The organism is Nostoc sp. DedQUE05 (assembly GCF_034530955.1).
In the GTDB taxonomy this organism is placed as follows: Bacteria; Cyanobacteriota; Cyanobacteriia; order Cyanobacteriales; family Nostocaceae; genus Nostoc.
Window position 1 is genome coordinate 1 of record NZ_JAVRCB010000051.1, and the last position, 57,671, is coordinate 57,671.

Consider the following 57,671-nt stretch of genomic DNA (forward strand, 5'->3'; position numbering starts at 1 on the left):
CGGCTGGTTTTGGTAGTGGCGGTCTATTTGCAACTCTGACTGGTGCGCTAACTCTGAGTGCATTAGATTTTGTTGTGCAATAGATGCTATTTTCAGGTAAATATACCATGTGGTAGGGGCACAGCAATACTCATTGCAACTTAGGGCCAAAGCCAGCCTAAAACTAGCTTTTAGCTGAAGTTGACACCAATGAGCAATGCTGCATCCCTACGACAACTGAATTCTGACTTCTGAGTTCTGAATTCTTTTAATATAATCGCATAGATGATATTTTTACCTCTTTTGAGGCACTAATATAGTTAGTTTCGGCGCATTGGCTGCAAATTTAGCGTGTTGTCCAACAGTCAAAACATTAAATTGACTGGATATCATTTCTAAACTTTTGTTCACTATTGCCAGCTTTTTGTAAGTAGGAACACTCATACCAGGAAAGAATGAGAGTTCTGGTACATCTTCTTGACTTACAAAGTCTGTAGGATGAAGTAGCAAAGAAGGCTGGACGCTTGTAACTTTACACAGCCACAGAGCAATTCGCAGGTAGAGTAACGCCACTTCCGAAGAAAATGTACTCAGAAACATTATGTAACTGAAGTGAATTGGCACTTTAAAAATTGGCATGGTAGTAACAGGAATCTCAGTCAGTTTATCCTTATCTAGTTTCCACTGGTAAGGTTTTAGAGGCTGCAAACCCTCTTTAAAACCGCCAAACAGCGCTTCCCGTTTTTTACGTTCTTCCTTGCTCAATTTACAAGTTATTAAATAATATGCTCGTGCTATGGGCCCCAAAAATGTAGGAAAAGTCGAAGCATCATATTCGTATCCCCGTCGTGCTAAAACTTTCAATACTGCTGGAGAAAAACTGTATCCTGGCCCCCGGAAGCCAATAGGATGCTGATGAGTGACGCGCTTGATATGTTCTTCGGCAAGTGCCACCTCTTCTTCAATCTCATTCTCTGAATACAGATGTAGCCAAGGATCGTGATAGAATGAATGATTACCAATTTCGTGACCGGCGCTAGCGATCGCTTGTATTGCTTTAGTATTCTTTTCTAGGGCTGCATCCTGACCGACAATGAATACTGTGATTGTCAAATCCCATTGCTTGAGAATATCTAAAAAACGAGGTACTGCGATATCCAAGTAAGAAGGATAAGTCTGCCAACCCGGAGCGCCCTGATTTTTTAAATAAGACCAAATATTATCTAAATCTAAAGAAAGACTGGCTATTGGTTTGTTTCTTTTTTGCTTAATTTTCATTATGAGTTCAAGTATTTAGACTTTAAAGCGTAAATTATATTGTTAAATTTAAATTTTCTCAGTAAAGTTCCATAGTTCAACTCAGGGCTGAGTTTAGAATAAACCTCAAGCCTGAATGTTTGCATTTTCTCCTTTTTAAAACAAAGAGTTACTTTCAAAGCAGTATTTCATAGACATTGCCTAGATTAGTGGGTTAGATTTATATTTGCTTCTCTAAAAAATATTACCGATGAATTAGATAATAGTTTCTCAACACTCCTTTGATATCGATTTTATCAAATTTTTTGACAACTTTTTACCCCGATTCTTAATTACCGATCGTTAATATATTATAACTAAGATATATATACTTACATAAATAATTTTTAGTAATTGCGTTAGATATATGAAGTTATTAATAATTTTGAGCTTCAATTTTTACGATCGCTTCGATCAAAAGCAATTATCCAAAAAATTTATCCACATCTTAGATGTTGATTTGCTGCCTCTGGGTTAAACACATGGCAATTCCCTTTTCGTAGTAAGCTGCCTCATTAATAAAAATTGGCCAAACAGTAGATCCTCCCTCATAAACAATTGTTTTATCGTCAAAAGTTATAAAAATTGGATCTCCTGGGTTCAAAGTTTGATAATCCTTATCTTGAAGCTCTGGATGAATCATTCCAAAGATTGTACCATCCGGTTTTTTTGGGTAGTCTACAACTGATAAATGGTCATAGAGAATCAAGGTTTCATTATTTGATGGAATTTTACCCTGGTTAAACTGTTCTAGGTAGTCCAGAAGGGCGCGAACAAGTTCCTCTGTTTGTTGGAACAGTGTTGCTTTTAAAACTCCTTGGGCAATTGGGCCAACCTCGAATGCAAAGCCTAATTCGCACAGAGAATTTACAAATGGGTTTTCTGCAATTGATTTAAAAGAACAGCGATAAACCTTAACTAAAGGATTAATCTGGCTCAGATAAGCAGCCAATTTTAAATTTAAAGGATGACTGTTATCAAGAATAATTGTCAGACCCATATTAGCTGTACTGCTGTGCAAGTCTAAAATGAAATCTGCTTGTTTATCCTTATTTGATACTAAGGTATCCTGAATTAATTTAGCTTGCAAATCTTCGTAACTATTTAGAGTTGGATCTTCTAAATCTTGCTTGAGAAAACAGCGATTTAAATCTTTCTCAACATATCGTTTCCCGGTGGCAAAAGCATTGGGATTTGCTAACAGGGTGACTGTCTCAAAACTCGGTCTAGTAATTAAATCGGGGAACTGAGCAAATTTCTGGACTAGGTAGGCTCCTGTAAACTCATTGCCATGAGTTCCACCGACAATTGCAACTCGATTAATCTGGTTCATGAAGCATTTACCTTGCCAATGCGATCGCGATCGTGTGGTTGATTAAGATAAGACATATCAGGCCCGTTGGGGATAATTCCGCCGGGGTTGAGTGGGAATAGGTTTCCGTAGTAGTCCCGCTTCACGCTTTCTACATCGCAAGTGTCAGCTACACCCGGAAGCTGATACAAATCACGTAGATAAGCTCCGAGATTCTCATAGTCTCGAATTCGCTGCTTATTGCATTTAAACAGCCCATAGTAGGCACTATCAAACCGAAATAATGTCGTGAATAACCGCACATCTGCAAGTGTCAGATGTTCACCGCAGAGATAGCGATTAGTCTGCAATGCAAGTTCAATCTCATCGAGAGTTGCGAACAGTTCATTACAGGCTTGATTGTATGCTTCTTGAGTTTGAGCAAAGCCACAGCGATACACACCGTTATTTACCGCGTGATAAATCTTTTCATTCCACCAGTCAATTTTCTCTTTAAGTTCTTCTGGGTAAAGATTTAGCGTCGGATTGTTGGCAAATTCGTTAAACTCAGAGTTCAGCATGACGATAATCTCTGAACTCTCATTATTGACGATCGCTTTTGTTTGGTTATCCCATAATACTGGTACTGTAGAGCGTCCACTGTAGCCCGGTTCTGCCTTTTGATAAAATTCAGCCAGTGTGCGACAACCTTCAACTTCATCGTTGAATATCCAACCGCCTTCAATGGGCGAAGGAGAGACGATACATACTGATATTACCGCTTCGAGTTTTTTGAGCGATCGCACAACCAAAGTTCGATGCGCCCAAGGACAGCCCAGCCCAACATAGAGTTTGTAGCGCCCCGTTGCTGGTGGGTGTGGATTCCCTGATTCTGTACCGATGAACTTGCGAAACTGGCTATTAGGACGAATATATGCTCCCGACTGATTGCGAGGAGCAAGATTTGACATCATTATCTGCCACATAGTCGTCCAAACAAACTTTCCTACCCAGATAATCAGCTTGGGAGGAAGCGACTTACCTTTCTTCTTGGGGAGCTTTTTCTCGTCATCCATTGGAGTTGAGTTAGTCATAAATTGGTACTACAGCACCACGGATAAACATCTATATTCAGGGTAGACTAAGCAAAGACAAAATGAACCAGTAATATATCTCTTTGAGGAGATAAAAGGTTCAAGAATTATGCTTCAAGCTAAAGTCTTCGTCACTCGTCGCCTACCCATCGAATTAGAGCAACTGCGATCGCTCGCGATGGTGGAAGTTTGGCCAGAACGTCAACCCCCTCCCTACGAAATTTTACTAGAAAAAGTCAAAGAAATAGATGGATTGCTATGTCTGCTGACTGACCAAATCGATCGCCAACTCATCGAGTCTGGGAAACTCAAGGTCATCAGTCAAATGGCGGTGGGTTACGATAACATTGACATTGCCGCCGCTACGGCACGAAAAATTCCCGTCGGTAATACTCCTGGGGTGTTAACTGATGCTACCGCAGATTTTGCCTGGGCATTACTAATGGCAGCTGCACGGCGAGTAGTGGAGGCAGATCGATTTACTCGTGCAGGTTTGTGGCAGACTTGGGAACCAGATTTGTTGTTGGGGCCAAATGTTACGGGCGCAACCTTGGGGATTGTTGGTTTTGGGCGGATTGGTCAAGCAGTTGCTCGTCGTGCCAAAGGATTTGAAATGCAGATTTTGTATACGAGTAGGCAACGATGCAGCCCAGAGTTAGAACAATCTTTAGGTGTGGAGTTTGCTACGTTAGAACACTTACTGCAAGAATCAGACTTTGTGACACTGCATACACCATCGGCTGATGATACTTATCATTTAATTAGCGATCGCCAATTTGAATTGATGAAGCGATCGGCTATTTTGATTAACACGGCGCGGGGAACGATTGTAGATCCAGATTCTTTGTATCGCGCTCTTGCAAGCGGTCAAATTGCGGCGGCGGCTGTCGATGTCACTGAACCCGAACCGATTCCCAGCGATAGCCTGTTGTTAACCTTAGAAAATTTAATTATTGCACCGCATATTGGCAGCGCCAGCCGTCAAACGCGCTCAAAAATGGCTTCAATGGCGATCGCTAATTTAATTGCAGGATTAAGGGGCGATCGCTTGGCTAATTGTGTCAACCCGGAAATTTATAATTCATAATTCATATCAGGCGTGATATCATGTCCGCTTGATTGCTTATTAAACCCGAAGAAGCCACCCCGCCAAAGCTGTGCTTTGTCTCCCCTCCCCGCAGGCGGGGCTTCTGTGTACACACATCTTGGTAATGAAGCGCAAACCTCGGATTTACCCCCCTTAATCCCCCGATGCATTGGGGGGAGATTAAAGATCCGGTTCCCTCCCCTTTGCAAGGGGAGGGTTAGGGTGGGGTAAAAGTGACGCAAAAACCCAGATGAGTAAGCTATTTCAGACTTGTGTGTACACTGTAGCCCGATGCCTTGGGGGAAATATCCGGTTCCCGGTTCTCCCCCAAGGCATCGGGGAGTTAGAGGGGGTGAGAAAGACTTGTGTATACACCGTAGCCCCGCAGGCGGGGAGGGGTTGGGGGGTGGGGTTCTTTTATTATGGGTAATTTGGCGGACATGATATGAATTATAAACGCCCTCAATCTAGTACACCAAGGCGAAATTTAAAAGGGACGCATACTTATGCGTCCCTAAAGCAAATTGCGTAAACCTTTAGAAGGTGAAAGTTGTTCTCAGCGTACCGATAATTGCATCATCGTTATTGCTGTTTTGACCAGGAGAGGTCAACCAGATTACGCCAGGGGTGATTGAGATATTATCTGACACGCGATACTTGTAAAAGCCTTCAAAGTGATAAGGTATATCATTACCAGTACCAGCAAAAACTCCGCCTCGGTTACGGGCATAAGGTTCTGCACCAGCAAAAATCCCTAAAACGTTACCCTTTTTACCGAAGTCAGGTAAGGCCACTCCAAGACCGTAGCTCCAAGCTTCATAATCATCACCAGCGCCAAAGCCTGTGATATCGTGGTAAGAAACGAAGCCACTGACTGACAGTTTGTCGCTGGGTCTAAAAGCTGCTTCTATACCGTAAGAATTACTGGAAGATCCGTTTAAGGTAGTTAGGGTGTTAGCTTGATTAGTACCTACAACGCGGATAGTACTACCCAAACCACCACCTAGATCGAATAAATTACCACTTCCAGCACCATGATAACCGTGAACGTAGGTAGCAGCTATAGATAAGCGATCGCCAACACTAAAGTTCAACTGTCCCAAGGCTGCATAGTTACCCTCTAATAAACCTTGATTTGCCACGGAATTAGCAGCATTTGATGCCAAATAGCCGATAGTCAGCGAACTTGGTTTGAAAAAGCTGCCACCCTTACCAAACGGTAAAGTCAGTGCCGCACCTGCACCGCCACCAATGCGATAAATCGGACTTTCAGAAGCAAAGGTAGACAAAGCACCATTACCGCCATCATAGTCTTCAAAGTAAGGGTTATTAGTGGCAACATAATCGCTATGAATACCTCCGGTGCCCGCAAAGTAGACTTGGGCTGGACCTATGGGTACGTAATACGCCAGCCAGTCGATAATCACACTGTTGTTACCAGTGGCGCCGATTTGAAAAGTTTGTATACCTTCAGAAGTATTGATTCCAACACCATCATTTCCTACTTGTGTAAAGGATAGTGCATTACCGGCTGCAAGACGGGTGTGTAAAACGTCTTTACCCGTGAAGCTGGTTTGCAAGTCTAAACGTACCCGATCTTGGAAGACAGTATTATTCGCATCGCCAGTGTTATTGCCAAAAATATCACTAACAGCAAAAATAGCTTCACCCACCAATTTTGTGGTAGTGGAAAACTGATTAGCTTCAAGTTCCGCAGTCCGTGCTTCTAGAGAATCTACTCGACCGCGTAGAGTTGCCAGTTCTGCTGAGAATTCCTCCTGCAAACGCTGGAGAGTCGCCAAATCCTGTTTTGTCACCAAGTCAGCTGTTGCTGTGGCAATTAGTTCATTAACTCGATCTAAACAAGCATTCAAACCTGCGGCAAACTCATAACGAGTCAGTGCCCGATTGCCTCGGTAAGTAGAATTTGGGTATCCAGCAATACAACCGTAGCGCTCAACCAAGGATTGCAAAGCTTGGAATGCCCAATCAGTCGGCTGTACATCAGAAAATTGAGAAACTGATGTGACTTGAGACAATGAATTCTGGTTCTTGCCTTCGTTGTTGTAGCGATTAACCTCTTCTAAAACCTTATTTTCATCAGCCTTTTGGGCAAGCAATTGCTGATTAACTTTTGGTTGCTCTGTTTGAATGAATATTGATGAAGCACTAGCAGCTATTGGCTTTGTATCTTCAGAAGAACTTGCTACTTCGGCAGCAGCTATAGCCTTAGCGGAAACCAACACCGTCACTCCCAAAACTACTGGACTTAGTACCAGAGTTTTCCACAATAGATGAGACATTTTTATTTTCCTTTCCCAAAAAATAGCCAAAATCAGTTGGTTCAAGAAAAAGAGAATAAGTGATTATTCTACTTGTTCGGAATCTTATCAGATTGTTGTTAATTAAGCTATATATCTAAGAAATTTTTTACAGATAAGGAATCGTCACGTTTTGCAAATGGCTTATTTGCCAAAGGTTGAGTTGATCGGGTAAGTTCGCTCGATTTTGTGCTATTTATGGGCTTTAGCTTCTTGTTTTTAATCCCGATCTGCGGTAGTTACTTTTTGTCTTTAAATTCATTCCTCAATCAAGAAAGTGTATTTATATATGAGGTTTTGATGACAAATTAGTAATTATTGATTATTAATTATTTTGAACCTCCAACCTGCCGAAGTCAGATAAATCAATACTGTTCAGTTAAGCCTCAAATCTTTAGTAAAGACACAAAATTTTACTTCTTACAGCTGCACTAACGCGTCTTTACAGTTTGAAAATCAGTATCAAAAATCTTTACCAACGGCAAATAATCTTTAATAGTAGCCAGTTTTGTGTTGGGATAGCGACCCCAAAGACATCTCAATGCTTGATTAAGTCTCTAATTTAGGCAGATAATTTTTCATAACTATCGGCAGTTGTTGCTTCTAATCCCAAAATGGGATACATTTCTGGTTCAGATGTTCCGTGCATCATCAGAAGCAGAGCGTCGATTAAGGCTTTGGCTTTAAGCAGCGTTTCCTGAAACTCCATCTCTGGCTCAGAAAGGGCTATAATTCCGCCACCAATACCAATGGAGGTTTGACTGGGAGTCAAAACAGCAGTCCGAATCACAATATTTAAATCGGCTGAACCATTCAACCCCAAAAAGCCGATCGCACCTGAATAGATTCCCCGCGCCTCTTGTTCTAAGCGATCGATAATTTGCATGGTGCGGATTTTCGGCGCACCAGTCATCGATCCTCCGGGAAATGCAGCTTGCACGCAATCCACCGCTTGTAAATCCGAACGTAATCGCCCGCGTATCGTTGTTACCAACTGATGTACTGTTGAGTATGTTTCCACATCCATTAATTTTGGGACGTGGATGCTACCAACTTCACAAACTCGTCCTAAATCATTGCGTAACAGATCGACAATCATCAGATTTTCAGCTCGGTCTTTTTCGCTGTTGCGTAGCTTCTCACGGAGGACGAAATCGGCTTCGGGGGTTTCTCCTCGTGGTAGCGTTCCCTTGATGGGTTTAGTTTCTACCCAACCTTGGCGATCGATCCGTAAAAACCTTTCTGGAGATGAGCAGGCGATCGCAATTTCACCAAAGCGTAAAAATGCAGAATAAGGAGCCGGATTGATTTTACGTAATGTCCGATAGAACGTCAATGGATCGGGGGTTGCATCGGTGTGCAGCTGATTAGTCAGGCAAACTTGATAGGTTTCCCCTTCGTGAATTTCGTCTAAGCATTGCTGAATATCTTGAATGTAATTTTGGTAAGTGCGACTCAAACGGAACTTAACTGGCTGATAAGTTTCTTGAGGTACAAGAGAAAAAAGAGGATCTAGAGTTTCGAGTTGTTGTTGGATAGTATCAAACCAAGTTTCTACCTGCTCTGTTTGTCCTTTTTTGATTAATTGCAGCAAATAAACACACTGTTCTTGATGATCGATCGCAATCATGCGATCGGCAAGTAAGAAAATTGCATCAGGTAATGGTGAAGAATGCACCAATGACGATCCACACTCCGCCTTAAGTTCATAGCCAAAATAGCCAACAAATCCACAGTTAAAATCAAAAGGTAACTCATCAGATTGACAAAATCGGCAGTTTATTTCTCGCTTCAAATACTCAAAAATACTTTCGGTGTGACGACTTACGGTATCTGACTGGGTGACGATGATTTCTTGCGTTTCGGTATTATATCGTACCAATAGACTGTTAACCCCGCTTCCATCACCCATAAATGAAAAGCGAGATAGACCAAATTCCACACGGCTGCTATCTAACCAAAAAGCATTGGGGGCATTCTCAAACAACTGCACAAATATTTGTTCTGTATTTGGGCAGATATCTAACTTGCGCGTATACAATTCAAACTTATCTTCCTGTTCTTCTCTACGAGACGCTGCGCGAAGGCAGGGTTTATCTACAGTAGGAGTAACAGATCCATATCGAATCCGATACTGTTTTTCTGGACTTATTGACGATTTCTCTGTAAATTGCTGCGTAATATCTCGAAAGTTTTCTAATAATCTTTGCCCATATTCTGTACAGATAGACTCTGGGTGAAACTGCACACCCCAAAAAGGTAAATGCCGATGACGCAATCCCATCACCAATCCTTCTTCAGTCCAAGCAATTTTTTCTAAACATTCAGGTAGTTCATCAGCAACTAATAATGAATGATAACGCACCACAGAAAACTGATTAGGAATACCTTGAAATAATTCTGAATTATTATGATAAATTTTACTGAGTCTGCCGTGTCGAACTTCCGGTGCATGAATTACTCTTCCACCATATAGGTAGCCAAGTCCTTGATGTCCCAGACAAACTCCCAGCAAGGGTACATCCACATTCTCAATTATTTGCCGACAGACTCCAAAATCTTCTGACCTTTCTGGACGACCGGGGCCAGGTGAAATCACAATGTTGTCAAATGCAATTTCTTTTAATTCATCCCAGTTAAGGCGATCGTTATAAATTACTAAAGGTAGTTCCCCATTTACCTCGGCAATCATCTGGTAAAGATTAAATGTATAAGAGTCATAGTTATCAATAATTAGCGTTTGCATACATAGTTACTTAACTAGCACATATAGCAATCCTAAATCATTCGTGAAAAATTAGATCCCCGACTTCTTCAAGAAGCCGGGGATCTGGCTTAAGTTCTATAGGCACATCTTCAAAAAGAAAGGGTTTCAGAAAACTTTACTGGATGAATGATGGCTTGTTTGCCAAAGGTCACATTTATACAAGAATTTCGCTCGATTTTGTGCCATTTCTAGACTTTACCTTCTTGTTTTTAACCCTGATTTGTGGTAAATCCTTTTTATCTTTGTAAAAGTAACAGATTTCTACTAGAGTTGGCCATATTTCTAGAGAGCCGTGAAATTGGCTAATAACATCATCGATAATTCTGGAAACATTTTGCTGAAAAAAGTCTGGTTCAAATCCATAGAAGACTCTCGATAAATTCTCAGCAAATAATTGAAGTGACTGCTTGCGTTCTTCATTCTGGGTAGATATTGAGGCTTTGACTACCTGCTTGTGGATAGCAGAGATTTTTTCCAGGATTTCCTCAGAATCTTGTAAAGTGACTTCGCCTGAATAATCAAACTTGATTCCCAAATCGTCAAGATGATAAACACTGTTTTTAATCTTCTTTTTCAGCAAGCTACATATTTCTTCATTAAATAGTTCGCTAGCTAGAGGATTACGCATATAGTTATTTCTAATATGGTTTTGAACAGCATCAACGTGTGCAGCTGCAATCCCTTCTTGCTGTATCCAAATCCTGTAGATATAATCCTCAAATCTGAGCCGAGTTGGAAAAAAGGGTGGTAAACCTAGCTGATTATCATATCCAGCGACTCCACAATCCATTCTCCAGTTTTTGTTAGTAATAACGGGTCGAAAATTGGTAAGAATATAAAAATCATTTAGGTCATTGGGACTAATTTGGTTTTCATCATTGAGATACATGTGAATAAAATCAAGGGTATCAATATCATTAGTTCCTGTGCGAAAAGTTTGGGCAATCTTAACGATCGCATTATTCAAGACTCTCCCCTGTTGTAATAAAAGGCTGTTTTCTCGAAAGTAACCTTTAGTTGTATTGGTTTCTAAATCCATTGCTGTATCAAGTACCAATTCTCCAGCCTCGAAGTTTTCTGGTACATGACTGGCTTTTTGACCTAAAACATCACCAAAAGCCGTGAGTAAATCAAAAGATTTATGAACGAAGCCACCTTGTTGATTAGATTTAATTAATTTTCCTCGGCATATTTCATCACCAGATAAAGATTCTGGGCTAGTTTCAATTAATGCATCTGGACGCATATCGTCATCTGCACTAACCATTAAATGTCCAAGGGTATACATGAGAGTGAAGTTGCGATTTCCGCCATAACTAGGTCGGAATAAGTTTTTGACTAGTGATTCTAGCTTGCGATCGCGCAGTCTTTCGTTTAAAAATGTAATAAATTGCTCTTTCTGTTGTGGCCCAACATAAAACACATCATTGACTGTCTTAGTCTGCTCTAAAAGTGGATAATATTTCTCGTGATTGGCAATGCTAGAATCGTCAAAAACGATAATTTTTAAAGCATGACCATTTGCCCAGAAATTCTCATCATACTTTTCGATGGTCTGTGCTACATCTCTCAGTCTATGAGTCGGAATAACAAATACTGTTTCTTTTTGTTTCATAAAATTTGTTTGGGTTTTTCAAATGAACTTTCTAACCTTTAAACAAAGTTTGAAAGTTTTCAGGCTAACTGCTTCCAGAATATCTGCCACTGCAAATTTGCATACTGGAGATTAGCAGCATAGGCATAAATTCACCTATTTAGGGCTGTAGTCAGAACAATTGAGTGCTTGTTTCGTTAGAGCAGTGGTAGGATGTACTGCACACTTTAGAAAATAGTTATTGTTAAAAAATTGGCATTTTTTACAGTTATGTTGCTCTAAATCTTTAATGCTTACTATTTCATCTTTATCTGGCGCCGCATTTTCTGGGGGATCTTCTAGTGCTTTGCAGACAGATGAAACTAGAAAAACAACAATTGCCCAAACAATCATAAAGGAAATGTGAGCCAAAAACACTGCTACAAAGGGAATGTCTCCGTCATGTGGTTTTGTGTCACTATGTGTTGCCTTAGACAGGTTAGCTTCAATCAGGGTGGACTGATGAACATTTTTGTGGGCGGATACATAAAGTCGGAAAAGCTCCGAAGTATGCATATTAATAACCTTTAGTTAGTCGAACTCAGATCCAGTAAAGTTAAAGAGGCAGGAGGCAAAAATATATCTTCTTACTCTTGCTGCAAGCTCGAACTGCCTCCTGCCTTTATTCGAGAAATGTTCATCTGTCTAATAATATGTGGAATTGAAAGTACTTGATAGGTCTGGGTAATTTGAATTAACAGATTGACTTTCTCTTAGTCGAGCTTCCAATAAGCAACTGTTGAGGGAATAGTAAACAGAATGAATTTTTTTAAGAGTCACTTTGAGAGCGGGAACCATCATCGGATGGGTTGCTATTGCTAAAATGTAATCTCCGGCGAAAATACTAGGATTATCTGTTACTGAAATAACTTGAGTTTCTCTTAAAACTCCTAGAAAAATACATTTACTCGGTAATTTAATATCACTTAAATGAATGCCACAGTAAACGCTATTATCTTCGATAAAAACACCAAACAGGCTTGGTTCTAAGGTTTTTTTAGTTTTTAGCACAAAATGTTTTTTAACTCTAATAGTATTGTCCAATACTTTACGAGTAAAAGCTGCTGTTGCAGAGATATATTTTGAAGATATATAAAATGTATTAAATAAATAGAGGATGTGTTTATTAATTAGCTAATCAGGTATATGTTTAGAGATATAGGTTTTATATATACCTACTAAAAATTAGATTCTCGACTTATTAAATTAAGCCGAGAATCTAACATTTAGATTTGAAGTAATCATTAAGGATTACTATAGATAACTATTTTGAATAGAAGGCATAGCAAGAATCAGCAGCACTCTCTCAAGCCTTTATCCCTTAGTCTTATCTAGAGCTAAATTCAGCTTCAACACATTAACTCCAGGTTCGCCAAAGATGCCGAGAAAGCGGCCATCGGTGTTTTGGGAAATTAAAGTTTCGAGTTGGTTCGGTTGAACTCCTCGCGCCTTGGCTACTCGTGCAACTTGCGCGATCGCAGCTTCCGGGGTAATATGCGGGTCAAGGCTGGAACCAGAGGTGTAAACTAAATCGCCAGTCGGCTGCACACCTGCTTTTTTCAAACGATTGAAGTCACCTTCAACTTTTTTGCTGGGGTCTGGGTCATCTTTACCTTTAATCCGTTCCATTAATGCGGGATTACTGGGAGCCAAGTTACTAGCGCCAGAAACCCCAGTTCTCAAAACTCCCGCATCGTCCTTTTTGGGATCGGCTGTGCTGTAGCTGGTGGTACTGGGACGGCTGTTAAAATAGCGATCGCTACTAAAAGGTTGACCAATCAAAGCAGAACCGACAACTTGACCGGCGCTATTTTTCAGTAGACTACCGTTTGCTTGAAACGGAAACGCAATCTGCCCAATGGCAATCATCGCAAAAGGATAAATAATCGCTCCAATAACCCAGAGTACCAAGGTAGAACGAACGGCTCTACTAGCTTCGCGTGCAAAACTCATTAGAATTTCTCCGGTACAAACATGACAAAAAATAAATAGATGGAAAGCCCTAGTGTCACCAGTCCTAACAGTCCCAATCCCCAAGATTGACTGCGAGAAAGTTGTTCGCCAGTAGCTGCATAGACTACAGGTGCAACCACTAGGTTGAAACACATCGCTAAGAATAAATACAGTGGTAGCTTTTGTCTACGCCATTGACACCAGATTTCAGTTATTTCTTCTAATACTTGGGATGCAGGAATAGTGCGGCGGATATGAACGGGTTTCATAGAATTAAGACAAAGGTAAGATAATATCTATCAGTTTGATGGCAATGAACGGAGCAACGATACCGCCAAGACCAAAGATCAAGATGTTACGACGTAACAGTTGATCTGCTGTTAAAGGTAAGAACTTCACCCCTCTGAGTGCTAGCGGAATTAGTGCCGGAATAATCAAAGCATTGTAAATCAGCGCCGAGACGATCGCAGATTGGGCACTCTTTAATCCCATAATATTCAGTGCGCCGATTCCAGCCGCCGCAAAGATTGTGGGAATGATCGCAAAATACTTGGCAATATCGTTAGCGATGGAGAATGTTGTCAAGGCTCCACGAGTAATTAGCAACTGTTTACCGATGGTTACTAAGTCAATTAACTTCGTGGGGTCTGAGTCTAAGTCCACCATGTTAGCAGCTTCTTTGGCAGCTTGCGTCCCCGAATTCATCGCCACACCCACATTTGCTTGAGCCAAAGCAGGTGCATCGTTCGTACCATCCCCAGTCATTGCCACCAGTTTACCCTCAGATTGTTCCGAGCGAATCACCTCAATTTTGTCTTCTGGAGTTGCTTCGGCAATGAAATCATCCACCCCAGCTTCCTCGGCAATTACCGAAGCGGTAATTCGATTGTCACCTGTGAGCATGATCGTGCGAACACCCATGCGGCGGAGTTGGTCAAATCGCTCCCGCAAACCAGGTTTGACAATATCTTTCAGGTAGATAACACCATAAATTTTATCATCTTGGCAAACAGCTAAGGGTGTACCGCCTAACCGGGAAACTCGCTCATAAGCTGCATCTATATCATCAGGAACGTTACCGCCACGGGAACGGACAAATCCTTTAATGGCATCCACTGCACCTTTGCGAATTTGTTTGCCATCGGGTAGATTCGTGCCACTCATCCGGGTTTTGGCGGAAAATTCTACACCTTCGGCTTTATCAATGTTAAAGTTTACCCCAGCCTGAGATTTTTCTGCTAAAACTACGATTGACTTGCCTTCTGGCGTTTCGTCAAACAAGCTAGCAGCTAGGGAGACTCGCGCCACATCTATTATTGAGTGATTATCCAAGGGAATAAACTCGTCAGCCATCCGATTTCCCAAGGTGATCGTGCCTGTCTTATCCAGCACCAAGGTGTTGATGTCACCGCAAGCTTCTACCGCTCGTCCAGAGGTTGCAATGACGTTAAATTGAGCAACCCGATCCATCCCGGCAATACCGATCGCACTGAGTAAACCACCGATAGTTGTGGGAATTAATGCTACCAGTAGCGAAATGAGAATAGCAACGCTAGCACCCGCCCGTAAACTGTTCCCAGCTTCAACTCCAAAGGCTGTGCTGATAAAGCTGGCGATGTAGCTGACGAAGGGAGGCATAGTTGCCACCACAATTAAGAACACCTGCGTTAACACAGCCAACAATACCGTCAAAGCAATCTCATTAGGAGTCTTGCTGCGTTCTGCTCCTTCTACTAAGGCAATCATGCGATCGATAAAGCCTTGTCCAGGATCGGCAGTAATGCGAATTGTCAACTCATCGGAGAGTAGGCGTGTACCGCCTGTCACCGAACTGGCAATATCTGTACCTGGTTGCTTCAATACCGGGGCAGATTCTCCAGTAATCGCCGACTCATCCACCGATCCAATACCTTTAATGACATCGCCATCGGCGGGAATCATATTATTTGCACTGACTTTTACCAAATCGCCCCGTCGCAGTTCTGTAGAATTGACTTTTACTATCGAACCATCGGGGAGGATTTTATTAGCGATCGTATCCGATCGCGTCGATCTTAATGAATCAGCTTGTGCTTTACCGCGTCCTTCAGCTACAGCTTCGGCAAAGTTGGCAAAAACGAGGGTAAAAAAGAGAATAAAGGTAATCAACCCGTTTAAAACGCGTTGTTGGTTAACATCTGCCTGGATTGTGCCAAACAAATTTGGGTTTAGGGTAACAAGCAAGGTGATAATTGTCCCTACCCAAACAACAAACATCACTGGGTTTCTAACAGTAATTCGCGGATCGAGCTTAATAAATGACTCGCGGATTGCTCTTTGATAAAGTCCCCGCATATCTGTTTTGGGGGTATGTTTGCGCGAGTCACGAGTTCCAGATGGAATACGGGGCGAGGGAGAATCAGTAGTAATTGGCATAGATTAAATTTTGGGAATGGGGCATTGGGGATTGGGGATTGGGGATTGGGGATTGGGCATGGGGCATGGGGCATTGGTGATGAGTCTTTGATACTCGTGGACGAGTCTTTGATACTCGCCGACGAGTCTTTGATACTCGTGGACGAGTCTTTGATACTCGTGGATGAGTCTTTGATACTCGTGGATGAGTCTTTGATACTCGTGGACGAGTCTTTAATACTCGTGGACGAGTCTTTGATACTCGTGAATGAGTCTTTAATACTCGTGGACGAGTCTTTAATACTCGTGGACGAGTCTTTGATACTCGTGGACGAGTCTTTGATACTCGTGGACGAGTCTTTGAGAGAGATGCTTCAAGTTCTAACTCTCCTTTGCCCCTCTACCCCTCTACACTTCTTAGCCAATGCCTTTAGCGATGAAAAAGGCTTCACCAATGGGGCCTAATGCAAGTACTGGGAAGAATGTAAGTGCGCCCAGGATTAAAATCACGCCTGCGGTAACGCCTGTAAATAGTCCAGTATCCGTTCGCAATGTACCAGTGGTATAAGGAACAGCTTGTTTACGAGACATACTATCTGCTAAAAACAGCAAACCGATGATGGGAATATAGCGTCCTGCAATTAAACTGAAGCAGGTACTCAAGTTCCACCACAAAGCGGTTAAAGTTGGTGCTGTACCTGTAGCGATCGCCAAAGGAGAAGGTTGTGAATCTCCCAAACCTTCAAAGCCAGAACCGTTGTTAGCAGCAGCGGAAGCGTATTCATAGATAACTTGAGCAAAACCGTGGAATCCGGGATTGCTAATTCCTGATAATTGATCGGGAAACGCCAAGGCGATACCTGCGGGAATCATAATTGCGATCGGGTGAACTAGGAGAATTAAAAAACTAGCAAGTACAACCTCGCGCTTCTCAATCTTGCGTCCCAAAAATTCTGGTGTGCGTCCCACCATCAACCCTGTAGCGAACACAGCGAGAATTAGGTAAGCGAATAGATAAGCGGTTCCCGTACCCTGTCCACCCCAAATAATTTGCAGGAACATATTGGAAAGGGTAATAAAACCACCGTTGGGCATGAAGGAGTCATGTAAACTATTAACAGCGCCGGTCATCGTGCCTGTTGTAACTGTTGCGAACAAGGCAGATTGTGCCCAACCAAACCGCACTTCTTTACCCTCTAGATTCGGTTGCTGACTACCCAGCAGTGCATTCACAGCCGGATTGCCGTTATATTCCCCAATGGCATTGATAACGACAAATACGATGAAAAGCACACTAACCATGCCATATACTAACCAGGCTTGCTTGGTGTTATTAGCAAATAAACCGTAGGTATAAATCAGGGACGTGGGAATTGAAATCATCGCCACAATTTGAATCAAGTTTGAAAATCCGTTGGGATTTTCAAAGGGGTGTGCGGAGTTGATGGCGAAAAAGCCGCCGCCGTTTTCCCCTAATTGCTTGATAATTTCAAAATGAGCAACAGGGCCACGAGCGATCGCTTGACTAATATTCGCATCTTCCAAGGTGGGGAATACAACCGCACCCCCCAGTGTTTCAGGAACACCAGCTGCCATAAGAGCGATCGCGCCCACAATACAAATAGGCAATAAAATTCGGGTAATCGAGCGAATTAAATCTACATAAAAATTGCCTAACGATCTACCAGTCAATCCCCGAATAAAGGCAATCCCTACCGACAAACCAGTAGCAGCAGAAGTAAACATGTGATAACCAAGTCCCCACATTTGGCTGCCATAGCTCATGTAGGTTTCACCAGAATAGTGCTGCTGGTTAGTGTTAGTAATAAAAGAAATAGTTGTATGCAGTACTGTATCCCAAGTTGGGGCATTTATCTTGGTTGGATTTAATGGCAGCCATCCTTGATTCATAATAATCAAGAAAATCAGCAACCCCATTGCGACGTTACTGTATAGGATTGCCCGTCCATACTGCCAGCCAGTCATATTTTCTTTGGTTTTAACGCCAACCAAAGCATAAAGTACTCGCTCAACCGGATTCAAAATCGGATCGAGAAAAGTACTTTGCTCTAGGTAGACCCGCGCCATATAGCGCCCAAAAACAGGAGTAATTGCTACTACAATTAGTAGCGTTAATACAATTTGAATCCATCCTTCTAGCATGAGTTAATCAAACTCCAACCTAAGTAAATTTGAGATAAATATCAGATATTTTCTTGTTATGCATCGGAAATATTTATGAAGTATATTGGCATACTTATTAACTTAACCAACCTATAGTTCTGGGCTTTCTCAATCAATCATGGAGCTTTTTGTTGAAGAAGACAAGGTATAAATTGATATTTAAACTAGGTTATATAAGAAATATATGTTTCTATGTATAAGAGTGTTTATCTCGATATATATCTGCAAATATAGAAGGATGGCTAAATACTAAACAAATAGCTATTTGACACTAAAACTAGCTGAGTCTTTGAGGATTACAGTAATTTTCAGCTTTCTTGACTGACTACGTAGGGAATGAGTAAGAATCTTAAAAAAGTGGTTATCAACTGCAACAATACAAACAAAACCATGATTTACGCGCAATTCGTCAAGAAGCTTAATTTATCAAACCACTTTCTCTACGAGATGCTACGCTTTACTTCTTTAAATATTTTACAAAACACCAAATTATCCTAAATATGGATATTTGGTAATATTACATTTTAATAATTGCATCCAATATTTTGTAGCATTTTTTTGAGTTATTTCTATATCGCGCAAATTATGACCTTTGCATATCTTTAACATATAATATGTTAGTTGTAGAGCTACAAATAAATAAGTTAAGCCCAAAGGTTTTAAATGTTGCCAAAATAGGTGATATATAACTTGAAGTTTCTGTCTATGGCGAAAATGTATCCACCATTTGGTTTGATGTTCAGCTATATTTTTTTGTAGACCTAATATAGCCTCAATCTCTATAAATTTATCTTTTACTTGATTATAAAATTTTATTTCTTTTTCAATTTCTCCAGCCTTGTATGCTAAATCAGCATCATCAGATAACTGATAGGCTTCACTAATTAAACGACCAACATTTTCTGCTTTTTGTTGGTCATATCCAAGTTTAATATATATTTTAGTTGCTGCTTCTGCCAATTCAGCAAATTTTTCAGCATCATGGAGCCAATATATTTTTGTTTGTACTTCTCCTAAAGTAGAAGCTAGAGTATGATTCATCAATTTGGCTTGGTTGGCTTGAAATATGCTTTCGATTATCTAACTTAAAATTAAACACTAAAATATAGCCTTTTGAGCATCTGAACTTAACTACTTTGATGTATTAGATTTAGCCGATCTTTTTACCCACCAAACTCATTAACTGCTTATCCAGTTCTATCAGGTAATCTCTACCGTAAGCTCCATTCTCTAACCCTGCGACAAGATGATTGGGAATGTCTTGAGTAATTTCCTCGCTACAAGAACCAGCAGCCAAGGCGATCGCGGCTACTGTATCAACATCCCCAGTAAAAGCGATACAATCTTGTAAAAGTTCGCTCATACTGTCATTACGCATCACCGCGGTAATCGCTGCTCTGACACTCATCCAGCCTTTGGACTTGACTTTACCTTCCCACGGTTTATTCCACTCTCCAGATACATAACCTTCCAGAAACCGTCCTAATTTGCGTTTTGCTCCCAGTCGATAGATAAAATAATGCGACATTAAGGCAGCCGCAACGGCAGCATTGATACCATCGGTTGTATTGTGGGTAATTGCCGCTTGAATTGTTGCCGCCTCAATGACTTTTTCTGGTGTGGGATAAATGCCAATGGGTGCTGCACGCATTGCTCCCCCGCTTTTGTCACTATCAGGGTTAATTTTCACTCTAATAACCTTCAGCGAATTTTAACAACCCCTCAAGCTTTTAAAATTCTTGAGGGGAAATTTTAATTAGTCAACGGTCAACGATCGTTAACCGCGATCGCTCTTGATAACTCCCGAAACAGAAGGTTAGCAACTTTAGACATCAGCTTATTTTGCAAGTGTTTACCGTTGAGTAACTGTCTGCCTGAAGCATCAACCTTACCTTTGAGAGTTTCTTTGTAAACGGCAATTTCATTGGCGATCGGATTGTCAGGCAAGCGGTCGTCAATTTCAACCTTGGTGATTACGTATTGCCAGAAGGTCATTCGACACAATGCCGAGCCGCTACCTACTTCAACTAGACTATCTCCAGACTGTTCAAGAACTGTTCCCATACCTAACCTGAGCTTGAAAGCGTCGCGGCTGCGGTTACGCTTGACTCTCTTTACGTCACCGGGAAGAAATTTCACCACACGCTTACCCTTTTCCCGTGTGACCTCCTTTTTCTTTACTTCTCGGACTTCTCGCTCGATCAGCTGTTTGCCATTAGTAAGGAAGGCTTCAAACGGGTAGATGCGACTGAGCAGCCTGGCGCGAATCCTTAGACCAAAATTAAACTGGTCAAAAATTTGGTTATAGGTTTTGAACAGCGGATCGTTGACCAGCGCCTTAAGTTCAAACTCTAGGCGCTGCTCCTCGATGTTAATGTCACAAAGCCAGTCACCATGCAACCGCACAATTGGATCTATGTCTAGTCCAAGTTCGCGGCTAATTGATTTTTGGTAAAGCCTTGCAATTGATTTGTAGCTTTGTGGGTGTACTTCCGATTCTCTTTGTGCTAACCATCCCCATAGCGGCGGAACGTTTCCGGGCTTGGTACTCTTGCTTTTACTGTGTGCTTTTTCCGGAAATTGCCAAGCTAGCGACTGGCGAGTGTAATTGATAATTGGTGACTGAACGCGGTTAAGGTGTTCGAGTTTTTGCACTAGTTCCCGGATCTGGTCAATTGGTACTGGTCGGTGCATTAGGAATTGGCGCTCGTTCAATTCTCCAGATTCTAAATAATTTTCTTGATCTTGAGCGTATGCAGCCATTGCCAAGGCATCAGCAGCATCGGATTTATTGGGTAAATTTTTGCCGCCGCGATAGCGCCGCAACTCAATATGCCCAACCCAAAGGATTTTAATTCCTAAACTTTCCAGTATTTGGGCCCAAAGTCTTGAGTAATGATTTCCTGTTGGTTCGAGTATTGCAATATCTACTTTGTTTTCCATAACATAGTTGGCAAAATCGAAAGCTGATTTTTGATTGGTGTTTGGCTTAGGACTAGAGTAAAAACTAGGAAATAAACTATTGGCTTTGGTTCTAGTTTTTTGCCAATACGTCTTTAATCCTCCTAATGGGTATTGTGATAAAATATGGCAAGTTATCGACGACTTGCTAACATCAACTCCCAAGGATGTAATTGATTTAATTGTCATGGTTCTGCTGATAATTGGAGTTTCTTGATATTCGTGGTGCAAACACGAATTAAAAGTCCCAGGTTTGACGCTCGAATCCTCCTAACATCCCAATTCAGGGGCGCGATTCACTCTTAACGCTGGGCTTATCCCGGCATATCTAGGGAAGGTGCGCTTGAAAATTACAACACCCCACTTTATGGGTGTGCGATTCGTTAATAACGCCCCATTCTCTAGAAACAGTGGGGCGGGTGCTTTGGACACAACCCGCGACGGTGGGGAACTTCCACCGTTTCGGCTAGTGTGTCAGGTAGCCATCATCAGGCGGTTATATGCTTTCGAGAGTGTCGGTAAGTGACTGTAAGTCCTTTATCAATATTTCTTGAGTTTCTTCTGTGGCATTTTCAACCTTTGAGATAAACTCAATTAATTTATCTAACTGAGTTTTAGCCCTAATTAACTTGTGCCATTCAATGTAGTAATCCCAGGTTGGATCTGGTTCTGGAATGTTTGGAGTTTTAGTCATATTAAAAATATTCCTTTGACGTTTATTGAATTTTTAACAAGTCATTTCGTTCGAGTAATTCCAATATGCTCGAAGCCAGAAAAGAACGATCGTAGTGAGGAATGCCACTTCCAGAAAGCGCTGCAAGCAAAATTTTGATTTCTGCTTCTAACTCTGTATCTATTTTCAAAAATTCAAAAATTGCAAGCATACATCTTGCATAAGCTCTTACTTCTTTGTGGGTTAATTTTCCAGAATCATCATTACTGGCAATTCGATTCAGAATAATTTTTAGCCCTTTAGTATCACCATCAAAGCCAAACATCAAACTTCTGGCTCTCCTAGAAACTTCACAGCCCCCGCAAAAATTTCTAATCTTTTAGTTTCATCAAGTTCATAATCGGTCATGCAAATTATTGGGTAATCCTGATTGCTGTATCTTAATTTCATGTACCGGATATACATATCTGGATAACCAAAAGCCCCAGGAATAATCTGCTCTTTAAGCGCTAGAGTTTGCTCGGTAGGCGGAAATGCTTTAGAAGAGAAACCATGCTTGTTTTCTCTATCTAAATCGTAATAAGTAATGAATTTTATGTTTTTGGTCATGTTTTTGTGATATTTTTTACAAGTCCTGTTTCAAGTGTTTGGATCGATTAATCAGTTGCGATCGCGCTGCATGAGGAACGCGATCGCAAAATAATTTTGAGCTATCCTTGGGTAACTTCCTGGGGTTGCGGCTGCGGGTCGAAAACTACTTCAAACTTCCCGCTGCCACGACGCAGAAGGCTCACATAAGCATCGGCATCGGAGCGTTTGCGAAATCGGCAGTTACAAACATTTTCACCAGTGGACAGGCGCTCAAAAATTGCCCACTGCCTCAATTCATCGGGGTAATTCATAATCTAAAATCCAATTTTGTAAAAAAGACCAGCACAAATGTTACCAGTCACGCTGGCGCAACCATATATATTCAGGGGTGTTGTAGTTAGGGTGTTTATTCCATAGGCAATGTCTCCGTGTCTAAAAGACTGCGGCCCCAACGCACTTGATTAGTCAGCGCTTCGATTAATCCCTCTCTGTCGTGCATTGGCAAAGAACTGTTGATTTGATGACCTACTACATAGATTTCTTCGCGGCAGCTCCCCGGTGCTTGATCGCAAAGTTGAATCGCGATCGCACTAATTAAAAACAGCTTCTCGCGTTTGGTCATCTGCTCAAATGTAGGCCCGTACTCCTGTTGGAGCGATTCCAGCAAGGAACCGTCGTTTAAGGTGTAACTAGTAAAATGTCCGATTGGCTTTGACAATTGCTAAAATCTCCTCAATGCAAATAAATATCGTAAACTTGGCGATCGCTCCAGTTCAGGGATGGTAGGCGATCGCCTTTTCAATTAGTCTTCCTCCTCCTCCTCGTCCTCCATATCCGTCGTAATTACGATATTCACCTTGAATCCAGTGGTGTTTAATGCTTTGTCTAGTTTGGTTACTTGGTGGATATCTCTAATGAAAAATTCCTCACGGTCAATATCTTTGATGGCTATCTCTGCCTCTGGCTGGAAGCCTTGCAGTTTTTCAATCAGATATTTGACCTTCATTTCATCTCCTCCTCCTCGTCCTCCTCTGCCTTACTGCCGACGAGGATATTCAAGCCTTTGGCTTCAGACTTGAAATCAACGATCTCAAATTCTTGATCGTCGGCAACAGTTTTTATAGTTACCACCGTTGCACCGGGGTAGTCTTTCAGGACATCAATCAATTCTTGGACTGTGGTTGTCATCTTGTTTCCTGGGTTGTTAGGTGTGCAGACATCAAAATATCACCGCGCAGACAACGCGTGTTTGCGCTCGGTTCTCTGGTGATTAGGGTGTTTCCGCGCCGGGGCTTATGCAGTGGTGCGGGTGCTTGCTCCATATAGTCCTCACGGGCACGGTGGCAAATGTGGGGAGGGAGCTAAAAATAGTTTTCTATGTGAGAAACTAATGTTATCTTAATCATACAGAAAACCTCCTGTCAACAGTTTTCTATATGAGAATTAGTTTTCTGTATGTAAAATGGGTTTACCATATATGAACAAAAAGCATGGCGAGACCAAAGAAGCTGGCAGACGACGCGAAGAATGTGTCCCTATTCCTGAGTCAGAAGGACTGGGAGCTATTCGAGACGAGGGCGAAAACGATGGGATTGAGCAGGGCAGACTTGGTAGCGAAGATAGCGAGGGGGGACATCCCGCTAGGTCAGCCGTCTTCCTCACTGGAGAAGGCGATATTGGAAAAGTATTAGAGCGACTTGAGTTATTGGAGCAAGGTTTCAAATTCTATGTTGGTTCTCATCGGCAGCGTCTTGAAGCTCGACTTGATGAAAACAAAAAATTTGTAGACTCATTTGACGAAGGAATGAGACAGATCAAAGCAGAGCTTTACAACATAGCTGCTCAGTCGCTCGAAAAACCTGAAGAACCTGAATAAAACCGTCCTGCCTTTGAGGTATGGGCGGTTTTGTTTTGCGTAGCTTGCCGCCGCAGGCATCGCGGGGTTGGGGGGTGGGGTGCGATCGCGGTTGACTAACGACCAATGACTAATAACCAATGTATGAATTTTTCAGAATTAGCAATTGGACAAGACTTTCATTTTCCTGAGTGCAGCACAGAAAGCTACTGCAAGATTAGCTCGAATCAAGCGCTACTTAATAGTCCTTACAGCTGGCACATTGCGGACATTAAGCCAAAAAGCCAAGTTTGTCCTACTGAATACAATCGCCCAACATCTTGCCCTATATGGGAAAAGAAATTTTTGACCCATATTGAGCAACTTGAAGTTGAATATGGTTTCTTCGAGTATTGAGCGATCGCGGCGGGGTTGGGGGGTGGGGTGCGATCGCAGTTGACCAATGACTTATGACAAATGACCAATATCTGGAAACTTTCAAATTTGACACGTCGGTTACTTTTTCAAAAAAAACCATTAAAGCCACCGTTGAGCTGGATCTGGTGGCGTCGTTATTCCTTGCTAATGACCAATGACTAAATCAAAAATCACATCAAAAGTAGTCAGAGCTAGAAGCCTTGCCGTCTATGAGCTAGAGAAATTTTTCGACTATATCCGCACTATTGACCCAGAACTCGACCCCAGTCAAGCAATCGTGTTAACAGCATACGTCTTGAGCGATCTCCCAAACTTATTTCGACAAAATCCTGAGTTAGTCGGTCGCATACAAGAGACAGCAACCAAACTCAAACTTAAAAACCATGAACAGAACCGAACATCTTGATTGGGCGAAACAGCGAGCCAATGAATACCTCGACATGGGATTTATAAGTTTAGCGTGGCAATCTTTGTGTGCCGACCTGATGAAACATAACGAGCTTATAAACCACCCAGGACTTGCAATTGGAATGCAAAAGCTGAACCTCGGACATCTCAAAACAGAGTCAGCAATGCGGAAGTTTATCAATGACTTTTCGTAGCTCGTAACTGAGCGAAAAAACCAAAAAGCCACCAGAAGATTTCGCGATCGTGGTGGCTCCTTGAAAAATCACTAATAGTATTATGCCAGAAAATTCACTTAAAAATTCGCTTCCGTGGACGGAAGCACACGAAGCATTCTGCTATCAACACCATATTCCACCCGCCGCAAAAATACTTTGGCAGTGGCTCATCAGGCAAGGACAAATTGCAAGTGAAATAGAACCAGATTTATCAGAATTTAATGCCTGGGTAGCAAAAAGCAGAGGGAAACCATACGCTCATAATTACCTCAAAAAGATATTTGAAATACTGGTATCATGCCGCGTTTTACAAGTAATCAAACAATATTCTTGGAAGATAACCAAGTTACTTGTAAGACCATTGTCATGGTTAAATCCACCCAAGAAGCCGCGAGAAAAAAAGTTATATAACCATAACTCTAGTTACGATTCTGCTACCTCAAATGATACTAATGCCGAACCGGGGGTTAACAGCAGCAGCAATAGTATTACTCTTACTACCATCGATTTTGTGGAGATGGAAAGGAGACATGACATACTTACAGCTTGTGCTGAGTACGAAATATACTTTGACCCGAAGAAGCGAACAACTGGACAACTTTTTCAGTTTGATATTGAAGATGTCCGATTAGCTCTTAAGCACTTTGCTCGTCGTGGTGGAAATCAAGCAATTAACAATCCTCAAGGATGGTTAATCAACTGCTTGCATAACTGTTATTGGAAAGACGAAACGCTTAAATTATCTGAATTTTTACTTGCTTTAAAATCTTGGTTCCCCAGTAAGCTCCCAAGGGATTACTAGGGGATAACTGCATAAAAAAACTGCTTCCTCCTGGAAGCAGCGGACATAATAACCAGTTTGATTATGAACCAACCCACACTTTTTGATTTAGAAGCTTTCACTAAGCAAGATAATCCCGTTTACACTTACGATCCGTTTTGGGATGAACTTGCCCCCCAAAATAGTCATAGTGTTGGGGGGCAAATCTCAGACTCGGAATCTCCGTGTAAAAGTGTTGGGGAGCAAGTTGTAACTGATACTCAAAAATCTGCCCCCCAACACGATACCCACTGGATTGAGGAATACTGGGTCGAGAGATGCTCTATTAAATACTGGTATTACCGTTACTGCTGGATGCAAGGCCGAAAGATCCATCGGCTTTATTTGGGTAGCGTTAATAGCGCGATCGCAAGATCCAAAAAAGCAGATGTAGAGCTTGCGATTAGCGATGGGCAGTCACCCCAGGAGATTGAAGAGTTAATTCGCTCCTGGCGTGGGAGAGCGCGATCGCAGTCCTGAATTTTCGCAGTTCATCCCAGCGGCGGCTATTGGTCGAGCCAGTGCGGCTGTGTTGATTGGGGTGAAATTCTGCGATTCTGTTTTCCACAAAAGAGTCGATGGCCCGTAAAATCATCTGTCGATCCATTACTAGACCAGAGTCGATTGCATAGGCGTATTCTAAAATTTCTTCTGCAAGTGCGACTGGTACGCGGATTGATTGAGTTTTACCGTGATTCCAAGCTGGTTGCCAGCTGGTGCGATTTTTTCCCGGCTTTAGCATTACCATTACCTTGAAAGGCCTGTTTCAAGGCAGGATACAGCGTTTTTTAAACTTATGCAATCATTTGAAAACCGGCGATCGCCAGTTTTCACTACCCTGCTCCCTGCTCCCCATTCCCTCTTCCCCAATATCCAATGTCCAGACCAAAAAATAATAACTTCCGTCTTTCCCTAAGCGAAGACAAAACAGTTGTACAGTTGACTGTTAGCGCGTCGTCACGGGAAAAAGCAATTGAATTATATGAAAAGCTTGAACAAGCGATACTTGAAATGATGCGAGCTGATTTAGAACTTGACTGGCAAGAAGACAACCCAGACAGCCAATAATGAATAGTGTCAAGCATTCTCAATAAGGAGAAGCTGTGCTGCGGGCCACCAAGAGTGGGCTGAAAGCATTGATTTATCGTGAAAAAGTGCTTAAAAGCAAATTTTTTATTGGGAGTGAATTTCATTAAGCCTTCAATTCTCAATAAAAAGCGATCACACAAATAGGATAAAGTGCGATCGTGCAAGTAAATCCAATGCAGTGGAATAGGTGTTATCAACCCAGTCCAGCTTATCCGCCCTGGCTGTGATTTGTCACAGATTTGGATAGACCCGATCCACTTCATCCCATGCCTGATTGGTCAGATTCTCCAATGCCATCGCCAAGTACACAGGATGATCGTAATGTCCGTGCTGCAAGCGCTCGAAGAAGATTTCGATTTGGAGGAATAGGAGGTTGGGGTTCATAGAGTTGCGATCGCGCCCTCAAGGTCTTGGTCGTTGACATCGATGTAAACCGCCAACATCTTCAAATCCGCATATCCCAACAACTTTTGAATAATTCGCAACGACACACCGTTACGAGCCAAATGGGTTACAAAACTCCGGCGGCTGGAATGAGTGCTAAGTCCCCGGCTCTCCAAGCCAGCTTTTTGTACAGCTTCCCGAAACACCATATCCGCATATCTGAGGGTGATGTGCTTGGGGATTTCCCCTTCGGTGTAGTCCCTCTTGGAAGGAAATAGCCACTCTTGATCTGGATCTTCTGGAGTGTATGCCTTCAAAGCCTCGTGAAGAGTTGGATGTACTGGCACTTGTCGAGTTTTCTGAATTTTCTTTTTACCACCTACAGCCTTACGAGTCCGCGCACGAAAAGTAATCAGTTTAAGTGGGTTGCTCTCAGCATCGTAAAGATCCGCAACTTTCATTTGCACTAATGCCCCCCAGCGTTCGCCAGTAAACCATGCTAAGTCTAAAAGTAATTTGTATTTTTGACTTTGGATGTGATTACGGATTCGAGAATATTCTTTGGCCGTAAAAACAGCCGCTTGTCCATTGCGGTTATTTTTCATAAAATTATTTTGATGTTATGGCTTCCGGATTAACCATTGTGAGGTGTTAATCTGGAAGTTTTTATTTTTCAGGTATTACCTAAACACGCCTCAATCGTAATCACTGCAATAGTTGCACGTCGTCCGTGAAACTTCCGGTTTTACATAAAAGTAGAACATTTACACTTTTTTTGTTAAGCCATACAACGGATTTATCACAACATCTAAATCCGATTTAAAACTCATGGCAGAACCAACTTTAGTGCAGATTTTTGGAGCAGGGACTACGCGGCTAGCAAGTGGAGCAACAACACCAAGCGCAGGGCTGTTTATTCCTGATTCAGCACTGCAAACAGCAGGATTATCGACTCCTTCTACAGCGACAGCAGAAGGTCATTTAGTCGCAATTGCGGTCAATGCCAAAAGTTATCTCACTCAACCCAACTTTGATGCAAATATTGACCAGTCTTTAATCGTTACAGACGGATTTTCAAGTTTTACCACAAGAGGAACTAATAACACCCCATATAGGCAAGATCAATTAACTTTGAGCCTTGCAAAAATTGACACAAATTCAACAATTGACCCGGATAATTACTAATGTCAGGATGTGGCGTATCGGGTACTTGGAATTTAATAACTCGACTGTATAACACTGGAAACCGCGACTATACAGAAACTTATCCTGGCTTTGCAGACGACAATCCGATTCTGGTTAGCGCAAGTCCAACCATGAATTTGATTTCGTCGTGTGATGGAAGAATTTTTCTTGCAAACTGGGGCAATGGTTATATTGTCTCCAAATCGTTCGTTCCCAATCCGAGCGAGACATATGACTGTGTTAACGGTGCGTGTATAAAAAAAACTGTTTATAACACACCAGGGATTTACCAATCACTATCCGATTGTGAAGTTGCTTGCGGCACTGGTTGTAGTGGTCAGTGCATCAGCAATTCTGATTGGGCGCAGATTGAAGGTTTATCTAATCAATTAAGAAATAGGAATTGCGGCTAAATATATGAGTATGTCTAGCGTAATTGGGAGTATGCAATCAGCGCTCGATTGCGCTGGCAAGTGCGACTGTTGCCAGAATTTGCAATCACAAATTAATGCACTAAAGCAACAAATTGCTAATATCAAAACAGTTGATGAGTTGTCGCTAAAAAATTCTATAAAAGCTTCATTACAACCGGATATTGCTACAGCCGCAGCAGCAGCAGGGGTAGTTATAAGTAATAAGCTACAACCGCAAGTCAATAGTGCTATAGAGCAATCAAAACAGGCTCTAGAGAGGCTTTTTAAAGTAGAAAAAACTGCTGATAATGGTCTAGCTCAAGCACTGAAGACTGCACAAGATCGTGGCACTGATAGAGCGGAAATTGCAAGAATTGCTCAACAGGCTTATCAGGCTGAAAAAACAGCAAATAATGCAACAAATGCCGCTGGTACTTCGACAAAGATAGCCAACAATGCATTTGATACAGCAGGCAATGCACAAAAGAAAGCTGCACTGCTGGAAAAGCAATCGGCCGATGCCTTCAGGCGACTGAACCAAGTAGAAGATATCGCAGCCAGCGCCGCACGAGAATCATCTTTGTCAAAGGGATTAGCTAATCAAGCTGTCACAAAATCGGGGCAGGCAATTTCGGAATCGGCGAAAGCCACAAATGCTGTTATCAACGCTGCTACTGAAGCGACAGGATTAAGGCAGTTAGTAAATGGTGTCGGTTCTCGAATTGATGGGTTAGGTAGGGCAATCGGCGTACTAGAATCAAAAACCGCGACTGCCGTAGCGAATGCTGCAAAAGCAGTCGGTATAAGCTCAGAAGCGTTAGCGGCGACAGGCAGATTAGCAGGTAGAGTACTTGAATTGTTCCAGGTTATCGGCACGATATTTACCATAATTGAGCAGCTACAAACACTAGTTATTCTTGGCGATCGCATTGACGCAGTAGAAAACGGTGTAGTAGCTCTTGGCAATGACCTATCCCGTGTTCTCGGTAAATTACTTGGACTTCAGAACCGGATCGGTAACAACGAAACTACAATCGCACAAGTGAAAAATATCGCCCTTGATGCCAAAGGTATTGGTGAGGCGGCGAATTTAAAGGCAGGGGCAGCACAGGTGACATCTGCTAGGGCCCAAGGCATAGCTGAAAGTGCTTTAGGCAATGCTAAACAAGCGCAACTGACAGCTGACGGTGCAGTTCGTAATGCTGCAACAGCAAATGAAAATGCCACCACAGCCTACAAACAAGGCATCAAAGCAGAAGGAATTGGGCAGCAGGCTGCAAAACTCGGTGGTCAAGCATTGCAAAAGGCAGGTGAAGCGTTGGCGCTCGCAACTACTGTAATCGCTACAGTTCAGTTAGTCAAAGGACTGCAAGGACTGAGAGGCCCCAAGGGTGACAAAGGCGATCGGGGTCTGCCGGGATTACCTGGCAGAAATGGCACGAACGGCACGAACGGACAGAACGGTATCACCACTGTTGTACAAGTGCAGTTACCCGGCATTCCTGGTAGAGATGGGCGAAATGGTATTAACGGTAGAAATGGTTTCCCTGGCAGAGATGGCAAAGACGGGAAGGATATGGGACAAGCTGAAGTATTTGAATTAAAGGCATTTATCGCCGCACAACATCAACAAACACAGGGTGTATTGGGAAGTGCAATAGCAGGTATTAAAGCATCAGTAAATACTGGTTTTGCTACTGTGGTCAGCGCTTCAAGTGCTGTTGTGAATGGCGCAAATTTAGCACTGTTAAACGTCATCAACAATAAGTTAGGTCAACAGGTAACAGGTGGAATTAGTGGATTAGTCACAGCCGTTGCTGAAAATACATACATTGAAAAAGCCCTGGCGGTTTTAACTTTTGCAACAACGGTACACAATGCGCTAATGCTGTCCTCCAATCTCGGTCAAACGTTATTCATGATTATTGACCAAGTAACAGCATTTATCCTGCCGAAAGGACTTGATGGAACGCCAATAAGCATTAGTAATGTACTTGGAAAGGCTGTACACGAAGTCATTGTCAGCACCGTAGGAGAGGCAACAGCAGCTCAAATACAACAAAAGTGGGATCAAGCTAACCGTATTTACCAGGCTGCACTAAACATCCATAACCAAGTGCTAGGACTTGGAGGTATTTTAACTGCGGGTTTAGAGGTGATCGGCGGGAATGTTGGCAAAATCGGTAACGCACTTCGCAAGGGTGGAGTACTTCTTGAAAATGCCTACAGTTATATGAATCCTCAGCCAAATTTGAAAGGAAAATTCTTTAATCAAATGAATCTCGTTGGTGAGAATTTGCAAGCAATCGCCCTAGTCACTGCAATTCCTATTGCTTTGGCCGCCGCAAAGGACGGCGTTGATAGTAGCGTCGCCGACCTGAAGCGAGAGATATCACAAATAGACCCAACAGACGCGCAAGGACATCCACTTCACAACGCCAATGGCACAGTAATTCATTACAAGCCCGGCCTAGATGTTCCCGATCCTGCTGTAGTCAAAGCTGAGGGCGATCAAGCAAAAGCTGATTCCACTAATTTCTTACAGCTAGTGCTTGACGACATTTTCGATGGGGGTGATTAAAAATGTCCGACATAATACCAAAGCCACCTCCAGAAAATTCCTTGCCTGATAACTTCGATCCTTTTGAGCATTTGCAAAAAATTTATATACCTCAACACAATGCATTAGTAAAACAATACTTTAGTGATTTAGGCGATGATTGGAAACCTAACATTGCTTCTGCTAGAAGTGCTTTAAGGGTTGCTTGCACAATGGTGGACAACGACAATCAATTAATAATGAGTTTGCGCCATCATTTATTATTTGATTTGTTAGGCTATGGAAGAAAAAACTTAGCTACATTTTATGGCAGTAGTTTAGATACTGCGCTGCCTGTTTCAGGGCATCCACAATTGTTTTTATACTTTTCGCAAGATTCTCAAGCAGTTCCAGCAAACGGCAAGCGCTTAGACCATGAAAAATCATGTAGATTAACTCGCTACGCTTGTAAATCTGGTCAAGCTTTACCAGCTATTACAAAAGCTAATTTGTTAGACATTGCTAGAGAAATTAAAACTCAATTTGTAAAAGGCAAAAAAGGAATTGTTTACACTTCGGGAAAAATAGCGGTAAGTTACACCGATCCGGCAAATGGATTTCCGAGAGGTGGTCGCTGGCTAGTTAATTCCAAGGCTGAAGCAATTACCCTTTATCAAAAACTATGCAATGTTATTGACCAACCGTTTGACATTAATAAAATCAATGTCATTACCCCAGAAAAAGACAGTACCACCCAAACATCAACCCAAACTAACACTGTATTAGGTAAGCAGTACAAGGAACCTGTATATAGACCAATAACTAACCTGCGATTCCGTAAAGCTTATGTTGCTTTTGGAGGTTCTGTACCGCCAATTTTTCTGATAGACACTACTTATAGGAATACAGCACTAATTACGTAAATTACTTAGAGATGTTTTGATGTTCCAGGATATAGGGAAATGTATAACATTTCCAAGTCACGGAACACTGTTTAGACCGTGTTAGCTATTGATTAATCAATTGCTACATAAATTTTGAACTTAGTTTATGGCTACAAGAGTTGCAGGAGTTGAAAATGTACCTCACGTTGTTGGTACAGGAGAAAATAGGGTTTTATTGGTTCTGCCAGATGTCTACTCTACCTTTGGGACATCTTTAGGAGTAACAAAGCTTGTAGGCGACCCACCCACCGGCGTTCCCTCTACAACGGTTGGCCGCGCAGTGGCCGATGGATTAATTCGCAAAATCAAAGTTTCATATATTGGTGCAAACACAAAGCGCAAAACCGCAACATTAATTGTTGCTGGTGATAAAGCTATGCAAGCTCGTGCATCTTTAGTTGGCGCTACTTTCAATAATTTCAAAATTAAAACCGCTTACTACCCGACAAGAATTCAACTTGGGTAATGTATGCCCAAACTGCAAAAGTATTTTATTACCGATGCGGCATTCGATAAGCTCTACTTTCAATCAACATCTGGGCTTTACCACAGCATTGGTAGTGGCATAACTGGTATTTATCCAGCCGCCGATAACGAATTCGACAAACCAGAAGTTTTAGTCAAGAATCTTTTACACTCAGGTGTGTTAATTCGCCTTAGTGCAACCGTTTTAATAAACGGTAAAAGGCGTTCATTGAACTTGCTTTGTAATAAATTAGTTTTCCCAAATATCTTAGATACTGCATTGGGAAAATCATTCTCTATTACTAATGGAGCTTCTGGTGAAATCAAATCACTTAATCAACGTATGAGACAAATTTCTAGAGGATAAAATGGCAAAGTTAGATAAATTCGTTGCAACTGTTGGCACTGTAAAATATGCGTTTCGCGCTCCGGCTGGGTTGTACGTTGGAGCAATTGCCACAGAAACAGGTATCGCTGCTGCTGGAGATACCGATGAGGATTTACCAGAATACACAGTCAAGGCACTTTTAAGAAAAGGTATACTGCGCCGAGTCAGCGCTATTACCAAAACTTCCGCTGGTAAACCCAGCCGATTGAAATTGCTTTGCACTAGCGCAAAACTAACTACCATTCTGGACGCTCTCAAGGGAGATCCTTACACCATTACGGGTGGTGGCACTGGCACAATTCAAAGCGTTGGCTTTAGCCTGCGCGTTGTCTCTCGTGGCTAATTGGGAGTTGGTTGGGGAATTGATTGTCACTAATCAATGGCAGTCTTTCCCCGGTGAAGTCATCGCAGATACGTTTCGCGTGACTACGACGATTCAAAATTTGGATGATTGGAATAAATGGAAGTTTAAAAGCAGTGCGTATTTGAGATTTTATTATCCAGATGGCAGTGCTTCACTCAATAGTTACATCAAGGTAATTGATATTCCTACAGTTTACAATCTCCCTGTTCCTAATGATTTGCGAGACCTTGGATACGTAATTAGAACTCCTCAAATTATCCGAGCATCACGATACTTGCCTTTTACTCCTGAGCAAAATTTCGCTCAGTGGAATTTCAAGCTTGAGGCTTTAATTTAATGCTTAATAATCCCTCTGATTCATCGAATGACTCTGCTATTCCATTCGATAAATGTACTAATGATGAAAAGAGTTTAAATACCAATGGAACTCTTTTATTAGATGCTAACGCTAACAGAAGTTATGCCATTTTTGTCAACAATTCCAGCATTGATATCACTTTAGTTTTTGCGGAGTCGTCCAACGCAGTCAAAAACAAAGGAATCATTATCAAACCGCGAGGTGGAAGTTACGAGATTAATAAACATAATCTTTACACTGGCAAGATTTCTGCTGTTGCGGCAAGTAACTGTAAACTTTCGTTTGTGGAGTGTAGCTATTAATGGCTCTTTGGAATCCTACTACTATTAACTCTGCTACTAGTGGTGTGGCTACGCCTACGAGCGTTAGTGTTAGCACTACGATGCAAACTTTAATAGCTGATAATCCCAACCGCAAAGGTGCAACTATTTGGAATTATAGTAATGCTCCTTTATGCATCGATTTTGGTAGTTCGGCTTCTAAAACTAATTTTGCTTACAGAATTGCCCCCGGCGGATATTATGAAATTCCATTTGGATACACTGGGATTGTTTCGGGTGTTTGGGATGATACTGGACTGATTTTAGGTACTAGTGGTAAGGCTTTAGTTCGAGAATTGATTTAGCAATAATTATGAAATTTGATGCTAGTGCTGCGAGCTTTCTACTAGCTTTTATTGGTGCGTTATCTGGCTGGATAGCCTGGTGGCACAATAAACTAAAGTTTGAGAAACAGCAGGCTACTCAAATTGCTGTAGCTGCTGCTGAAAAAGCCCTTAATGATAAGCGAAATTTCGATCATCTTGTCAGAAACCAAGCAGAGATTTCAAAAAATATCGCTTACGGCTTCCAAGATATTGAGAATCAAATCGCCGATCAAAATAATGAACTCAGGGAGATTAAAGCTTGGTTAATCCGTTGCAAGCCTGGTGAGTAACCCTCTGGGGATTCGTTAAAAACTCTTCCCCATCCTGAATTTCTAATAGAAAATGGTAGAATCTTCGAGCATAACCTTCTCTTCGATCGCGTTTAAAAGCTCTAACAAAACTATCGGCTAAAACTTCTGGCGTCCACGGTGCTTGAGCAACAATCACTTCCGCAATGGCAATACTCATCTGGGTATCGTCGGTGTAGCTGCCAGGATTGAGTCGAAAACGCGGATGTTCAACGTATCGACTCAAATCGTTGTTAGCGATCGCTTCGTCTGCATATTCAAAACCCGCACCGTAGGCATCTGCAATCGCTAACTCTAGCAGCATAAGGAAAGAGTATTAAATTAAAAACGGACGCGCCAGAAAAAAGCTAGAAACTGATTTAGCATCTACCGGCTCTCCCTCCAGAATAGCTTTTTCTAATTCTTCAGGAGTCATAAACACAGTTTCGATATCTTCGTCTCCATCTTGTGGTGGTGGTGTCTCCAGCTTTTCTAAATCTCGTGCCAGAAAAGCATAGATAATTTCATCAGAATAACCAGGAGCTAGGAAAAATTCGCCTAATTTGTCCCATTTTTGGGCACTATAGCCAGTTTCTTCGGCAATTTCACGTTGTATTGTTTCTAAAGGCTCTTCTTTTCCTTCCAATGTCCCCGCCGGAAATTCTAATATCCGTCCCTGAATTGCAAAACGATACTGGCGCACCAGTATAAGTTTACCTTCCGCTGTCACTGGTACAGCTAGGGCACCGCCAGGGTGACGAATACATTCCCATTCTCCTTCCGATTTATTCGGCAAACGCAAGCGATTAACTTCAAAATCAAACTTGCGTCCTTTATGAAACAGGCGTTGTCTTAGCAGTTGTGGTAATTCTCTACCTAATGGCATAGTAAAATCTGATTATCTGTGAATACAGAGGCAAAATCAGTGTTCTTCTGCTTTTAAGGATGGTAATTTTAATTGTCCATCCATAAATGTACATCAGAACAGTCTACCTCTTTCAGCAGCTCTTTAATCACACACCCGGAAACTGGTTCTATCCAATCTGGGGCAATTTCTGCCAGTGGGACTAACACAAAGGCGCGATCCCGCATTCGTGGATGGGGAATCTGGAGATTTGGTGTGTCCAAAATAATGTCATCATATAATAACAAATCCAAATCTAGGGTTCGTGGCCCCCAATGTTCCTGACGCACGCGCCCAAATTGTTGTTCAATTCCTAACAAAATTTCTAATAACTGCTGGGGAAGTATTTCTACCTGCAAGATGACGCAGCCATTGAGGTAATCTGGCTGTGGTGGCCCGACAGCTTTGGTTTGATACCAATGGGATCTGGCTTCTAAAACAATACCTGGCGTTTGGGCTAAAGCCTCTATAGCTGCTGATAAAATTGTTTGAGAATCGCCAATATTACTACCAAGAGCAACGGCGCTTCGTCTTAGCTCTGCTTCGTCGTAGCCCGATGTGGACATTATACTTTCCTGAAATCAGCCGTTTTCGGGCTGTCTTTGCGGATACTTGTCAATAGTTTTTAGATTCGCAGTATTTCTCAAAACTGCAACATTTTTTACAAAACTAAATTAACCAAATTTAAAAAACATTATTTTCTAGTGAATTCAGTTAATTATTTATAGGATATTATACTAAACACAATGGTAGTGCTATAACCCCAAAAGTTGATTGATGGTGGTTATAATTACTTACTACTTTGAGCGAGGAACTGACGTGGGGAAGCTTACCTCCTGGTTCAAGCGAAGACCGACTAATTTGAGTGACTCTGGACGAGGAGGAACGAATGAGAGCTTACCACCAGCACATCTGGCGCAGACGAGGCAGTTACTGAGCAAAATGAAAATTTTACCATCTAGGATGAGGGTCAATCGGGCAACTGGCGCTAAACCACTCTATCGCCGCTTCTGGTTTTGGGCAGGTTTAGGTATTGGTGGTGGGATAGCTGCCTCGATCTACGGCATCAGTTTAATAGATCGGACTTTGCCAGATCAGTCCGAGTTGAATGCTGTGTTGCGAGAGCAAACACTGACCATTAAAGCTGCTGATGGCACAATATTACAACAACAAGGTGAAACGGCCAGAGAACAGCTACAGCTAGAACAAATACCAGATAATTTAAAGAAAGCTTTTATCGCCTCAGAAGATAGAAGATTTAGGCAGCACAATGGAGTCGATCCGCAAGGTATTGTCAGAGCAGGTTTGAATAATTTGCGATCGCAAGGTGTGGTAGAAGGTGGTAGCACCATCACCCAACAGCTAACGCGGATTCTCTTTTTGAAACAAGAGCAGACAATCTGGCGCAAACTCAAGGAAGTCCGCCTTGCCCAAAAAATGGAGCAAGAATTAACCAAAGATCAGATTTTAGAGCGTTACCTAAATCTGGTTTATTTGGGATCTGGAGCTTATGGTGTGGCAGATGCATCCTGGGTATATTTTAGTAAAACGCCAGACCAGCTTTCCCTTGCAGAAATGGCTACAATCGCTGGATTAGCTCCTGCTCCTAGCTTATACGCCCCAGACAAAAATCCCGAAGCGGCGAAACGGCGGCGGAACTTGGTATTGCAACGGATGCAAGAAGATAAAGTAATTACACCAGAGCAAAGGCAAGCAGCCGTTCAGGAGCCATTAACCCTCAAAAGCAGTTCACCCAAGCGACTGGAAATAGAATCACCCTACTTTACCAGCTACATCCAAAAAGAATTGCCGAAGTATGTCTCTCCTGATGTGCTAAAAAGTGGGGGTTTAGTAGTAGAAACCACGTTGAACCCAAGTTGGCAGAAGGTGGCAGAAGAGGCAGTTGCAAAAACATTGCGAAATCAAGGACGCTGGGAAAACTTTAAGCAAGCGGCAATGGTGGCTATAGACCCCCGAAATGGTGAAATTAAAGCAATGGTTGGGGGAAAAGACTTTGGTAAAAACCAGTTTAATCGAGTTACCCAAGCACAACGGCAGCCAGGATCGACATTTAAAGGGTTTGTATATGCCACTGCGATCGCTACCGGTAAAAGCCCCTACGATAGCTACGAGGATGCGCCCTTTGTCGTAGACGGCTATGAACCGAAAAACTATAGTGAAAACTTCCGGGGTTCAATGAACATCCGAGATGCCCTCACCCGCTCTGTTAATATTGTTGCGGTCAAGGTGTTGATTGATGTGGGATTTACACCAACGATTAAACTTGCCCATGATATGGGGATAAAATCTGAACTCAAGCCCACCTACTCCTTGGCTCTTGGTTCAAATGAAGTCAATCTGCTAGAGTTGACCAGCGCTTATGGCAGTTTTGCGACTCAGGGATTGCACGCAGAATCTCATGGTATTACCCGCATCCTCAACCGCCAAGGCAAAGTCATCTGGTCAGCGAATTTCAAGTCAAAACGCGCCCTGGATGCTGACAGTGCCGCCATCATGACTTGGATGCTACGCAACGTCGTCGAAGCGGGAACTGGTGGTGCTGCTCAATTAGATAATAGACCAGTTGCCGGCAAAACCGGCACCTCCGACGAAGCCCGCGATTTATGGTTTATTGGCTACATTCCTCAGATGGTAACAGGGGTATGGCTAGGTAACGATGACAACCGCCCCACTTATGGTAGTAGTAGTAGTGCCGCTTACACTTGGCACGAATTTATGGAAAAAGCGGTAGACGGGATGCCTGTTGAAAAGTTTCCCAAACGACCCAAGTTAGAAGGTCGCAAAGGCACTATCAAAGCCCAATCCATCAAGCCTAAACAAGTGCTGAATCGTTCTATTGCCTCTAAAGATGATGATGACTCAGAAGGGGAAAGTGCGAGAAATTCTAATTCTGAGGAGAGTGGTTCATCTAGGAGACGTAGAAGAAGAAGAAGCTATTCTCAAGAAACACAGCAAGCAAGCGATTATACCCCAAGACGGAGAAGGCGCGATCGCAGCGAATCAAGTTCTAGTAACTCCTCTTCAGAATCATTTACTCCACGGCGACGCTCTAGAAGAGTAGAATCTGATTCACCCCCGCGTCGAAGAAGTCGGCGAGAGTCGTCTCCCGAAAATAGTTCTGGTTCTTCTGGTTCTTCATCGTCACAACCATCTTGGCGGGATAGACTTAGACCTTCTCAACAGTAATCGCAAGTGGGCATTGTTAATACTATGCACTTTTAGTCAACCAGACTCAATCTCAGAAGTCAAAAGATAAAAACGCCCAGTTAAAAGCACTGCACCCATAAGTAGCCCTAGTATTAAACCCAACCATAAACCTATAGCACCCCAGCCGAAAGTGAATGCCATCAGATAGCCCCCGCCTAGACCTACTATCCAGTAAGCGAACATAGTAATTAACACTGGCACTTTGGTATCTTTCAAGCCGATTAAAGCACCAGCAGCAATAGTCTGAATAGAATAAAATATTTGGACTATTGCCCCGGCAGCGAGGAAAGAAGTTGACGTTTTAACTATCTCGATATTATCTAAATTACTGGTGTCCAAATACATTGCCACAATATAGTTGGGAAATAGCCAAAAAATCAGTGCCACAATACTTACAAAAGGAGTAACAAGCGCAATGCAGACTAATCCGGCTGTGCTTGCACCCTTGAGATCGTTTTGTCCCCTCAACTGTCCTACTCTCATCGTGACGGCATAGGAAATACCTATAGACACTGTTTCGACAAAACTTTCTGTCTCGACGGTAATTTCATGTGCTGCTAACGTCTCTGTTCCAAACCATCCCATCATTAAAGCAATGGCAGTAAATACTCCAATTTCTGCTCCATACTGCAACCCCAAAAACCACCCAGTTTGGAAGATATCTATAAACATATCTTTATCGAACTGATGCAAAGCACAATCAAGCTGATAGTCTTTAAAGTAGTTATCAAAGCAAATCCAACTGGCGACAGCGATAAAATTTAGCCAAAAAATGAGTGTGCTTCCCCAACCGATACCGGCTAAACCAAGGGCTGGTAAACCAAATTTACCGAACATTAGCACGTAATTAGCAACCGCATTTAATAATAGTCCAGCTACCGTAATTACTGTTAAAAATTGGGGTCGATTGAGGGCAGAGCTAACTTCTTTTAAGATACAAAAACCGAGTGCGGCCGGAAAACCCCAAACAATAGACCGCAAATATGTTTGAGCTAATAATACATTGCTTTCTTCTTGACCAGTCAGCAGCAGGATATAGTCAAAGTGCCAAATGATAAACATTACAGGTAAGCACATCGTCACGGCTAACCAAATTCCTTGACCGGTAGCACGGCTCACTTGGTCTATCTTTCCTGCACCAAAAGCATTGGCGACACTTACACCCGCGGCTGAAAGAACAGAACGACAAACGGAAGCTAAGGTAGAAAAGGTAACAGCACCTAAAGCACCCGCAGCTAAAGCTTGGCTGTTAAGTAAGCCCATCATCACCCCATCCAATAGAGGAATGCCCGCTTCTAATATTTGAGTAATTACCAAAGGAACTGCTAATTGCAGGCAGGCTTGAACTTCTAATATCAGTTCTGACTTAAATTCTTTTGAGGTTAACTCCATTGGGGCGCTAAAAAAGCAATACTGAATACATTAAGATATATTAACGCCATAGGTGTAATCAACTCAAGCTATTAGCGATCGCCTGACTCAAAGAGAAATGTCTATAGTCATACTCTGTTTCTAAACTAAACTGTTTAGTTTGCACTTGTTGACAGCTTCGCCAGCTCTACGCCAACTAAACTAATACTGCACTGGTAAACAGCAAGTAGTAAGACTCTTTTCAATGTATATCTTTTACTAATGTACTGAAGTTAGTTTTTAAGGATTGCCCAAAGGGCAGTGCGCGAGAGCGCAATCACTCGTTTTTTGTCCACTCTCACAAAATCGCGTTGCTCCCATATAAAGTTTATTCGTGGCTAACAGGTAAAATAACTTTATTCTCTGAAAAATGAGGTAGAAAATTAACTTGTGAAGCGTATCGTCGAATTTCCTCTCGAAAACGGAGACTCAATTCTTGTAGAAGTAGATGAGCCTGGGCTAACTGATGATCGTATTGGTCTGCGAGACGATATTATTCAAAAAGCTCAAAAAACTTTTGAATCTGCTCTGGAACAAGTAAAGCCCATAGCAAATGTCATTATGACTAAAGTAAATAGTCTCAATCAGCCTGCGGATGAGGTGGAAATCAAGTTTGGCATCAAAATGAGTGCAGAGCTTGGAGCAGTGATTGCTTCTGGGAATGGCGAAGTTAATTATGAAGTGACTTTGAAGTGGAAACGGGAGCCATAAGATGGCCACACCCCTGGAGTTATCAGTCGTCAGGATTTACTCAAACAGTGGCAAAGTTGTTGGTGCTGGCTTTTTAGTTTCCCAAAAATATATCCTTACATGTGCCCATGTGGTAGCAGATGCTTTAGGAATTGCTAGAAACACTGCCGAAATAATCAATGCAGAAGTCCGTTTGGATTTTCCTTTATTGGCAGCTAAAGAGTTTTTGACCGCCAGGGTAGTATTCTGGCGGCCTGTTAACCCTAATGAGTTTGCGGAAGATATTGCAGGGCTGGAGTTAGAAAGCTCTCTTCCTGGTGCGGCTCATCCAGCACGATTGGTAGCATCAGAGGAATTATGGGGGCATTCTTTCCGAGTTTTGGGTTTTCCAAAAAACCAACCCAATGGGGTTTGGGCTACTGGACAAATCAGGGCTGGACTTGCAAATGGTTGGGTACAACTGGAGGATGTGAAACAACAAGGTTATGCATTAGAGCCTGGTTTCAGTGGTGCGCCGATATGGGATGAGCAGTTACAGGGTGTAGCAGGCATAGCAGTAGCGGCGGAAATGGAGCGAACAGCAGCTAAAGCAGCGTTTATTATTCCCACACAAGTGCTGATTACAGCATGGTCAGACTTGGTTGAGCAAGCTCTTTCTTTAGAAAAAATGCAGCAACAGCCAAAAGTGAAACGAGCCAATGACAGTGCTAGAGTTTTTATTAGCTATCGCAGCCAAGATCCAGATTTAACGTTGGCCCAGCAGTTTTATGAAGCAATAAAAGCGGCTGGGCATGAAGCATTTATGGCGGGGGAGAGTATACGGTTAGGCGAAAACTGGCCTGAACGCATAGATAGAGAATTGGAACAGTCTGATTACTTTCTGCTGCTCTTATCTCCTAAATCTGCAACTAGTGAAATGGTCACAGAAGAAGTCAGGCGTGCCAAGCAGTTGCAAGATTTAAATCCCGAAAAGAAACCTATAATTTTACCTATCCGTGTGAACTTTCCTTTGGATTCGCCATTAAATTATGATTTACGGGGTTATTTGCAAAGAATTCAACAACGAGAGTGGAAATCATCTGCTGATACAGTCAAGATTTCGCAAGAAATTTTGACAATTCTAGCCGAAGGTCATGAGGCTAACTATACAGAGGATGAGTTGACAACAGCAGTTGCGGTAGAAAATTTGGAAGAACCTCCTTTGCCAGTAGCAGAACCAGAATTACCAGAGGGTCAGGTAGATATGGCTTCTGCTTTTTATATAGAACGCCCTCTTATTGAAGAACACTGCTACGAGGCTATTTTAAAGCCTGGTTCTTTGATTCGGATTAAAGCGCCTCGACAGATGGGTAAAACTTCCTTAATGGCACGGATTCTTCATCAAGCTTCACAACAAAACTCTCTAGCCGTATCTTTGAGTTTTCAATTAGCAGATAGTAAAGTGTTCCCAGACTTAGATAAATTTTTACGCTGGTTCTGTGCTAGCGTTACTCGGAAACTAAGAATACCAAATCGATTAGCGGATTACTGGGACGAGATTTTTGGTAGCAAAGATAACTGTACAGCTTATTTTGAGGAGTATCTTCTAGCAGAAATCGATCGACCCCTAGCATTGGGTTTGGATGAAGTCGATTTAGTATATCAACACCCTGAAATTGCCGCAGACTTTTTTGGACTCCTGCGTGCTTGGCATGAAGATGCAAAAAATCGGGATATCTGGAAGAAATTGCGATTAGTAGTGGTGCATTCAACAGAAGTTTATATCCCAATGAATATCAATCAATCACCATTCAATGTGGGACTTTCGATTGAGTTGCCAGAGTTTAATGCTGAACAAGTCCAAGATTTGGCACGTAGGCATGGGCTAAATTGGAGGTCTTCAGAAATTGAACAATTGATGAATATGGTGGGAGGTCATCCTTATTTAGTGCGAGTAGCACTCTATCGCATTGCGCGCCAAGAGATCGCACTGGAACAGTTATTACAAGTTGCTCCTACAGATGCCGGGCCTTTTGGTGACCATTTGCACCGACATTGGTGGAATCTAAAACAACATCCTGAGCTAGCAAGGGCAATGAAACAAATTGTTGCAAAAAACACACCAATACAGCTGGAGCCAATAGAAGCCTTTAAATTAAAAAGTATGGGTTTGGTCGATCTGGAAAATAATTATGTAATACCTAGATTTAATTTATATCGGCAATATTTCCGCGATCGCGCGGCTTCTCTGTAATCGAAATCTCATACATCTACATTTCATTGATGAACACAGAACAAAACCCTGCTTATGAATATCAAGTTGGAGGAAGTTTGCCAATTAATGCTCCTACTTATGTAGTAAGGCAAGCGGATGAAGACCTCTATGAAAGGTTGAAAGCAGGGGAGTTTTGCTATGTGTTGAACTCGCGCCAAATGGGTAAATCTAGCTTGCGAGTGCAAGTAATGCAACGATTACAAGCGGAAGGTATTGCCTGTGCAGTAATTGACTTAACTAGAATTGGTAACCAGCAAGTAACGGCAGATCAATGGTATGCAGGGATTGTCCGCATTCTTGTCAGCAGTTTTAATCTGTCTGAAAAGTTTAACTTGCGGAGTTGGTGGCGCGATCGCGATTATCTTTCTCCAGTGCAACGGTTGAGTGATTTTATTGAAGAGATACTACTGGTGGAGATTGATAAACCCATTGTCATTTTTATAGATGAAATTGATTGTGTCCTCAACCTGAAGAAGATTGTTGGAACTGATGATTTTTTTGCTTTTATCCGAAACTGTCATAACCAACGTGCTGATAAAACGCAATACACCCGTCTGACTTTTACACTCTTAGGGGTAGCAACACCTTCAGATCTGATTGAAGATAAAAAGCGCACCCCCTTTAATATTGGCAAAGCAGTTGAATTAAGCGGCTTTACGCTAGTAGAAGTAAAACCACTAGGAACCGGATTTGTAGGCAAAATAGATAATCCGCAGTTGGTATTAAAAGAAATTTTAGATTGGACAGGTGGACAACCATTTCTCACTCAAAAAGTATGCCAACTGATACTAAAAGATTTAGTTAATTTACTGCATAATTCAAGCTCATCAATAAACGAAATAAATATTAGAGAGTGGATAGAAAATGTTATCAATGATAAAATAATTAAGAATTGGGAATTTCAAGATGAACCAGAACATTTACGTACAGTACGTGACCGGATTATGCATAATCAAACTCAAGCAAGTATGTTGCTAGGGTTGGTTCAAGAAATTTTAGATAAAGGAGAATTATCTGGTAATGATAGTGATGAGCAAATAGAATTAAGATTATCTGGATTAGTAGTAAAACACGACAATAATTTAAAAATTTATAATCGCATTTATCAGTCTATTTTTAATCAAGGATGGGTAAAGGAACAATTAGCTAAACTGCGCCCATACTCTGAAGCTTTTCAGGCTTGGTTGGATTCTAATTGTCAAGATGAATCGCGGCTTTTGCGAGGTAAAGCATTAGAAGATGCTTTAAATTGGAGAGAAGGCAAAAGTTTGAGCAATCAAGACTATGATTTTTTGACTGCTAGTCAAGAGCAACAACAACGCGAGCTTCAAGAAAAACTGGCAGCAGCAAAAGTCGAAGAATACAAAGCAGGAATTAAAGCTCAAACGCAGAGAACTCGATTAGCGATCGCGTCTGCTGTTGTTATTGCAATAATGGCTATATTTGCTGGTTTTCAATGGAGAGAAGCTAAGATAGGACAGATACAAGCACTCACAACTTCCTCTAAGATTAAATTTACTACAAATCGATATTTATTTGATGGATTAATAGATGCTTTAAAAGCAGCAAGACTGCTCCAAGATTCTATCTTTGTTAAAAATAACCCTCAACTTCAGATGGAAGTGATGGAGATAGTGAGCAATGCAGTTTATGACGTTAGAGAAAGTAACCGTCTAGAAAAACATCAAGACCTAATTAGACGTGTTAAGTTTAATCCAAATGGTAAAAGCTTTGTGACAGCTAGCTATGATGGTACTGCGAAGCTTTGGAAGTTAGGTGAGAAAGAACCTTTGATATTAAAAATCTATAAAAGTCATGTTGTTGATGTCAGCTTTAGCCCTAACAATCGGAGGATTGCTACTGCTAGCCGAGACGGAATTGTAGACATTTGGGATAGTGAAGGTAAGTATATTTCAACTTTTAAACATACTGTTGTCACTTCAAATGAAAATGAAGATATTCTCTGGAGCGTTAACTTTAGTCAAGATGGTCAGATAATTGCTACAACAGGTGGCGACACAACAATCAAGCTTTGGAAGCTAGATGGTAGTCTTTGGAAAACTTTAAAGGACGATACAAATGGACATACACTAGAAGTCCGGAATGTTAGCTTCAGTCCTGATGGTCAAAAGATTGCCTCCGTTAGCTTTGATGGTACAGTTAAACTTTGGGACATCCAAGGTAATTTGATTGATACATTAAATGTTCATAAAGGAAAATCAGTTTTAAATGTAAGTTTTAGCCCTAATGGTCAAACTCTCGTTTCTACCAGTAATGATAATACAGCTATTATTTGGGATGTAAACAAGAAAACTCAGCTAGCTCAACTGCGAGGGCATACAAAACCAGTGAAAAATATTGCCTTCAGCCCCGATGGTAAAACTATTGCGACTTCTAGTGATGATGGAACTATTAAATTATGGAATAGCCATAATTACCAATTGCTAGACACTTTTGAAGGACATAGAGGTCCCGTTAATGGTATTAGTTTCCACCCTCAAGGACATATTTTAGCATCTGCTGGTGATGACAAAACAGTTAGGCTTTGGCGTATAAATCCTTTGCGAGTAACTTTGAATGAACATGATGCCATTTACAGCATTGATATTAATCCCAAGAAAGAGATTATTGCGACTGGTAGCGGAGATGGAGTTATAAACCTATGGAATTTCCAAGGAGAACCACTAAAAAGTATTAAAGCTCAGAAATCGGGTATCGCTAGCGTTACTTTTAGTCCAGATGGTAATACCATCGCTAGTAGTAGCCCAGATAAGACTGTTAGGAGATTCAATTTACAAGGACAAGAACTAAATCCAACACTTGTAGAACATAAAGACTCTGTTAATAGTGTTAGCTTTAGCCCTAATGGAGAAATTATCGCTTCTGCTAGTCTTGACAGAACTGTGAAACTTTGGAATAGAGAAGGAAAACTTTTGAAAAGTTTGCCAGGTGATACACAGTTTTTCAATGTTAACTTTAGTCGAAATGGTGAGACCATTGCCGCAGCTGGACGAGATAATAAAATTAAATTTTGGAAGCGTAATGGAAGCCCCCTATATACGTGGAATGTAGATGAATCACCTCTTAATAAATTAACTTTAAATACAACTATTTATAAAGTTATATATAGTCCGATTGGAAGCACAATTATTACTTCTAACGAAGATAATACTGTAAAGTTATTGAGTCCAAATAGTGGTGCGATCAAGTCTTTGAAAAGTCATACGGCTGGGGTTTGGGGATTGGATGTTAGCCGCGACGGTCGAATGATTGCTAGTGGTAGCGACGATCGTACTGTAAAAATATGGACTATGGATGGGAAATTGATTACAACTCTTACAGGTCACAAGGGTAGCGTAAACTCTGTTAAATTTACACCTGACAGTAAAAAGCTTGCTACCGCTAGTTCTGATAAAAAAATTTTGGTGTGGGATGTACAAGATATGAATTTAGACAAATACATAGAGCGTGGATGTAATTGGTTGAGTGATTATCTAAAAACTCATGACGATCGAGACGATTTAAAAAATGTGTGCAAATGAAATAAAGATTAAATGCCAAAAATTAGTCTACATTTAATCAAATTAGCTAATAGTAAAGTTAGATATCTCTCAGGAATACATTTATGCTAAATCAACCTGAAAATCGTAATCAAAACTATAATTGGAAGAGTAAAGGCTTAGGTTGGGTGCCTGATTATCCAGATTTACGCGACTATAATTTAGATGATGAGGATCTGAGAAATCAGCAACGCTTGAAAGTGGAAGAAACCACAGGTTGGATAGAAAATATTATTGGAGAATTAATTCAAGTAATAAATGAAAATGGTCAAAAAAGTAAAATTAATGAACTAAGAATTAATGAACTAAGAAATAAAATATTGGGAAATGTTATATTTAAAAAGGTAAGAGTTCATAAGCTTTTGCAATATCCAAGTTGTTTGGAAATAAATGAAACCACTAGTAAATTTAGTATTAATAAAATTAAATATGATAGTATTTTGTCGAGACAAGTTCTTCAATTAAAGAAATATCTCGGTATTTTATTATTAACTAAATATTTAGAGCTTCCTGAAAAAATAAATACAAATTATAGTGATGGCACTGATAATAGTTTAGATATGAAACAGCCATTGGATATTATTCAGTGGATGAATGATGAAAATTATGATTTTCGCACAAAAGAAATTGTTGAATTGTTTCAATGTTTATCAAATATTAAGCAAGATGGAATTGTTGGGCTTGAGACTTTTATTCAATTAAATGAATATCTATTAAACCCGAATAAAGATAAATTAGCTGATAAAGATAATAAATGTAAAGAGGATGATGCTAAAAGAAGACCATTAAAAAGAATTAGATATTTTTCAGTAACTTCATTAATACCAGATAATGCTTTTAATAAAATTATATACAACTTATGTTTAAAGGTAAGTGAGCAAATTTTACAAGAAATAAAAATAAGAAATTTTCTTGAAGAAGATTTTCTGAATAGCATTAAGGTAAAATCGGACTTTTTTCAAAAAGTTTTAGCAGAGCTAAATTCAAATGAGCTAAATTCAAATATTGTTACTAAAGATAAGAATTGGTTATTAAAAGTTTTAGGAGAAGGGTTAACTAAATCAACCCAATCTATTAGTACAGTTAATCAAAATCAATTTGAAATTAGTGCTAATTTTGAATTTTTAAAGAATTCTCCCTTGCTCGATCCAATAATTTCAATAGCTCTCAGAAGTATTTATCCGTTAGCTCGACTTAGACACCAGACACTTGAAGAATTAGTTGAGCAAGGAATTTCTAACTTTGAAAATCTTATTAAACCAAGACAAGAAGATTTTGATGAACAGCAAAAGCCAAAGGTTGAATACTCCAATAATGAATTAGTTAAATACTCAATTCGTAAAATTATATCTACACTTCGTTATGAAATCCAATCTCTTGAGCAAGAAAATCAAGAAAGACAAATAAAAAATGAAAATTTTACAACAGAGTTTATCAATTCTTTTGTCCTATGTTTCTTTATCAAAAAATACTTAAATCAATTTGAGTATACACGAGAAGCTGTAGAAGAAATTGAAAAAGAAATTGCTGATATTGACAATTCAGATGTTACCAACTCATCTCCTTATAATCTTTTTGATAAGCAAGAAGTATTTGAAATTGTAACAGAGAGAAATACCAAAAGCTCTACTCAGAAACAAGAAGAACTATTCCTAACTTTAAATTTATATATTCCCATATTCAGCAGTAAAAATCTTAAATATTTAGAAGAGCCGAAAGAAAAGGAAGAAAAAGATAAAAAACCATTTTTTCAACTTCCTAGTGTAGTGGATTTAAGTTATTGGTTTTCTTCAGTCAAAGACCAAGGTTCTTTACAATCATGTACTGCATTTGCTGCTATTTCGTTATTAGAGTATTTTGCCAATAAAAACTCTAAAGATAAAATTGAACCGTCTCCTATGTTTCTCTACAAGGCTGCACGTAACAAAATGAAAGTTACAGGAGATGTAGGTTCGTCAATTAGAGAAACGATGAAAGCATTAGCCTTATTTGGCGTTCCACCAGAAGAATATTGGTCTTATGATGAAAACAAAGTAGATGAAGAACCACCACCATACTGCTATGCTTTTGCTCAAAATTACAAGACAATAAAGTATTTTCTTTTAGATTATGCTGGTATTACTGAAGAAACTCTTTTATTTCAAATAAAAGCAGTTCTGTCCGCAGGATTTCCTTGCATTTTTGGACTTACACTTTATAGCTCTATCTACAAAAGCTCGAACGAAAAAGGTCATATTCCGTTTCCAGATTATCAGGAAGATAAGATTGTTGGTGGACATACACTTGTAGCAGTTGGTTATGATGATTTTCAGTTCGTTAAATGTGCCAATGGTCAGAAATACTCAAAAGGTGCATTTTTAGTAAGGAATTCTTGGGGAACTGAATGGGGTGTAAAAGGTTACGGTTGGCTTCCTTACGATTATGTATTAGCTGGATTAACCTCTGCTTGGTGGTCGTTGCTCAAATCAGAATGGTTTAACGAGAATAATTTTGGTTTGTCAGGTACAGGTGGTGAAGGAGTACCAGGTAGTACAGGTACATAAATGCTGATAATTTAATGGTTGCGATCGCCTAACATAGATTTTAATCAATGCTGTAGAGCGACGAATTATTTAGACAAAATGGCAGATTCTTTGTCATTGGAGTTTAGACTAATTTTGCTTACCAAACCACCAAACCCTTATCCAGAAAGGCTTTCCTAATTTATAGGTAAGTTTTAGATTCCTAAGTTTAAAATGCTTGTTACACAAGGGCTGTAGCCTGAAAAATAGAATTTAGTCTAAACTCCAGTCAAAAGTAAGCAAAAGCAAATTGCGCTACCGCTTGAGAATAAGTGCCTTATGTGATGCGTTGCAATAGCGCAGCCTCTTTGAGTAATCGAGTGTCGGAGCTAGCGACATTACGAATTAGTAATTAGCTAAACAAATATCACTATGAGTTGTGAACTTTGAATTAAAAAATTGTTTGAACTCAACACTCACAACTCATAACTTTCTAAGATTATCGTGCTGGTAGTTGTGGGTGTGTGGTCGAGTACTTGGTCACTATGCCAGAAATTTCGGGGTTGTAAAGCCTGAGATAATTCCAGTAGTTGCCAAATACTTGCCGCACATAGTTTTTAGTTTCATCAAAGGGAATTTCTTCAACAAACTCATCTGGATCTTTTGTAGTTAGAGTTTGCAACCATTTGGAGACATTGCCGGGCCCAGCATTGTAACTAGCGATCGCCAGCAAGGAGTTATTGTTATATTGATCGTGGGTATGACCCAAGTACCATGTACCCAGCATGATGTTATCGTTGGGATTTTCTAAGTTGATTGTTTTGAAATCCACCTTGATTTGTGGTGCAATCCATTTAGCTGTACTCGGCAACAGTTGCATTAAACCAGTAGCATCAGCGACAGATTTGATTTTTGGTTCAAACCGTGACTCTTGACGCATCAAAGCAGTGACTAGCAAAGGATTTAGTTTACGGTCAATAGACCACTTTTCAATCTCTCGCTGATAGGGAAATGGATAACGCGCTTGCCAGTAGGTGATTTGTTTACTCAGAGTCTGATATTGGGCAAGTTCGGCTGGTATTTCTCGGTCTTCCAATTTAGAAATTTCATCAATCCCGATGAGATTTTCTCCTTTAGCCTGCCGCATCAACCCTTCAGTAAATTGCTCTGCTACCGTTGGCTGAATTTTGTTCTGAAATTCTGTTTGCCATTGTAACCAGGCATCACGGTCTTGACCTAGCAGATACAATTCTTTAAAAGTTTCAGAACCAGCAGGCGGTAATGGACGCTGGGGTGCGATTACTTCCGGGTTCATGACACGCACGTTGTCAAAGTTGCCGACATTTAGCCCCAACATTGTCGCGGCTCGCCATGCATAGTAAGAGTAGGGAAACTGGCTAACCACATATTCATAAGCAGTTTTAGATTCTTGCTGTTTCCCCAGTGCAGCCGCCCATTTACCTACCCAAAAGCCTGCTCTTGGAGCCAAAATGCTATTGGGGTTGTTGGTGACGATTGGTTCTGCCCATTGCCAAGCACCGACGTAATCTTTGGCATTGGCTTTATCTTGGGCGATTTTCCAACGGTATTCTGCGGCTTCGTCAGAGTTACCGTATTTACTTATGAGTAATTGCCACGCCGCGCTAGCTGACTTTTGATCCTTGAGAGTTTGGATTTTGGCTTTTTGTGCCAGTGCAGTACCAGCTTGTTTGGGAAATTTACTAATTACTTGGTCAAGATAGGGTAAGCCGTCTTTAGGTGTTTTTGCGGTTTCTGCTAACCGCAGTAGTGCCGTCCCAGTTTCCTCACTATTGGGAAATTGCTGCACTAATTGTTTATAGGTGGCGATCGCTTTTTCTTTATCTTTGCCTCCCACCTGTAACCCGCGTGCAGTACGGTAGAGGTTGCGCGATGTTTTGGGTGCTTTGGCGTAAGCATTGGCCGCTTTCGGAAATTGACTATTTTCCCAATAGCTAGTGCCAATGAGTTCCCAATCTTCGGGTTTGAGGGTAGTCTGTTTTGCTAGCTGATCCAAAACGCCCACTATGCCTGGTTGATCGTAGGCATACTTAGCCAAAATTAATTGTAATTGTGGCTGATTGGGATTTTCTTGCAAGCGTTTGCGGATAATTTCCCAAGTTAGAGGATTGGAAGGAAATTGAGCGATCGCAGTTTCTTGTTGCTTTGGTTGAGCAATCAGATATAGCGCTTTGACTGCGGCCGGTTCTTTGGGATACAGTTTTAGCACCCTTTGCCTGAGATCCGAGGCTTTGCCGTCCTCGCCCAGCAAATCCTCTGCCTGGGCTTGTTTGAGCAAAATGTATGGTGCGAGGATCGGATAGTCTTTCTCTAGTCCTTCGAGTAAAACTAGAGCTTTTTGCCCTTGGGTTCTTTCAATATAATCACTCGCCAAAAGATAACGAGCGCGGTTGCGATCGGGCGATCGCGATTCGGCAGCGATCGTTGCTAGTTTTGCCGCCCGTTCTGGCAGCGATTGCGATATCAGCCCAAAGACGGCCGATCGAGCAACACTACCGTCCGATCTTGGCTCTGCTTGATTCTGACTCAGTTTGAGCCATTTCCCCAAAGACTTGCCAATCTCAGGTGCTGATACCATTGCCCCAGTTAAAAAGGCCAACAGTGCCGCACCCGCAATTATCGAAATTTGCTTTTTCTGTAGTTTCTTCAGCATGAATACCCGCTGAAAAGTTTCGGTGAATTTCTTGAAACTCTAACACTCCTAACCATCAGTGTTACCAATTTTTAATTTTAGATTTTTTATTTTATGTAGAAAAATACTAATTTTCAATCCTTTAGTTGGTAGTATTGAGTAATTAGCACATATTAGATACTATTACATCTATCTTGGGTATATCTTAAAAGATGTGGGAGGTAGTTCTTCAGTTGGGGATTCGACTTCTACTGATTTGGTACGACTGAATTCCCTTACCTTGTAAGAAGCTGACACGACAGTGCAAATCTGAAACTCTTCTCTCGATAAATAAATTACGTCGCCACCACTTGGGTATTTTCCAGTTTTGTCGGGTGTATTATCGCCTCAGCCTAACGCACCGTCATAAATTTTCGTGCGTTATGGACTATAGATTTAACGCACCCTAGCAAATTAAAGCTAATGTAGAGCAGGTTTTGAAATTTGCGCGTACACCGTTGCTGAAACAGTAAGAGAAATAGAGCGGAGTTTATTAGTATACATTAATACTTAACAAATATCCTCTAAATCCCCATCGATCGCATTCTGAATTCTGACTTCTGACTTCTCATTTAAGTTTTTCGTGAGCAGCCAAAATAATTTTTTCGGTTTCTTCCCAGCTAATACATTTATCAGTTACAGAAACACCATATTTTAATTCTTCTTGTTTCCCAGCAATCGGTTGACTACCTTCATACAAATGCGATTCCAGCATCATGCCAACAATTGATGTATTACCATCCACTATTTGCTGAATAATATTTTCTAAGACAGCACCTTGTAATTTGTAATCTTTATTGGTATTGCCGTGGCTACAGTCGATAACAATTCTCGGTGGTAAATTTGCCTGTTTTAATTTCTCTTCTACCAGTTTGACATTTGCTGGATCGAAGTTAGGTTGACTACCACCTCTTAAAATTACGTGACCGTAGCCATTACCTTTAGTTTGAAAGACGCTGACCTGACCGTTTTGATTAATTCCCAGAAAACTATGCGGGTTTCCAGCTGATTGTAGAGCATTCAAAGCTACTTGAATATTGCCATCAGTACCGTTTTTAAAACCTACAGGCATCGAAAGTCCACTGGCCATTTCGCGGTGAGTTTGTGATTCAGTTGTGCGTGCGCCAATGGCAGACCATGTAATCAGTTCGCTGATATATTGAGGGATGATTGGATCTAGTGCTTCTGTGCCAGCAGGTAATCCCAACTCTGTAATTTTTAATAGTAGCTCCCGTGCAATTAATAAACCTTTCTCTACATGAAAAGAATCATCCATATCTGGATCGTTAATTAATCCTTTCCAGCCTACAGTTGTTCTGGGTTTTTCAAAATACACTCGCATAATTAGTAGCAAGTTATCCTTGACTCGCTCGGACAAGATTTTTAATCTCTCAGAATATTCGAGTGCTGCTTTTGGGTCGTGGATTGAGCATGGGCCAACTACTATAAATTTCCGACGATCCTTAAAATCCAGGATATCTTCTATTTCCTGTCTATATGCTAAAACTCTTTGTTCGGCTAATTGTGTTAAAGGTAATTTTGACTTTACTTCATTGGGAGTTAATAAAATGCGATCGTTCTCAATGTTAGCGTTATCGATATTACTATTAAATAATTTGTTGTGCATGGGGGATGCTTTGGCAATTCTATAGACGCACTTCAACTCAAAAGTGTAACATAAACCAATGAAATTTTAAAATAGCTTATTTTTTACTTGACAAATTTCTAATTAGACTGTAAATGAGTAAAATTATAACTAAAAAAGGGGAAAACATTTCCCCTTTTCTTTTTTATTGGACTACCGACTTAGTAGTAGTGTATATCATTACTGCCATACAAACACTTTAGCTTCGTATGGTCCCAAGTCAATTACGATGCCATCTTCACCAGATTCGACATCATAATTGCCTGTCCACTCGTGCCATGTCCCAGCGCTAGGAAAGTCAGGAACTTGATAGCCTCCTAGAAAATTTTCTGAGAAATTTGCAATTACGACTACACGAGAACCTTCATCATTCCAACGAGTATAAGCTAATACTTTTGCTTCCGGATTTTCGTGGATAAAATCGATATTTTCTGTGTAGAGAGCGTGATTGCTTTTACGCAGGTTAGTTAAGCCTTTGTATGATTCAAATAAACCACGATTTAAATCGTTACCTAACAGTGTCCAATCAATTTTGGATGATTCAGGTTGTTTAGGTTTATACTCGCCAAATTCTTCTCCCATCCAAATCAAAGGCACACCAACAGCAGTCATTAGGATGGCTACTCCTAATTTGACCCGGCGAAATGCTTCTTCGTCAAAAATCTCACGGTTCCCCAGTTCAACCATGACATGATTATGGTCGTGGTTAGTGAGATAATTTACTACATTGGTAGCACCCAAAAAGCCTTGGCGCTTGCAGTCAATCACATCTTTGAGACGCTCTAAATCAAACGTATCACCGCAAATGTGTTCTAGAATGCAATGATAAAAACTATCATGCCAGCAACCATCCATCGGCCCATCTACATTGGTAATGCTGGTAGTTTCAGGAATGTGTTCGGCAACATTATAAAAAGGCTTCATGCTAGCAGTGTTTTTGGCTTCCTGAACAATCCAGTGCATGAAGTCGTAGTTAGCAATTTGCCGCGCCGCATCATAGCGAATACCATCAAGATGAAATTCTCCAATCCAAAAACGAATTGTATCACCAATAAATTTCCAGGCTGGTTTAATATCTAATTTTTCATCATAATGTTCGTAATTAAACTCAGGCCCCCAATTATTATCAGGGTCACGAGGTTCGTGATGATACCAGTAATCGTGGTCAATTTGTGTTAAAGGAGCAGATGCTTCTGAGTGGTTGTAAATTCCGTCAATAATTACACGAATGCCTCTGCCATGACACTCATCAATCAAATTTTTTAACTCAGCAGTAGAACCATAACTTGATTCTGTTGCAAAAAAGTGACGAGGGTTATAACCCCAACTATAATCACCAGGATATTCTTTAAGTGGCATCAACTCAATAGCATTGACTCCTAGTTCGCACAAATAGTCTAACTTTTCAACTACGTGTTTGTACTTGCCTCGTGCATAAGGGTCGTCCTCGCCACCAGAAAAGTCACCGACATGCAATTCATAAATTACTAATTCGTGGTCAGCAGGTAAAGGTTTGTCATCATGTTGCCAAACATAAGTATCGGTAATCCTTTGCCCATCTTTGACCCGGATAATACCATCATCTTTTCCACTTTGTTCATCTATATCAGTTGCATAAGGATCTGTAACATCAACCCATTGCTCTGGTTCAAAAAACCATGAATTTGATTGAACGCGAAATTTATATTTATAAACGCCGTCTTCTAGTTCAACACTTGTACGAAAATAACCATCATCACCTTTTTCCATTGGAATTTCTTGCCAATCAGAAAAAGAACCAATTAATGCTACTCCTTTGTTATAAGGTGCAAATAAATTAAATTCAATTGGCTTTGCCATAGAAGTGTTTGTAATACCAAGGGTTGATAGAAGTATTCTCGGATGCTCAATTGAATTTGCAAATCGCTCTACAGAAAGAATTATGTAACCAGCGCTTCTATCTTCAGGATGAATTTATCAATAAAATTGTAAAGAATTACTGTGATTAATATTTTTTGACTGTCTATCATATTTTTTTACTAATATCAAATTCAACGTCAGGCATTTTTCGCTCGTAATACTACTAAGCCTAAAATGCTATTGAACTCAAAGTGTAAAATTAGAGGATGTTTTAAAAGTCACGATTGATGTATCAAATATTTTTTTACCCCACCCTAACCCTCCCCTTATAAAGGGGAGCCACTGCGTTGGGTGGGCAACGCCCGACTTGAAGCATGTGGCGTGAGAGAACCGGATTTTTCTTATTTCCCCCCTTTATAAGGGGGGACTAAGGGGGGTAACAATGCAATTAAAATCACAGCCCATCACTTTTCAAACAACCTATTAGAACGGATAGATTAATGGCTTTTTCTTAAGTTTTTAAATAGCAGATATTTAGTAAGGATAAGAGATTGTTTGCTAAATATCTGCGGTATTGGATTACTCAATTTTGCTGCTAGTTTTTTGCAGATAACTTAACAACCAATTTGCCGCCGTTGCCCTGCGAGTTTGCCGAGGCCCAAATTCCCCAATTTTGTAACCTTTGAAACCCAGTTTTTCTTTTAGCATTTGTTTATTTTCAGCAGGAATGGAACGAGTCAACTTGACTGTTGCAGGGCGAGATTCAAGAAAATCTGGTGGTTGTGGGTACTCATCTTGCCATTCTGGTGCAACTAAGCTGGTGTCCCATTGTGCAATTGAAGAGTCATAACGATAGCCTAAATAATACCATAGCAACTGGTTGACTGTGGCATCATCAAGTTTATCGTCAAGAATTGCCCAAATTGTTTCTGTATTAAGTGGTGGCAGGTTAGACATAAACAATTCAAAATTATAAGTTGAAAAACTGACTACTAAATTAATTAAATTCACTACAGTTAGGAGGTAGTTAAAAATACTTTATCACTAGTTTGCGGCACTCCCAAAGTGGGGGATAATTTTATTTTTATCTATACCTGCTGGAAGATTTATTCGCTACAACCATTAGACAAACTACTAAAGTGACCCCAAATAAAGAAATTCGCCAACTCAGGAGGAAAATTATGGGAATAGAGGATATGTTCAGAAATATAGTCGGTGGCAAGCAGAAACAACGCGATCGAGAATGGGATAATCGCGATCGCCAGTACAGACATCGCGGCGATGATGACGATGACCGCCAGTACAGACATCGCGGCGATGATGATGACGATGACCGCCAGTACAGACATCGTGGCGATGATGATGACGATGACCGCCAGTACAGACATCGCGGCGACGATGATAACGAAGAGCAGGATTAATTATTGCAAGTTGGAGTTAAAAACAGGTTGTGTATACACAAACTAGGTAGACTGGAAATCGTAAAGATTAGACCAGTCTATGCACAATTCCACATCACTGCCAAAGATTATCCGCGCCCATGTATTCATTTCTGGCCGAGTCCACGGAGTAGGCTATCGCTATTCCACTGTCGATACAGCTAGGCAGTTGGGATTAACCGGTTGGGTGCGGAATCTCCCGGATAATCGAGTAGAGGCAGTCTTTGAAGGGGCGCGAGAGGTCGTAGATGATATGGTTCGCTGGTGTCATTCTGGGCCACCTGCTGCTGTAGTTAAAGATATTGTGGTTGAGTATGAAGAACCGGAAGGGTTGCGGGGATTTGAAGTGAAGCGGGTTGAGTAAATAGTTAGTCATAGACCGCTAGTTTACTGCCTGTGAAAAATTTTGATTACAATGCAGATGTCCACTAGGCGGCGTGCTGTCTATCCACGTAAATCCAGAAGATACTCAATGAGTAATCAATTAAAA

General features: G+C 41.1%; 61 protein-coding genes (1 of these 61 running past the window's edge). 28 read left to right on the top strand and 33 right to left on the bottom strand.

Annotation, left to right across the window (positions count from 1 at the left end; all coding sequences use genetic code 11):
* Positions 1-273 precede the first annotated feature (273 nt).
* The 3 genes from RMZ42_RS28815 to RMZ42_RS28825 form a co-directional block, all read right to left on the bottom strand.
* Positions 274-1,257 carry a polysaccharide deacetylase family protein gene (locus RMZ42_RS28815; protein ID WP_322674629.1) on the bottom strand — a complete coding sequence of 328 codons (984 nt, stop codon included), beginning with the start codon at positions 1,255-1,257 and terminating at the stop codon, positions 274-276.
* Between the two features lie 466 nt (positions 1,258-1,723).
* A complete protein-coding gene (locus RMZ42_RS28820; RefSeq protein WP_322674630.1) occupies positions 1,724-2,608 on the bottom strand; it encodes an aspartoacylase in 885 nt (294 codons plus the stop codon).
* The gene (locus RMZ42_RS28825) at positions 2,605-3,660 is read right to left on the bottom strand and encodes a glutathione S-transferase family protein (protein ID WP_322674631.1); all 1,056 of its coding nucleotides are present in this window, start codon (positions 3,658-3,660) and stop codon (positions 2,605-2,607) included. The genes RMZ42_RS28820 and RMZ42_RS28825 overlap by 4 nt, the downstream gene beginning before the upstream one ends.
* Positions 3,661-3,769: 109 nt before the next feature.
* On the opposite strand from RMZ42_RS28825, the gene RMZ42_RS28830 reads away from it, so the two are divergent.
* The gene (locus RMZ42_RS28830; RefSeq protein WP_322674632.1) at positions 3,770-4,747 is read left to right on the top strand and encodes a D-glycerate dehydrogenase; all 978 of its coding nucleotides are present in this window, start codon (positions 3,770-3,772) and stop codon (positions 4,745-4,747) included.
* A gap of 536 nt (positions 4,748-5,283) precedes the next feature.
* On the opposite strand, the gene RMZ42_RS28835 is transcribed toward RMZ42_RS28830, so the two are convergent.
* From RMZ42_RS28835 to kdpB, 8 genes are all read right to left on the bottom strand, one after another.
* Complete coding sequence (locus RMZ42_RS28835; RefSeq protein ID WP_322674633.1) at positions 5,284-7,050, bottom strand: iron uptake porin; 1,767 nt, start codon at positions 7,048-7,050, stop codon at positions 5,284-5,286.
* A 580-nt stretch (positions 7,051-7,630) separates the two neighbouring features.
* Positions 7,631-9,814 carry an aminodeoxychorismate synthase component I gene (gene pabB / locus RMZ42_RS28840; RefSeq protein ID WP_322674634.1) on the bottom strand — a complete coding sequence of 728 codons (2,184 nt, stop codon included), beginning with the start codon at positions 9,812-9,814 and terminating at the stop codon, positions 7,631-7,633.
* Between the two features lie 175 nt (positions 9,815-9,989).
* Complete coding sequence (locus tag RMZ42_RS28845) at positions 9,990-11,450, bottom strand: hypothetical protein (protein ID WP_322674635.1); 1,461 nt, start codon at positions 11,448-11,450, stop codon at positions 9,990-9,992.
* 135 nt (positions 11,451-11,585) lie between these two features.
* Complete coding sequence (locus RMZ42_RS28850; RefSeq protein ID WP_322674636.1) at positions 11,586-11,984, bottom strand: hypothetical protein; 399 nt, start codon at positions 11,982-11,984, stop codon at positions 11,586-11,588.
* 129 nt (positions 11,985-12,113) lie between these two features.
* A complete protein-coding gene (locus RMZ42_RS28855; RefSeq protein ID WP_322674637.1) occupies positions 12,114-12,479 on the bottom strand; it encodes a TrkA C-terminal domain-containing protein in 366 nt (121 codons plus the stop codon).
* A 303-nt stretch (positions 12,480-12,782) separates the two neighbouring features.
* Entirely contained in the window at positions 12,783-13,421 is a 639-nt protein-coding gene (gene kdpC / locus RMZ42_RS28860) for a K(+)-transporting ATPase subunit C (protein ID WP_322674638.1), read from the bottom strand.
* Complete coding sequence (locus RMZ42_RS28865) at positions 13,421-13,690, bottom strand: potassium-transporting ATPase subunit F (protein WP_322674639.1); 270 nt, start codon at positions 13,688-13,690, stop codon at positions 13,421-13,423. Before RMZ42_RS28865 ends, kdpC begins: the two co-directional genes overlap by 1 nt.
* 4 nt (positions 13,691-13,694) lie before the next feature.
* A complete protein-coding gene (gene kdpB, locus RMZ42_RS28870) occupies positions 13,695-15,836 on the bottom strand; it encodes a potassium-transporting ATPase subunit KdpB (RefSeq protein ID WP_322674640.1) in 2,142 nt (713 codons plus the stop codon).
* A gap of 24 nt (positions 15,837-15,860) precedes the next feature.
* Between kdpB and RMZ42_RS28875 the strand changes: the two genes are divergently transcribed.
* On the top strand, positions 15,861-16,280 hold the full coding sequence (locus tag RMZ42_RS28875; RefSeq protein WP_322674641.1) for a hypothetical protein: 420 nt from the start codon (positions 15,861-15,863) through the stop codon (positions 16,278-16,280).
* On the opposite strand, the gene kdpA is transcribed toward RMZ42_RS28875, so the two are convergent.
* The 4 genes from kdpA to RMZ42_RS28895 all read right to left on the bottom strand — a co-directional run bounded on the left by kdpA (position 16,233) and on the right by RMZ42_RS28895 (position 21,149).
* Positions 16,233-17,978, bottom strand: coding sequence for a potassium-transporting ATPase subunit KdpA (gene kdpA, locus RMZ42_RS28880; RefSeq protein ID WP_322674642.1), 1,746 nt, complete (start codon positions 17,976-17,978; stop codon positions 16,233-16,235). The two genes, RMZ42_RS28875 and kdpA, sit on opposite strands and share 48 nt — an antisense overlap.
* A gap of 510 nt (positions 17,979-18,488) precedes the next feature.
* Positions 18,489-19,040, bottom strand: coding sequence for a hypothetical protein (locus RMZ42_RS28885; protein WP_322674643.1), 552 nt, complete (start codon positions 19,038-19,040; stop codon positions 18,489-18,491).
* Between the two features lie 109 nt (positions 19,041-19,149).
* A complete protein-coding gene (locus RMZ42_RS28890; RefSeq protein ID WP_322674644.1) occupies positions 19,150-19,689 on the bottom strand; it encodes an ADP-ribosylglycohydrolase family protein in 540 nt (179 codons plus the stop codon).
* Positions 19,690-19,766: 77 nt separating this feature from the next.
* Positions 19,767-21,149, bottom strand: coding sequence for a transposase (locus RMZ42_RS28895; RefSeq protein ID WP_322674645.1), 1,383 nt, complete (start codon positions 21,147-21,149; stop codon positions 19,767-19,769).
* Between the two features lie 154 nt (positions 21,150-21,303).
* Between RMZ42_RS28895 and RMZ42_RS28900 the strand changes: the two genes are divergently transcribed.
* Complete coding sequence (locus RMZ42_RS28900) at positions 21,304-21,486, top strand: hypothetical protein (RefSeq protein ID WP_322674646.1); 183 nt, start codon at positions 21,304-21,306, stop codon at positions 21,484-21,486.
* On the opposite strand, the gene RMZ42_RS28905 is transcribed toward RMZ42_RS28900, so the two are convergent.
* The 7 genes from RMZ42_RS28905 to RMZ42_RS28935 all read right to left on the bottom strand — a co-directional run bounded on the left by RMZ42_RS28905 (position 21,457) and on the right by RMZ42_RS28935 (position 23,412).
* Positions 21,457-21,654, bottom strand: coding sequence for a hypothetical protein (locus tag RMZ42_RS28905; RefSeq protein ID WP_322674647.1), 198 nt, complete (start codon positions 21,652-21,654; stop codon positions 21,457-21,459). The genes RMZ42_RS28900 and RMZ42_RS28905 overlap by 30 nt on opposite strands.
* A 22-nt stretch (positions 21,655-21,676) precedes the next feature.
* Positions 21,677-21,961, bottom strand: coding sequence for a hypothetical protein (locus RMZ42_RS28910; RefSeq protein ID WP_322674648.1), 285 nt, complete (start codon positions 21,959-21,961; stop codon positions 21,677-21,679).
* Entirely contained in the window at positions 21,958-22,242 is a 285-nt protein-coding gene (locus RMZ42_RS28915; RefSeq protein ID WP_322674649.1) for a hypothetical protein, read from the bottom strand. Before RMZ42_RS28915 ends, RMZ42_RS28910 begins: the two co-directional genes overlap by 4 nt.
* Positions 22,243-22,343: 101 nt before the next feature.
* The gene (locus tag RMZ42_RS28920; RefSeq protein WP_322674650.1) at positions 22,344-22,535 is read right to left on the bottom strand and encodes a hypothetical protein; all 192 of its coding nucleotides are present in this window, start codon (positions 22,533-22,535) and stop codon (positions 22,344-22,346) included.
* 95 nt (positions 22,536-22,630) lie between these two features.
* Entirely contained in the window at positions 22,631-22,942 is a 312-nt protein-coding gene (locus tag RMZ42_RS28925; RefSeq protein WP_322674651.1) for a hypothetical protein, read from the bottom strand.
* Between the two features lie 84 nt (positions 22,943-23,026).
* Positions 23,027-23,230, bottom strand: coding sequence for a hypothetical protein (locus tag RMZ42_RS28930; protein WP_322674652.1), 204 nt, complete (start codon positions 23,228-23,230; stop codon positions 23,027-23,029).
* Entirely contained in the window at positions 23,227-23,412 is a 186-nt protein-coding gene (locus tag RMZ42_RS28935) for a hypothetical protein (RefSeq protein ID WP_322674653.1), read from the bottom strand. The genes RMZ42_RS28930 and RMZ42_RS28935 overlap by 4 nt, the downstream gene beginning before the upstream one ends.
* Before the next feature lie 289 nt (positions 23,413-23,701).
* Between RMZ42_RS28935 and RMZ42_RS28940 the strand changes: the two genes are divergently transcribed.
* Positions 23,702-24,100, top strand: coding sequence for a hypothetical protein (locus RMZ42_RS28940; protein WP_322674654.1), 399 nt, complete (start codon positions 23,702-23,704; stop codon positions 24,098-24,100).
* Positions 24,101-24,404: 304 nt separating this feature from the next.
* Here RMZ42_RS28940 and RMZ42_RS28945 read toward each other — a convergent pair whose 3' ends face one another.
* On the bottom strand, positions 24,405-24,569 hold the full coding sequence (locus tag RMZ42_RS28945) for a hypothetical protein (RefSeq protein WP_322674655.1): 165 nt from the start codon (positions 24,567-24,569) through the stop codon (positions 24,405-24,407).
* Positions 24,570-24,650: 81 nt separating this feature from the next.
* On the opposite strand from RMZ42_RS28945, the gene RMZ42_RS28950 reads away from it, so the two are divergent.
* From RMZ42_RS28950 to RMZ42_RS28965, 4 genes are all read left to right on the top strand, one after another.
* On the top strand, positions 24,651-24,902 hold the full coding sequence (locus RMZ42_RS28950; RefSeq protein WP_322674656.1) for a hypothetical protein: 252 nt from the start codon (positions 24,651-24,653) through the stop codon (positions 24,900-24,902).
* Positions 24,880-25,098 (top strand): hypothetical protein, encoded by a 219-nt coding sequence (locus RMZ42_RS28955; protein WP_322674657.1) that lies wholly within the window; start codon positions 24,880-24,882, stop codon positions 25,096-25,098. Before RMZ42_RS28950 ends, RMZ42_RS28955 begins: the two co-directional genes overlap by 23 nt.
* Positions 25,099-25,180: 82 nt before the next feature.
* Positions 25,181-25,921: a hypothetical protein gene (locus RMZ42_RS28960; protein ID WP_322674658.1), complete on the top strand. Its 741-nt coding sequence runs from the start codon at positions 25,181-25,183 to the stop codon at positions 25,919-25,921.
* Positions 25,922-25,984: 63 nt separating this feature from the next.
* On the top strand, positions 25,985-26,419 hold the full coding sequence (locus RMZ42_RS28965; protein ID WP_322674659.1) for a DUF4102 domain-containing protein: 435 nt from the start codon (positions 25,985-25,987) through the stop codon (positions 26,417-26,419).
* On the opposite strand, the gene RMZ42_RS28970 is transcribed toward RMZ42_RS28965, so the two are convergent.
* The gene (locus RMZ42_RS28970) at positions 26,343-26,681 is read right to left on the bottom strand and encodes a hypothetical protein (protein WP_322674660.1); all 339 of its coding nucleotides are present in this window, start codon (positions 26,679-26,681) and stop codon (positions 26,343-26,345) included. The genes RMZ42_RS28965 and RMZ42_RS28970 overlap by 77 nt on opposite strands.
* 134 nt (positions 26,682-26,815) lie before the next feature.
* On the opposite strand from RMZ42_RS28970, the gene RMZ42_RS28975 reads away from it, so the two are divergent.
* Positions 26,816-27,007 carry a hypothetical protein gene (locus tag RMZ42_RS28975; RefSeq protein WP_322674661.1) on the top strand — a complete coding sequence of 64 codons (192 nt, stop codon included), beginning with the start codon at positions 26,816-26,818 and terminating at the stop codon, positions 27,005-27,007.
* Positions 27,008-27,408: 401 nt separating this feature from the next.
* Here RMZ42_RS28975 and RMZ42_RS28980 read toward each other — a convergent pair whose 3' ends face one another.
* Positions 27,409-28,017, bottom strand: a complete 609-nt coding sequence (locus tag RMZ42_RS28980) for a tyrosine-type recombinase/integrase (protein ID WP_322674662.1) — start codon at positions 28,015-28,017, stop codon at positions 27,409-27,411.
* 223 nt (positions 28,018-28,240) lie between these two features.
* On the opposite strand from RMZ42_RS28980, the gene RMZ42_RS28985 reads away from it, so the two are divergent.
* From RMZ42_RS28985 to RMZ42_RS29035, 11 genes are all read left to right on the top strand, one after another.
* On the top strand, positions 28,241-28,597 hold the full coding sequence (locus RMZ42_RS28985) for a hypothetical protein (RefSeq protein ID WP_322674663.1): 357 nt from the start codon (positions 28,241-28,243) through the stop codon (positions 28,595-28,597).
* Complete coding sequence (locus RMZ42_RS28990; RefSeq protein WP_322674664.1) at positions 28,597-29,010, top strand: hypothetical protein; 414 nt, start codon at positions 28,597-28,599, stop codon at positions 29,008-29,010. The genes RMZ42_RS28985 and RMZ42_RS28990 overlap by 1 nt, the downstream gene beginning before the upstream one ends.
* Positions 29,011-29,041: 31 nt before the next feature.
* On the top strand, positions 29,042-31,591 hold the full coding sequence (locus tag RMZ42_RS28995; protein ID WP_322674665.1) for a hypothetical protein: 2,550 nt from the start codon (positions 29,042-29,044) through the stop codon (positions 31,589-31,591).
* A gap of 2 nt (positions 31,592-31,593) precedes the next feature.
* Complete coding sequence (locus RMZ42_RS29000) at positions 31,594-32,472, top strand: hypothetical protein (protein WP_322674666.1); 879 nt, start codon at positions 31,594-31,596, stop codon at positions 32,470-32,472.
* A gap of 127 nt (positions 32,473-32,599) precedes the next feature.
* On the top strand, positions 32,600-32,959 hold the full coding sequence (locus tag RMZ42_RS29005) for a hypothetical protein (protein ID WP_322674667.1): 360 nt from the start codon (positions 32,600-32,602) through the stop codon (positions 32,957-32,959).
* Positions 32,960-32,962: 3 nt separating this feature from the next.
* Positions 32,963-33,325 (top strand): hypothetical protein, encoded by a 363-nt coding sequence (locus RMZ42_RS29010; protein ID WP_322674668.1) that lies wholly within the window; start codon positions 32,963-32,965, stop codon positions 33,323-33,325.
* A 1-nt stretch (position 33,326) separates the two neighbouring features.
* Complete coding sequence (locus tag RMZ42_RS29015; RefSeq protein ID WP_322674669.1) at positions 33,327-33,689, top strand: hypothetical protein; 363 nt, start codon at positions 33,327-33,329, stop codon at positions 33,687-33,689.
* Positions 33,682-34,047, top strand: a complete 366-nt coding sequence (locus RMZ42_RS29020; protein WP_322674670.1) for a hypothetical protein — start codon at positions 33,682-33,684, stop codon at positions 34,045-34,047. Before RMZ42_RS29015 ends, RMZ42_RS29020 begins: the two co-directional genes overlap by 8 nt.
* A complete protein-coding gene (locus RMZ42_RS29025) occupies positions 34,047-34,370 on the top strand; it encodes a hypothetical protein (protein WP_322674671.1) in 324 nt (107 codons plus the stop codon). The genes RMZ42_RS29020 and RMZ42_RS29025 overlap by 1 nt, the downstream gene beginning before the upstream one ends.
* A complete protein-coding gene (locus RMZ42_RS29030) occupies positions 34,370-34,693 on the top strand; it encodes a hypothetical protein (protein ID WP_322674672.1) in 324 nt (107 codons plus the stop codon). The genes RMZ42_RS29025 and RMZ42_RS29030 overlap by 1 nt, the downstream gene beginning before the upstream one ends.
* A gap of 8 nt (positions 34,694-34,701) precedes the next feature.
* Positions 34,702-35,004, top strand: coding sequence for a hypothetical protein (locus RMZ42_RS29035; RefSeq protein WP_322674673.1), 303 nt, complete (start codon positions 34,702-34,704; stop codon positions 35,002-35,004).
* Here the strand turns inward: RMZ42_RS29035 and RMZ42_RS29040 are convergent.
* From RMZ42_RS29040 to folK, 3 genes are all read right to left on the bottom strand, one after another.
* Positions 34,967-35,326, bottom strand: a complete 360-nt coding sequence (locus RMZ42_RS29040; protein ID WP_322674674.1) for an ADP-ribosylglycohydrolase family protein — start codon at positions 35,324-35,326, stop codon at positions 34,967-34,969. The two genes, RMZ42_RS29035 and RMZ42_RS29040, sit on opposite strands and share 38 nt — an antisense overlap.
* Positions 35,327-35,338: 12 nt before the next feature.
* A complete protein-coding gene (locus RMZ42_RS29045) occupies positions 35,339-35,887 on the bottom strand; it encodes an NUDIX hydrolase (RefSeq protein WP_322674675.1) in 549 nt (182 codons plus the stop codon).
* Positions 35,888-35,955: 68 nt separating this feature from the next.
* Positions 35,956-36,471 carry a 2-amino-4-hydroxy-6-hydroxymethyldihydropteridine diphosphokinase gene (folK, locus tag RMZ42_RS29050; RefSeq protein ID WP_322674676.1) on the bottom strand — a complete coding sequence of 172 codons (516 nt, stop codon included), beginning with the start codon at positions 36,469-36,471 and terminating at the stop codon, positions 35,956-35,958.
* 376 nt (positions 36,472-36,847) lie between these two features.
* Between folK and RMZ42_RS29055 the strand changes: the two genes are divergently transcribed.
* Positions 36,848-39,112: a transglycosylase domain-containing protein gene (locus RMZ42_RS29055; protein WP_416211842.1), complete on the top strand. Its 2,265-nt coding sequence runs from the start codon at positions 36,848-36,850 to the stop codon at positions 39,110-39,112.
* A gap of 36 nt (positions 39,113-39,148) precedes the next feature.
* Here the strand turns inward: RMZ42_RS29055 and RMZ42_RS29060 are convergent, their stop codons facing one another.
* Positions 39,149-40,525 (bottom strand): MATE family efflux transporter, encoded by a 1,377-nt coding sequence (locus RMZ42_RS29060; RefSeq protein ID WP_322674677.1) that lies wholly within the window; start codon positions 40,523-40,525, stop codon positions 39,149-39,151.
* 408 nt (positions 40,526-40,933) lie between these two features.
* Between RMZ42_RS29060 and RMZ42_RS29065 the strand changes: the two genes are divergently transcribed.
* The 4 genes from RMZ42_RS29065 to RMZ42_RS29080 all read left to right on the top strand — a co-directional run bounded on the left by RMZ42_RS29065 (position 40,934) and on the right by RMZ42_RS29080 (position 49,590).
* Positions 40,934-41,254, top strand: coding sequence for a CU044_2847 family protein (locus RMZ42_RS29065; RefSeq protein ID WP_322674678.1), 321 nt, complete (start codon positions 40,934-40,936; stop codon positions 41,252-41,254).
* Between the two features lies 1 nt (position 41,255).
* Positions 41,256-43,466: an AAA-like domain-containing protein gene (locus RMZ42_RS29070; RefSeq protein ID WP_322674679.1), complete on the top strand. Its 2,211-nt coding sequence runs from the start codon at positions 41,256-41,258 to the stop codon at positions 43,464-43,466.
* A gap of 29 nt (positions 43,467-43,495) precedes the next feature.
* On the top strand, positions 43,496-47,029 hold the full coding sequence (locus tag RMZ42_RS29075) for an AAA-like domain-containing protein (RefSeq protein ID WP_322674680.1): 3,534 nt from the start codon (positions 43,496-43,498) through the stop codon (positions 47,027-47,029).
* Between the two features lie 83 nt (positions 47,030-47,112).
* Complete coding sequence (locus RMZ42_RS29080) at positions 47,113-49,590, top strand: C1 family peptidase (protein ID WP_322674681.1); 2,478 nt, start codon at positions 47,113-47,115, stop codon at positions 49,588-49,590.
* A 457-nt stretch (positions 49,591-50,047) separates the two neighbouring features.
* On the opposite strand, the gene RMZ42_RS29085 is transcribed toward RMZ42_RS29080, so the two are convergent.
* From RMZ42_RS29085 to RMZ42_RS29100, 4 genes are all read right to left on the bottom strand, one after another.
* Positions 50,048-52,240, bottom strand: a complete 2,193-nt coding sequence (locus RMZ42_RS29085; protein WP_322674682.1) for a transglycosylase SLT domain-containing protein — start codon at positions 52,238-52,240, stop codon at positions 50,048-50,050.
* A gap of 586 nt (positions 52,241-52,826) precedes the next feature.
* Positions 52,827-53,885: a 3-deoxy-7-phosphoheptulonate synthase gene (locus tag RMZ42_RS29090; protein ID WP_322674683.1), complete on the bottom strand. Its 1,059-nt coding sequence runs from the start codon at positions 53,883-53,885 to the stop codon at positions 52,827-52,829.
* A gap of 198 nt (positions 53,886-54,083) precedes the next feature.
* Complete coding sequence (locus RMZ42_RS29095; RefSeq protein ID WP_322674689.1) at positions 54,084-55,757, bottom strand: alpha-amylase family glycosyl hydrolase; 1,674 nt, start codon at positions 55,755-55,757, stop codon at positions 54,084-54,086.
* Between the two features lie 564 nt (positions 55,758-56,321).
* Positions 56,322-56,699 carry a DUF1823 family protein gene (locus RMZ42_RS29100; protein ID WP_322674684.1) on the bottom strand — a complete coding sequence of 126 codons (378 nt, stop codon included), beginning with the start codon at positions 56,697-56,699 and terminating at the stop codon, positions 56,322-56,324.
* 239 nt (positions 56,700-56,938) lie between these two features.
* On the opposite strand from RMZ42_RS29100, the gene RMZ42_RS29105 reads away from it, so the two are divergent.
* The 3 genes from RMZ42_RS29105 to speB form a co-directional block, all read left to right on the top strand.
* Positions 56,939-57,163 carry a hypothetical protein gene (locus RMZ42_RS29105; RefSeq protein WP_322674685.1) on the top strand — a complete coding sequence of 75 codons (225 nt, stop codon included), beginning with the start codon at positions 56,939-56,941 and terminating at the stop codon, positions 57,161-57,163.
* Between the two features lie 79 nt (positions 57,164-57,242).
* On the top strand, positions 57,243-57,545 hold the full coding sequence (locus RMZ42_RS29110; RefSeq protein ID WP_322674686.1) for an acylphosphatase: 303 nt from the start codon (positions 57,243-57,245) through the stop codon (positions 57,543-57,545).
* Positions 57,546-57,653: 108 nt separating this feature from the next.
* Positions 57,654-57,671, top strand: the 5' portion of a protein-coding gene (gene speB / locus RMZ42_RS29115; RefSeq protein ID WP_322674687.1) for an agmatinase SpeB. Its footprint extends 1,047 nt past the window's final position; the window shows 18 of its 1,065 coding nt (coding positions 1-18); its start codon is at positions 57,654-57,656; its stop codon lies beyond the right edge, outside the window.

Bases quoted from the DNA above. Each gene is read 5' to 3' on its own strand.
- RMZ42_RS29100 (WP_322674684.1), bottom strand. From the start codon at position 56,699: ATGTCTAACCTGCCACCACTTAATACAGAAACAATTTGGGCAATTCTT.
- RMZ42_RS28950 (WP_322674656.1), top strand. From the start codon at position 24,651: ATGACTAAATCAAAAATCACATCAAAAGTAGTCAGAGCTAGAAGCCTT.
- RMZ42_RS29010 (WP_322674668.1), top strand. From the start codon at position 32,963: ATGCCCAAACTGCAAAAGTATTTTATTACCGATGCGGCATTCGATAAG.
- RMZ42_RS28985 (WP_322674663.1), top strand. From the start codon at position 28,241: ATGGCAGAACCAACTTTAGTGCAGATTTTTGGAGCAGGGACTACGCGG.
- RMZ42_RS29015 (WP_322674669.1), top strand. From the start codon at position 33,327: ATGGCAAAGTTAGATAAATTCGTTGCAACTGTTGGCACTGTAAAATAT.
- RMZ42_RS28975 (WP_322674661.1), top strand. From the start codon at position 26,816: ATGTCCAGACCAAAAAATAATAACTTCCGTCTTTCCCTAAGCGAAGAC.
- RMZ42_RS28940 (WP_322674654.1), top strand. From the start codon at position 23,702: ATGAACAAAAAGCATGGCGAGACCAAAGAAGCTGGCAGACGACGCGAA.
- RMZ42_RS28980 (WP_322674662.1), bottom strand. From the start codon at position 28,017: ATGAAAAATAACCGCAATGGACAAGCGGCTGTTTTTACGGCCAAAGAA.
- kdpC (WP_322674638.1), bottom strand. From the start codon at position 13,421: ATGAGTTTTGCACGCGAAGCTAGTAGAGCCGTTCGTTCTACCTTGGTA.
- RMZ42_RS29060 (WP_322674677.1), bottom strand. From the start codon at position 40,525: ATGGAGTTAACCTCAAAAGAATTTAAGTCAGAACTGATATTAGAAGTT.
- RMZ42_RS29045 (WP_322674675.1), bottom strand. From the start codon at position 35,887: ATGCCATTAGGTAGAGAATTACCACAACTGCTAAGACAACGCCTGTTT.
- RMZ42_RS29075 (WP_322674680.1), top strand. From the start codon at position 43,496: ATGAACACAGAACAAAACCCTGCTTATGAATATCAAGTTGGAGGAAGT.
- RMZ42_RS28830 (WP_322674632.1), top strand. From the start codon at position 3,770: ATGCTTCAAGCTAAAGTCTTCGTCACTCGTCGCCTACCCATCGAATTA.
- RMZ42_RS28845 (WP_322674635.1), bottom strand. From the start codon at position 11,450: ATGAAACAAAAAGAAACAGTATTTGTTATTCCGACTCATAGACTGAGA.
- RMZ42_RS28935 (WP_322674653.1), bottom strand. From the start codon at position 23,412: ATGACAACCACAGTCCAAGAATTGATTGATGTCCTGAAAGACTACCCC.
- RMZ42_RS28820 (WP_322674630.1), bottom strand. From the start codon at position 2,608: ATGAACCAGATTAATCGAGTTGCAATTGTCGGTGGAACTCATGGCAAT.
- RMZ42_RS28995 (WP_322674665.1), top strand. From the start codon at position 29,042: ATGCAATCAGCGCTCGATTGCGCTGGCAAGTGCGACTGTTGCCAGAAT.
- RMZ42_RS29005 (WP_322674667.1), top strand. From the start codon at position 32,600: ATGGCTACAAGAGTTGCAGGAGTTGAAAATGTACCTCACGTTGTTGGT.
- RMZ42_RS28930 (WP_322674652.1), bottom strand. From the start codon at position 23,230: ATGAAGGTCAAATATCTGATTGAAAAACTGCAAGGCTTCCAGCCAGAG.
- RMZ42_RS29055 (WP_416211842.1), top strand. From the start codon at position 36,848: ATGAAAATTTTACCATCTAGGATGAGGGTCAATCGGGCAACTGGCGCT.
- RMZ42_RS29105 (WP_322674685.1), top strand. From the start codon at position 56,939: ATGTTCAGAAATATAGTCGGTGGCAAGCAGAAACAACGCGATCGAGAA.
- RMZ42_RS28895 (WP_322674645.1), bottom strand. From the start codon at position 21,149: ATGACAATTAAATCAATTACATCCTTGGGAGTTGATGTTAGCAAGTCG.
- RMZ42_RS28815 (WP_322674629.1), bottom strand. From the start codon at position 1,257: ATGAAAATTAAGCAAAAAAGAAACAAACCAATAGCCAGTCTTTCTTTA.
- RMZ42_RS28990 (WP_322674664.1), top strand. From the start codon at position 28,597: ATGTCAGGATGTGGCGTATCGGGTACTTGGAATTTAATAACTCGACTG.
- RMZ42_RS29040 (WP_322674674.1), bottom strand. From the start codon at position 35,326: ATGCTGCTAGAGTTAGCGATTGCAGATGCCTACGGTGCGGGTTTTGAA.
- folK (WP_322674676.1), bottom strand. From the start codon at position 36,471: ATGTCCACATCGGGCTACGACGAAGCAGAGCTAAGACGAAGCGCCGTT.
- RMZ42_RS29110 (WP_322674686.1), top strand. From the start codon at position 57,243: ATGCACAATTCCACATCACTGCCAAAGATTATCCGCGCCCATGTATTC.
- RMZ42_RS29090 (WP_322674683.1), bottom strand. From the start codon at position 53,885: ATGCACAACAAATTATTTAATAGTAATATCGATAACGCTAACATTGAG.
- kdpA (WP_322674642.1), bottom strand. From the start codon at position 17,978: ATGCTAGAAGGATGGATTCAAATTGTATTAACGCTACTAATTGTAGTA.
- RMZ42_RS28885 (WP_322674643.1), bottom strand. From the start codon at position 19,040: ATGAATCATACTCTAGCTTCTACTTTAGGAGAAGTACAAACAAAAATA.
- RMZ42_RS28915 (WP_322674649.1), bottom strand. From the start codon at position 22,242: ATGACCAAAAACATAAAATTCATTACTTATTACGATTTAGATAGAGAA.
- RMZ42_RS29030 (WP_322674672.1), top strand. From the start codon at position 34,370: ATGGCTCTTTGGAATCCTACTACTATTAACTCTGCTACTAGTGGTGTG.
- RMZ42_RS28905 (WP_322674647.1), bottom strand. From the start codon at position 21,654: ATGACTAAAACTCCAAACATTCCAGAACCAGATCCAACCTGGGATTAC.
- RMZ42_RS28965 (WP_322674659.1), top strand. From the start codon at position 25,985: ATGAACCAACCCACACTTTTTGATTTAGAAGCTTTCACTAAGCAAGAT.
- kdpB (WP_322674640.1), bottom strand. From the start codon at position 15,836: ATGCCAATTACTACTGATTCTCCCTCGCCCCGTATTCCATCTGGAACT.
- RMZ42_RS29080 (WP_322674681.1), top strand. From the start codon at position 47,113: ATGCTAAATCAACCTGAAAATCGTAATCAAAACTATAATTGGAAGAGT.
- RMZ42_RS28970 (WP_322674660.1), bottom strand. From the start codon at position 26,681: ATGCTAAAGCCGGGAAAAAATCGCACCAGCTGGCAACCAGCTTGGAAT.
- RMZ42_RS28825 (WP_322674631.1), bottom strand. From the start codon at position 3,660: ATGACTAACTCAACTCCAATGGATGACGAGAAAAAGCTCCCCAAGAAG.
- RMZ42_RS28850 (WP_322674636.1), bottom strand. From the start codon at position 11,984: ATGCATACTTCGGAGCTTTTCCGACTTTATGTATCCGCCCACAAAAAT.
- RMZ42_RS29000 (WP_322674666.1), top strand. From the start codon at position 31,594: ATGTCCGACATAATACCAAAGCCACCTCCAGAAAATTCCTTGCCTGAT.
- RMZ42_RS29025 (WP_322674671.1), top strand. From the start codon at position 34,047: ATGCTTAATAATCCCTCTGATTCATCGAATGACTCTGCTATTCCATTC.
- RMZ42_RS28865 (WP_322674639.1), bottom strand. From the start codon at position 13,690: ATGAAACCCGTTCATATCCGCCGCACTATTCCTGCATCCCAAGTATTA.
- RMZ42_RS29085 (WP_322674682.1), bottom strand. From the start codon at position 52,240: ATGCTGAAGAAACTACAGAAAAAGCAAATTTCGATAATTGCGGGTGCG.
- RMZ42_RS29035 (WP_322674673.1), top strand. From the start codon at position 34,702: ATGAAATTTGATGCTAGTGCTGCGAGCTTTCTACTAGCTTTTATTGGT.
- RMZ42_RS28920 (WP_322674650.1), bottom strand. From the start codon at position 22,535: ATGAATTACCCCGATGAATTGAGGCAGTGGGCAATTTTTGAGCGCCTG.
- pabB (WP_322674634.1), bottom strand. From the start codon at position 9,814: ATGCAAACGCTAATTATTGATAACTATGACTCTTATACATTTAATCTT.
- RMZ42_RS28835 (WP_322674633.1), bottom strand. From the start codon at position 7,050: ATGTCTCATCTATTGTGGAAAACTCTGGTACTAAGTCCAGTAGTTTTG.
- RMZ42_RS28955 (WP_322674657.1), top strand. From the start codon at position 24,880: ATGAACAGAACCGAACATCTTGATTGGGCGAAACAGCGAGCCAATGAA.
- RMZ42_RS28960 (WP_322674658.1), top strand. From the start codon at position 25,181: ATGCCAGAAAATTCACTTAAAAATTCGCTTCCGTGGACGGAAGCACAC.
- RMZ42_RS29070 (WP_322674679.1), top strand. From the start codon at position 41,256: ATGGCCACACCCCTGGAGTTATCAGTCGTCAGGATTTACTCAAACAGT.